Below are 55621 nucleotides of genomic sequence, written 5' to 3' on the forward strand. Positions count from 1 at the left end.
GAAGAACTATTTGACGATATAAAAATATCTACAGTTTAATTTTAAAAGTTATTTCATTAGTTCTAAAGAACAAGAATGAAAATTCATTCTATGACAAGGTACTATCTAAGATATATGATTTTCAAAAATCAATTAATCAGGAAGTTTTAAGCAACAGTGAATTGAGTTTAACTCTATTTTCTAAAATATCATTACGTAATTTGCTGATATCTTGAGTCAATTTTAAAGCAATTGGTTCAGTAGATGAATCAAGTTTTTTTGAAACTAAATCATGTAAATCATTTCTCATCTTAGCAAGTGAGTCTTCCATTTCAGATATCTGAGTTTCTAGAGACTTGATCTGTGATGAAACTGCAGAATTACCACTTATTGTTGGAATTATAGATTCAGAATCTATTGCGTTGATTCTTGTAATACCAACTTGACAAGAGTTGGGAATAATTCTATCTATGAACTTTACATCAATGGATTCAAAGTCAGAAGTAACTGTAATTATAGGCAACCTAATGTTTTGCTTTCCAGCACATGCTTCAAAGACCACATTGAATCTTTTGATATCAGGATTGTTTAAACCAGTGGGGGATACACTTTCAGATACCGAAATTAGGTTTGTACTCATCCCATCTAGCGGTTTTCCTGTAATTGATTTTGGTAAATCGATTTTTGATGCTTTGACATTTGCAGGCACATATAATGCCATCATATATCGTCTAAGTTCATCCTGAAGTTCTTTCAGTTCTTTTTTCATAGATAAAATATCATTTAGGCTTTCTGATGCAGGTAATTGATCATCGGATCTTGGAATTTTTTGTTTAGCAGTAGAGATCTTGTTTTTTAGATCAGTGATTTGATTTTCAAGTCCAAAAATTTTTTCTGAAATTCCCCCTTTATTTAGAAGAGTCGCAGTAATAGAATTAGGATCTGAAGCTTTGATTATTACAGAACTAGTGTAGCACAGTCCAGGTTGCAATGAGCTTCCCAACTTTACACTTTTTGTCTCACTATCAGAAGTAACAAAAATTTCAGGAGCCCTAACTAATTTTGTAGTACCACAAGCGTCAAACACATATGCATATCCTGAAATACTAGATTTTGCAGCAGTGGAACTCGTTGAAAGTTGTTTCAAAGTAGTAATTTTTGTAATCGTTCCAGCAATTTCACCTCTAATTAGTTTTTTTGATTGGATTTCTTCAATTTTTTCTTTGGAGAGTTTTTTTGCCCAACCATTTTCAGCTAATTTTTCAGCAGTTGAGGGTTTTACACATGAAACTTTTCCTGAAGAATTTTTGATGATTTTTACTAACCCTTCAGCACAGATAATTTGATCATTTGTAAAATTTAATTTCATTTGTTGTCTTGGACTAATTACATCAGCAAATGCTTGAGAAGGTAATGTTCCTGAAATCAAAATAATTCCAAGTAAAACAGCAAATAGATGAATGGACTTCACGATATTATACGTTTCATGTCGTTAAAAAGCATTGATAATAACGAATTAAATTCCAAATCAGTTTGAATTTTTTTTATCCAATCCAATGTTTTTTAGGAATTTGTTTGACTCTGTTAAAGCATGTTTTTTGATTTTGAGCCTATCATCTTTTTTAATAGATTTGGATGCCAACTGAAGCATCTCATCCATAAGATGAATTCCTCCTTGTGCTCCTTTTTTAAGTCCCAATTGATACAAAAGAGGTAATTTTGACATATCAGCAGGTACATTCATTTTGATTTCAGAGAGGGAAATTTTTTTATCAGGAGTTTCAATCTCAGTGAATTTATCCACAACTTTTGAAAGTAGTTTTTCAAGATTTTCACTTAAGTTTATTTCAAGTTTGGTATTCTTTTCTTTTCGAGACATCATTACGATTCTCTTAATTTTTAGAATAGCTTGATTTGTCTCAACAGGATCAAAATCATTTGCAGAAAGATCTAAACCAAAATCATGCATAAATGCTTCTGCAATATATGAAATTGCTTCTTTTCTACAAGATGCTTTTGTAGTTCCAAATGGACAATTTTCACAATTTGTTGTAAAATATCTAGAGCCTCTTTGCCCAAAGCTTGATAAAATGATTTTATCTTCTTCACGTAATTTAGCAATAGTTCTTGAAACAAGACCTTCGTCAATTTGTAATGCTTGGGAGATTTCTTGATTAGAGTAAGAACCTTCATCAATTAATTTTAAAATTTCTTCCTCCAATTCTCCTGGAGAACGTCTTGAAGGTTCATCAATTGCATCAGATAAATAATGTGGTACTAGCTTGTCATTCTTATCATGATTAATAACAAAATGTATTCCATCATATCTTGCATCTAGTCCAGAAAGGGTTTCAGTTTTGATAATTTTTGTAATAATTTTTTCAAGATTTTTAATTTTAAAATCTTTTAAAAGTTTAGTTAGTGTAACTGTTGGAATTTTTAGATTGTTTGCAGCAAATAAATAATATAATGCCCATCTTACTTTTCTTTCATCACTTCTCTCAATCAATCTTAGTAAATTGCAAAAAATGTCAATTTGTTTCCATTTAATATCAGATATTTCAGTTTTAGAATTTTTTACAAATAGTGATCTATCCAATTCTTTTAAAAAATCTTCAAATTGTTTTACAAGTTCCGATTTTTTAATTTTTGACACTTGTTTAATTTTTGAACTTAGAGTAATGGCATCAAGCAATTCTTCTTTGGATACAATTGTTTCATTTCTAAAAGATTTAGTTTCATATTTTAAAAACTCAAAAAATTCCAAAGTTTTATTTTTAATAGATATGGGCGGAAATACTCTCAATCCAGACAAATTTGAAAATGATAGACCCACATAGTAGCGAAAAACAAGCTGATTATTTATGCTTATGAAGACAACTGCATGACCGAATTTTCCATAAAAATAACTAGTTTGATTAAATTTGATTCTAATCAAAAATGTTTTCTCTTAATAGCAAAATGAATCAAGATGTTTCATGACTGCCACTCTCTACAAAATGATGGAGTTGCAATCAAAAATACCCAGAGTTCAGATTAAAAATACATTAGAAGTGAAGACTGGTTCAAACAAAAGAATTGAATTAGAACGAGATTTTACTTGGGAAGATTTCAGGAGATTATCTCTCGGATTTGAGGGAGATTATAATTGATCAAAGATTTCATTCAAAATCTTGTCAAAAAGAGAAAAAATCAAATCAGGATCAAGCAGGAATTGTTGGAGATTATGAAATGATTGAAATTTCATATGACTCTAAATCATCAAAAATCAAATTACAAATAGATGCATCCAAGTGGGTGTAATGATTGGGTAAAAAAAGAAAGAAACTATTTGATGAAACATTTCAATTATAAATTAACGATCAAAAAAATTCTTGAATTATAATGTTTTACATAATTTATTAAAAAATTAGATTTGGTAATTTATCATATCATGTTTTTTTACTTTCAGTTAAAAGATTCATAATTGATTCATCTGTAATTATTCCCATAACCTTTCCATCATTGTTTGGATCAACTACAGGTATCATATCAAATGGATGTGAGTTCATTTTTTGAATTACAGCAAATAGATAATCATTAGGCAATGTTGTGTGGAATTTTCTATACATTATATCACCAATTGTGACAAGATCTCTTGTTTTTTTATGCGAATTATTTATCTCTCTCTTTGATACTAATCCTACAAGCATGTCATTATCATCAAAAACAAGGAATGGTTTCTTGGTGATTTCATTGTTTTTAATAAATTCCTTGATTGTAACATCAGGCTTTGTTTTAGAAAATTCAGTATTAGTTACGGCAATGGCAAGAGTATCAGATACAACCCTTCTGAAATAAAGAGGAACCAGGCCAAGTTCAGCAGCTCCAACCTTAAAGTGAGTAATTTTCTTTAATTTGCGTTGAAGTTCAACACTTGAAATAATCATAGTGATTAAAGTGCCAAGAACCAAAAGTGAAAATAGCTTGTCATCCATTATTTTTGCTTGTAATAAAGAGAGCATCAAAGCCAAATCAACTGCACCTTTTGACATTACGCCATATGCCACAGTTGTTGCAGGGCGCATTTTTGCGATACGAACAGCAATGTACGAACCCAAAAATTTGACGCCAGTCATAATTACGATGAAAACTGCAATTATCCACCATTCTAACTCCAAGAATGCAAGACTGAAATGAAGGCCTATTCCAGCAAAGAATATTGGAATAAAAATTCCATATCCAATTGCACGAATGTTTTTTGAAATTTCATGATATTCATCTCTAGTCATCCTAGAGACTGCAATTCCTAAAAGAAGTGCCCCGATTGCACCATGCACTCCACTGATTTCTGCAAAATATGCAACAAGCAAAATCATCCCAATTACTATTGCAAAATATGCTTCTTTTACACGAAGATGATTCTTCATCAATCTGAAGAATTGAGGTAATCCATATACAGAAAGAAGTCCAGCAACTGCAAAGAATATCACCATCTTGGTAAACAACCACAACATTTCTGAAATATCTGGAGATTCAGAGTTTGTATCTATCTGGATAAACACACTTACAAAAATAATTGCAATAAACTCAACAATTGCCGTTACAGTAAAAATTTCAAGACCAATTGTTGATTTTAATTTTCCAAGATCACTTAGAACCTTGGCAGTAACACCCAAACTTGATGCAGCTATCACACTTGCAATAGCAAAAGATTGAATGAAATCCATATCTATCACTAGTCCAAAAACACCTGCAATCAGAAAAGGCATCAAGAATGCAACTGCAGAACCTGCAAAAATTCTACCTTTCATTACTTTAAACAAACCAGCAACATCAATTTCTTCAAGACCGATTAAGAAAAACAAAAAGAATACACCGATTGAAACAAAGAGCTCTATTGCTTCAATAGGATGCACTAAAGCAAAAAATGCAGGTCCTACTATTATCCCTGCAATTACATTTCCAAGAATAGAAGGCTGTCCAATCCTATGAAGGAGTTCACCTCCAAGTTTTGAAGCAATAACCAATACAGCAATGAATAAAATAGATTCAAAAGACAAACTTGATCAGATCACCATTTTTCCTTTAGATAAACTAAATGAGAATCATGTAAAATCTACAGAAAAAAACAAAATCAGATTATGAAGAATATTTCCTGAATCCTTTATCAGTAGGATAAAGTTCAGTTTTGGGGCCAAGCAGTCCTTGCTTGTGAACAACTTTGAGTAATCCATTTTTTTCTAAATCTTCCAATACAGAATCAAGTTCTGAACTATCTAAGCCAGTATTTTTTTGAATATTTTCAAATGTTTTTGAGCCTCGATTTAATACATCTAAAACAAGATCATTTTTTGATTGAGGTTTTGAAGATTCCATGCTAGCCCTTTCTTGGACATTAAGTCTATTTTCGTCAAAACCTGATTGAAATTCACTTTGAGGTAAAGGTCTAGAGAAATTTTTCCCTATTCCTTTTTTTGCTAAAATACGAGGAATGATTCTTGCCAAAGGAATTGCCAAGAAAATTATGATGTAAATCCATGAAAAATTAGGATCGGCCATTAGTTTTTTTTCACATAGATAGCATAAATTTGTTGAGAAGATTCAGTTTTTCAAGGCAATGCATTAGATTGGTATAATAGTGGAAGACATGTTACCTAACACATTGTCAAAGTATCAATCCCCAAAGGTTAATGTCAACATGAGTGCAGCAAAAGGGGTTGCAGTTGCAATTGTTATTCTTATAATTATAGGAGTTGTGGCAACAGCTTCCGTAAAAATTGTGGATTCAGGTCATAGGGGAGTTTTATTGCATTGGAATGCAGTTGATCTTACAAAACCACCACTTGATGAAGGAATACATTTTGTAGTTCCTTTCCAAGATGAAGTAGTCAACATCGAGGTTCGTACTCTAAAATATGCAAGTGAAGCTAGAAGTGCATCAAGAGATTTGCAAACAGTAGAAACAACTGTCACAGTCAATTATCATCCAGATAAAGAACAAGTTCACAACCTATACAAAAATCTAGGACTTGATTATGAAAATAGGGTAATTCAACCAGCCATAGAAGAAACCGTAAAACAAGTAACTGCAAATTATAATGCTGAAGAACTAATTACAAAAAGGCCTCTGGTTAAACAAGATATTGAATTTTCCATTAGAGAGAGATTAAATCAATTTAATGTTGTAACAGAAGTAATTTCAATTACAGACTTTGAATTCTCTGCATTATTTGCATCTGCAATTGAATCCAAAGTAGAAGCAGAGCAAAATGCACTTAGAGCAGAAAACGACTTAAAGAGAATTGAAGTTGAAGCCAGACAAGCAGAGGCAAACGCCATAGGTTTGGCAAATGCAAACATTGCAGAAGCCAAAGGTGAGGCAGAAGCAATTGCTATAATCAATAAAGCATTAGCTGAGAATCCAAATTATCTTGATTGGTTAAAGACTCAAGCATGGGATGGTAAACTACCTCTAGTGGTAGGTGAAGGTGGAACACCATTTATACAAATCCCAGTAAAGCCTTAGACATATGGCATCAATTATCATAATACCAATTCTAATAGTTGTAATTGTCGGATTATCATCTTATCTAGTCCATAAATTTGTGTTACGAGACATACTTGCTAAAAGATCTATCAATCAGACACTTCAAAAATATAATATCAAAAAAACACCTTCAGAAATAATTAAAGAATATTATGAAAATAGGGGGGAACGTCTATCACGTCAAGAAATCCAGAATCTTGAAAAGAACTATAGACTAAATGAACCAGAGCAGTTCCTTGCAATGTATGATGCAATTAGAGACAATGTTAAAAATAAAGAAAAATGACCTCTAGTTTCTTTAATGAGACATACCAAGTAAAAGTAAGTTGAAATCAAATGACAAAAAACTGATTATTCTTGCCATGGTTGCAGGAATAGCAGGTTTGGCCGCAACCATAGGATTTGTAGGACAAGGCAATGTCAGACATGTAGAAATTTTTTGGGCAGAAACAGTTGAGCAAACAATAGTTTTTGAAGACATAGACGGAGAAACAACAGTAAGAGGAATCAAAGGGGTCAAAGGAGAATCAAATCCAACATTATTGTCACGAACATCATTTGCGTACATTTTGACTGTGATAAATAACGGCACAACAGTTCATAGACTATACATAGACGGATTTAATGTTCAAACAGATCTATTAGAGCCAGGACAACAAGATACAATCACAATATATCCAGATAAAGAAGGTGAATTTGCATACTATGACAAGAGAGAAAATCTAATGCCACTAGGTAAAATAAAAATTGTCACAGTAGTTGCAAGTGATGAATTTACAGGCATTTGGAAAGATCTGATTTAGAAAAGATCTATTTTTTTCCGATTATTAAATCAACTTTATAATTTAGAGTTGCACGTGAATTGAGTTTCAAATTCCATGACAAATAAGAGGGTTTTTTTGTTTTTGTTGTGATTTCGAAACCAAGATCGTTTACAGTTGTGCGTAATGAGTATTCATCTAATGGTTTTCTAACAGACTTTGTTCCCCTATCAAAATCATATGGTTCAGAGATAACCAAATAGCCAGATGAAATTTGTTTTGAAATATGCTTTAACAACTCCAAAGGCTCAATCAATTCCAATACATTTAGTGCCAAAATCAAATCAAACTGCAACTTTCCAAATACAGAAGACAATGAATCGGCTATAAAATAATCAAGATTGTTTTTGTGTGATCTTTTTGCGTGTTGTAGTGCACTAAATGATCTATCAATTCCAAAAACCATCTTGTTAGAATCAGCTAAATACGAAGTCATTATTCCAATAGAGCAACCATGTTCTAGCACGAGTCCGGATTTTGGCAAAGATGTAAGATTATTTTTTACCAGAGAATAGAATTTTGAATTTTTACTATTTTCATATATTTTAGACCATCTTTCTTCTAATTCTGTTCTGTCCTCGTTTGCAGAATTAATTTTGGATAAAGATGATTTTAAGAATTTTTTTAGGTGCTGATTTTCTACTAGCCGGTATAATTTACCACCCAATTTTTTGTGTGATGAAATATACCTATCAAAGTCATCCCACATGATAGGAATTTTCTCAACGATGGGGAATTTCAGATCACATTTTCTGCATTCTAAAATGCCTTCTTCAATTTCTTTATTCAGTTTGAATATGACTAATTCTAATTTTGAGCTACATCTAACGCATCTTAAAAATTCAAGACTGGATTCTAACATTATCGTATAACAAATCAGTAAATTTTGAATTAATAATTTCTTTCATAGATAGAATCAAGATAATCTTAAATGGAGTATTTTTGGATTTTATGCAAAATGGGAGAATTTCAAGAATTTGCAGAGGCATTATTTGGCCAATTATCAGTGGAATTAAACGAAGAAAAAGAGATAATAGAATTGGCAGTAAGAGCCAAAGAAGACATCAACAACAAGGTGCAGTTTAAAGAATTAGATGAAATTGCAAATTCATTATTGCCAGATTTTAAAAACAAAGTTGAATTATTTCTTGGCGTTAATGTTCCAGACAATATTGTACTAAAATTTCCAGAATTAGGGGAATTAAAGAGAATCAAGGGAGATAAAGTGTTTGCAGATAAGGAATCAAAAGAATTTGTTACAGAATTATTTAATGCTGTTGCAAAAGAGGATCTAAAAAAGATTGCAGAATTAATGCAACAAGATACTGCAAAATATTTAGTATATTCTACATATGCAATTCAGTACATTTCAAAAATTACAACAACATATGGAGATTACCTTGACTCTGTCATATATCTAAACAAATTCATCTTGTCAAGATATCCACAAATAATTCTGCACAAACAAGGAGAACCATATGAGGCAAGATTTGAAAATGTAAACTCTGGATATTTGGGGGCAGTGAAGATGACAGTACTTGAAGAGTTAATTCATTCAGCACAAGGAAATCTTCAACAAGTAAACAAAAATGCTGCAATGGAGGTAAACAAAATAAATGAAGAACTAGCAAAAATCATCCTGTCTTTAGACACAGAGACAGTTAACAAATTGTCAGAATATTGTCAATTACAAGCAGTGCCAGACGATTTTCCATTTGCAAAAAAAGCTAATTTGTTCTTCTTTTTGAATCCGGATCATTTTCTAATTGAGCAAATTGGACCAGACGTAATGACATTTACCCATGTGGAGATAGACCCAAAAATAGGAGAGTCAATTCCAGAACTCTTAGAAATTTACAAAAAATGGCTAGTTCCAATACAGCAACATCACGCAGCATTTACTACTATGGAAGGAATGGCAGCTTTTGTCATCGAAAAGATCTTAAAAGATGATCAAGATTTTCAAAATTATTTAACCACGTTTATGGGTACGGATTTTTCATCATACCAAGTCAGGAAAAGCATGGGTAAGGATTTCACAAAAACAGTATATGAAAAACTAGGCAAAGAAACTTTCAAAAAAATGATCCAAATACCTCCAAATACAAGAGAGCTCAAAGACCCTTCACTGTATCTTAAAAAATTGAGTTTGTGACAATTGGAAGAAAAATTTGATCCATTAGTTGCAGAATGGATGTCATTTGTAAACAATCCAAACTTTAATCTTGTTGAAAAGTGTCTAAAATTTGCACAGATTTTAGAATATCCAGATCTCAATGTTGATGAATATATTGAAAAAATAAACATAATTGGAAAATCCCTGAAAGAGTCAATCAGTGATGTAAAAAATCCAACATATTTGATTTCAATGCTAAACGAACACCTCTTTGAGAATTTGGGTTTTAGTGGAGATGATGACGATTACTATAACCCAAAAAATAATTTTCTAAATGAAGTGATAGACAAAAAAACAGGGCTACCGATAACTATTTCAATTCTCTATGCGGAGATTGCAAAGTTCATTGGGTTAGATCTAAAAATTGTGGGATTCCCAAGCCACATATTGGTAAAATACAATGAGGAGATGATCTTGGATCCATTTTATGATGGGCGGTTGCTTGACATAGATGACTTGCAAGACATTCTTGATGCAAATTATGACGGCCAATTAGAATTTCAGCCAGAATTTCTTGATGAGGTAAAACCAGAACAGATACTTGTCAGGTTAACACGTAACTTGAAAAACTCCTATGTTCAATCATTTGTTTATGATAAAGCGTTGCGATGTGTCAATATGGTTTTGGCAATAGAGCCTGAATCAGCCGAAGACATCAGAGACAAAGGAATCATAGAAGACAGATTGCAAAATTCAGAAATCGCTTTGAAATATCTGAATAAATATTTAGAAATTAATCCAAATGCGGAAGATGTAGATTTTATTTTAGAATTAATTAGAAGTATAAAGACAAAAAATTAATCAATAATAGACTCTATGTCCTGACCTTTTTTGATCATTGATATTTCATGACGGGCAATTTTATTTCTTAGTGCGCCTTTAAGAATATCAACCTCACTTCTGAGTAATGCAATCTCATCTTCAAGTTTTGCTACTCTTTCATAGATGGTTTCAGCTTCTGAACTCATAATTATCTATCAGCAAAAATTTGTCTTAAAAAGTTATGGGTGAAAATCTTGATGGACAGGTTAGTTTTTTGAACTATAATTCAAATTCTTGACGACATTTTTCACACTTTGCTCTCTCCTCACCAGGTGAACCAAGAATGAAAATTTTACCAATTGTTTTGCAAAGAGGACACATTCCAGTAGTGGCATTTTTTGGGCCAGTGCGAATAATTTTTTGTGTTTTTCTTCGTCCCATAGAAAAACTTCTGAAATCCGTCTATTAAGTTTTAATGGCGCGGGGAGGGGGATTTGAACCCCCGCGTCCTTGCGGACATAGGATTAGCAATCCTACGCCCTACCAGGCTAGGCGACCCCCGCATAATGAGGCCTAGAATTTATCTGTAAATAAATTCATTCGTCGAAGAATTGGCTGTAATTATTCACAATTTCATTGATTGGAAGTCTTTTTCCACCTACAATTTTGAGATCCACTTGAACTTTTTTGTCATTTATTGTAAGAATATTGTAGGTATTATCAAAAAATCCACGAACTCGTTCAGATGTAGCAGTTCCAGCATTTACAACAGTAAGTGATCCAAAATTCCAAGCCCATGGTCTATGTTTATGACCACATAATACTACATCCACCTTTGAATCTAAAACAGTTCTAAGAACATCACCTGCATCAACCACAGTAAGTTGATCAGAACCAGTATCAGGAATTGCAATTAAATGATGATGCATTGCAACAATCTTTACCTTATCTTTGTATTTTTTCATAGTTCTTTCTAACCACAGATTTTGTCTATAACCTACCTCACCTTCATTTCTATCAGGTCTAGCAGTTCCAACAGTGACCAATACCACATCATCATCTAGTTCATTTACAGTTTCAAATGGAAAGAATTTTTTGAACAACAAATAACCAGTGTTTCTATAATCATGATTTCCACTCATGGTGATAATTTTTTTTGTATTGAATTTTGATAGTAATGATCTGCATTTTTCATACTCTTTCATCAAACCTTCATTAGTCAAATCACCAGTAATTACAATAACATCGGGGTTTATGTCGTTAATCTCATCTACTAAAATTTCAAATTTTTCTTGCAAGAATTGAGAGCCGACATGAAGATCAGATATTTGAACAATCTGCATTTGAATGTCATTTATCAAATTAGGTATTAAATCATCACTATAGAAAATATGTAGAAAGCATTTTCAAACACAAGGTAGAATTAAATAATAAGATCCTCAAGTTACTGCAGTTTTGAGTAAAAAAGCAGCAGTAATGAAAGGAGATGGCATTGGACCAGAGGTTGTAGATTCAATGCTCAAAGTCCTAAAGGAATGCAACTTTCAATCAGAACTAATCTTGTGCGAGGCAGGATCAGAGCAATGGGACAGAAATGGTAGAAACGATGCATCATACATTCCGGATGCAACCATGAAGACATTAGAGGAAGCAGATTGTTGTTTCAAGGGTCCAACAACTACAATTCCAGTACCAGGTGCACCAAGAAGTGTTGCAGTTACATTAAGACAAAAATTTGATCTTTATGCAAATATCAGACCTACTAAAACTTATGATAGATTAACTCCAGATAGAAAACTCGATTGTGTATGTTTCAGAGAAGCCACAGAAGGATTGTACACCGGAGTAGAAGCAAAAATCACAAATGATGCAGCAATTGCAATTAGAAAGATTACAAGACAAGGAAGTAGAAGATTAGTAGATTCGGCAGTAGACTGGGCAAATAGATTTAATATGAAAAAAATGGTAGCAATTACAAAGAGAAACATCTTGAAACAAACAGACGGGATATTTTGGGATGAAACACAAAAAGCAGTAGAAGGAACAGGCATAGAGTTATCTGAAATTTACATTGACAACATGGCACAACAGATGGTAATAGCAACTGAACAGTTCAATGGTGCAGTATTAGTTAGTACCAATTTATTTATGGACATCATTTCAGAACTTGCATCAGCTCTCGTTGGTTCAATCGGATTAATTTATTCTGCAAATATTGGAGATAACTATGCAATGTTTGAGGCAGCACATGGTAGTGCACCACAATTTGCAGGACAAAACAAAGTAAACCCTACTGCAACTGTACTATCAGGAGCTTGGATGGCAGACTATATGGGAGAAAGAGCAATTAGAGATGCAATATTTGACGCTACTGAAAAAGTAATCAATGAAGGAAAAGCAGTGACTTGGGATATTGGTGGTAATGCATCAACAACACAAATGACAGATGCAATTATCACATATGCCAAAGAAAATCTAAGAAAATAATCACCAAACTGCGTCTATAAGAATTAATTCTTCAAAAAATAGTTTCTTTTTGGCCACAATTCGAGTTTTTAAGCCTAATTTTTCAGCATATTCTATCAATTTTTGATAATTAGACAAAGAGGATGTAACAAAAACAAATTTCCCATTTGTGGCAAGATTACTAATTGCAGAATCAAATATTTTTTTAGGAATTTCAAATCCTTCTGCACCGCCATCGGTTGCAATATCCATTATTTCATCAGTTGCAAGATAGGGTAGATTACATATTATAAAATCAAATTTGATTTTTAATGCATCTGAACCATTACAACAAATCAGATTGTTTGTTTTGTAAGAAGTTTGATGTTGTAATACATTACAATTGATATCAGTGCCCACCACAAACAAAAAATTATCAGATAGTAATTGTGTGAGATACCCAGAACCACTTCCAATATCTAATGCATATTCTCCTTTTTCATTTTCTATATTGTTTGCTATGAAAAAAGTATCCTCAGAAGGAGGATATTCGTCATTTTTCAAGAATTTGTTTTGCAAGATTAATTATTTCATCCCCTGAAAGATCATCCACTCGTTTATCTATTATAGATTCTTTATCAAATTGTTTCAGAATATTTTTGACAGTTTTTCTTCTGTATGAAAATATCTTATTGATTGTTTGAACAAGATCTTTGCTTAAATTATTTTTTTTAACTATTTTAAGAATAACAGAGTCGATTTTTGGCGGAGGAGAAAAATTATTTTTTCCGACTTTAGATACAGTTGTTATGTCAAAGGCATGAGTTGCTATAATACTAATAGCTTTTCTATTCTTGGAGGATTTTGCAAGTAATTTATCAGCAAATTCTTTTTGAACCATAATCACACCATGAGAAAAAGATGTTTGAGCCAACCACTCAATTGCATCTTTACTCCGGGAATAAGGAAGGTTAGATACAAAAATGGTGAAATTGTCTTTTTTCTTCAAGCCATTTCCAGATTTTAGAACAAGATTATCTATATGAGAAAATTTGGATTTTGCATTTTGTACTAGTGTTTCGTCAATATCGACAGAGATTACTTTTTCAGCCTTTTCACATAAAAGAGAGGTTAGAATGCCTTGTCCAATTCCAATTTCAAATACAGTATCGTTTTTGGTGATTTTTGCCTCAGAGATGATGGATTTTGCTATAGAATCTGAGTTTAGAAAATGTTGTCCGAGTTTTTTTCGTTTTATCATCTCTTAACGAAGAGATTCATTCTACTTTCACCAGTAATTTCATCAAGAATTCTTTCTGAAATGTGTTTAATTGGTTCTTTGAATCCGACACGATCTTGTAAATCCTGGTAGCTTTCAAACTTTTTTTGTTCTCGCTCCTCAAGCATTGTTTTCATGTATGTTTTTCCAATTCCAGGAATCAATTCTAGTGCATGAATTCTAGGGGTTAATGGTTGTGCATTATTTAGATATGTTACAAATTTTTCCTCATTATTAGTTACAATTTTTTCAATTACAGACTCTAATTCACTTTGTGCAGATGATGATATTCGATTATAGTCCATCTTTCCTAAAACAGATAGAACTTTAGTACGTCCTTCTTTTCCGATATAGATCTTCTCACCAATTTCAAATGTAGAATTGGGAATTCCAAGAATTTCTAAAAGTGTCAGTCTGTCTTCACCAATTGCAGTGATAATAATTCCATCTCTGCCCTTTACGGTAGATGATTTTCCTCTAGGGTTGAAATCTAAAACATATGCATACTCTTCATATTTTCTAGCTGGGGGTTGTGCCCGATACAAAATAAAATACTCCGAAAAACTTACGAATGCTCCTTAATTATCTTGAGCATTTTTTCTAGTGTTTCAGCAAGAATTAGTTTTTTCCAACCAAATGTGAAGGAACGTAACTCTGCCAAACTTGTTGGTCTGATGTTTACTATTTCAACAGCTTCATCTTCTGTTAATTCACAATCTTTAATCAATTGTTTTTTCATTTCTTTTGCATCCTTTGGTTCGGCGGATACAAATTTTGAAACATAATCATATGTCCAACGTTGAATTTGATCCATTTCTTCAACATCGACTTTGCCTAAAATTTCTTTAACTTCTGAAAGAGAAATAGCTTGTTTCTTTTTTACTTCTTCCATATTACACACCGAATGGTTTAATGTGATCCAATCTAGTGATTAAGGTTTTCGATTTTTCACCTAATTTCACATCTAGGGTTACAGCACGTCTACCTACATTTGTTATGACGCCTACTTTACCATGGTATCGTCTATGTGGTAATCCTTTGTGCTGTCTTGAATCAATAATGACAAGGGCTTGTTGACCTTCCTGGTATTCACGTAACAAAAATGAGACTCCTCTTGGGGACTTTTTCTTCATTACAGATCTAGATTTGTGTTTAAATCCATGTGAACGACCATGAGATTTCTTAGTTGCCATGTAGTGTAAAATCTTTGAAAGCCCTATTTTAAGACTTAGAACAAGATATGCTCAATTTTTACTAATAAGATCGGTTCTAAGTTGGCCACAAGCAGCAGAAATCTCAGTACCTTTCTCGATTCGAATTGTACAATTTATGCCAGCATCAAATAAAATTCGTTCAAATTCTAAGACACTTTTTTCAGATGGACGCTTAAAATCTCCTGCGGTAGGATTGATTGGGATCAGATTCACATGTGAGCCATTGCCTTTCAAAAGTCTAGCCAATTCTGTTGCTATTTCAGGCGAGTCATTGATTCCTGCCATAAGAGCATATTCAAAAGTTACACGACGTCCGGTTTTCTTAAAATATGATCTACCTAATTCAATAATATCTTCCACAGACGTAGGACTAGCCGTAGGAACTAATTTTTTTCGTAGTTCATTGTTTGAAGCATGTAATGATATTGCAAGACCGATTTGTAAATTCTCTTCAGCTAGTCTTTCAATCCCAGATCTTATTCCAATAGTTGAAATCGTTATGTGTCTTTGACCTAACCCAAATCCTCTATCATGTGTTAAAATTTTTACAGCTCGAATCATTTCGTCATAATTTGCCATCGGTTCACCCATACCCATAAAAACTAAATTCGTTACATGTTCTCCACGTTTTTCCAGTATTTCTGCAAAATGAATTACTTGTGATATAATATGTTCTGCTTTTAGATTTGTTTCAAAACCCATCTGACCAGTTGCACAAAATACACATCCCATTGCACATCCAATTTGAGTAGAAACACAGATTGTGGATCTTGGATGACCTCCAATCTTTGCAGGATCATATTGCATTAGAACTGTTTCTACAGCATTATCATTAGATAGCTCAAGTAATAATTTTGTTGTATCCCCATCATCACTTACAATACGATGAGTTTCTTTTGCAGAACCTATTGTGTATCCCGCTGCAGTTAATTCCTCTCTTAATTTTTTGGGGAGTTGTGGGATATCATCAAGTTGTTTTGGAAATTTGTAATATAATGGAAGTAAAATTTGGTCTGCCCTATATCGAGGATATCCCATATCGATAACAAGTTGTTCCATCTCCTCAGGAAGTAATCTATACAAATCTGTCATTATGTATTAACAGATTCACATGAGGGATATTTTATAATTTGGTGATTTAATTAAAATGAAAATCAAAAAGAGTGAAAAATTGGAGAGAAGAGGGATTTACTCTTCTACAGGATCCAAATCATCAGATTCGATTTCTACAGTAGCCTCTACCTCAGGTGTCTCTACAGTAGCCTCTACCTCAGGTGTCTCTACAGTAGCCTCTACCTCAGGTGTCTCTACAGTAGCCTCTACCTCAGGTGTCTCTACAGTAGCCTCTACCTCAGTTGCTTTTGCCTTTTTGGTAGTTACTTTTTTGGTAGTCTTTTTCGTCTTTTTATCAGCCTCTTCAGGATCTATAACACCTGCTTCACCTAGAGCAAAGATTACTTCCTCTTCAGGATGGTGAGGACTATCTACCATTCTAGCAATTCGTTTCTTACCTGATTTCTTAAAGTATATTCTGTATGTACTTGTATGTGCAACTACATTTCCGCCAATTGGACGAGTTGGATCACCAAAGAAGACATCAGGGGATGCCATAACTTGATTTGTGGCAATTGCAGCACAGTTGTATGTTTCTGCAATTCTTGACAACAAATGAACAAAATGATTTAGTTTTTGTTGTCTTACGGACAATGTTCCTCTTCCAAGATATTCAGCACGGAACAGTCCAACTGCAGAATCTGCAACAATTAATTTAACATTGTTTTCTTCAATTACTGGACCAGATTCTTCAAGAATCAATACTTGGTGTGAGCTGTTGTATGCACGAGCTACTATGATGTTATCTAAAACTTTTTCAGGATCCATGTCATGAGCTTTGGCAATAGACACTATTCTTTCAGGTCTGAAAGTATTTTCAGTATCAATGTATAATACAGAACCTTCAAGGCCTCCTTCTTCTTTGCTTTTTTGAACCATCACAGACATTGTATGAGCAAATTGTGTTTTACCACAACCAAACTCACCATAAACTTCTGTTAATGCTTGAGTCTCTATACCACCATCAAATAATGTATCAAGACAATTTGTACCAGTGGTAATTCTACCAATACTTTGTCGGTGTTTGTAAATTTCAGTTGCACTTGTAAAATGTTTGGCAATTAATCCACCTTCAACTAAATGTTGTCTGGCTTTATTGACAATTTTTTCAGCAGTATCCTTTTCCATTCCAGTTATTTCTGCAATTTCTACAGGACCTCTAACGATGAGGTCCATGACGTTGTGGACACCTGCATCGGATAATTTTCTTGTAGTTACAGGACCTACGCCCTCTAAACTATCTAATCTTAAATCTTCTACCATACCGTATAGTACGGTACCAGTACTTTATAAGAGTATTGTTTGGGAAAATGATCGTAAAAGAGGTAAATTTTAGTAAAAATCGACTATCGTCTCTTTCTTCTTTGTCCAGGTTTGTTTTGACCAGGGAATCTGCCTAAGACAAATCGTTTCTTGAAATTGCTTTTATTTCCAACACTAGAACTAGTGCCTACAATTTTTCTACCTTCAACTTTTGGTGTTTGGCCTCTAACTTTACCTGCTTTGGTAAGTGAACCGTGTGTTGCCATGTTTTAAAATAAGAATTAGTGAATTTATGTATTTGGATAACTACCAATACTTTGCCTTAACAGTCTCAATGACTTTCTCATGTTCCTTACTCTTTCTGCGAGCATATTTTTCCATTGCACCTAAAGGTACACCGCCAAGAGATCGTGCAATCGCGTTAAAGAAGTATCTCTGTGGACCTTTAGAACCAGTTTTAGTCATGAATTTTTGAATACCATATTTGAAATTATGTTGCCATGTTTTGTATAAAACACCTAATTGTGCAGGAGTCATTTCGTTTCCAATATGGAAGAAATCAGATTTTTCAAGCAATCCAATTGGAACGAATGTTAGTGCTGTAGCAGTAAACATAGAATCAGGTTGTTCTCGTTCTAATTCACTGAGCAATCTAATAGTTTCCCAAGAATCCTCAGGAGTTTCATCATTATCAAGACCCATGATTAAAGTAAATGCAGGAATCCAATAGTCTTGGTTCAAAGTCTTAACACCTTCTTTTACAACCCAGTGCCATTCAGATGGATCATACGGTGCAAGTTTTCTATCAGCATACTTGCCAATTAATCTAAGACTGCCAGTTTCAAATCCAGCTTGAATTCCAATCATATTATCAGGACTAGCTTTCATGATTTTAGAGAGATTAGGAATAAGTTTTTCATCAGCAATTGCGCCTGCTAGTGTTCCGTGGGTTGGATTAGTATGTTCGACTCCAGTAGACATGATAGCAGTAAATAATTCTTCCAAGGCTTCTCTGTTAGGTTCCATCCCTTTGGCAGTTCTAGGATCCATACCATAGACAAAAATATCATCACTGTGAATCCATGCAGATTTTGAACCGCCTTTCTTAATGTTAACTTCAATTTCTTTTTTGACTTTTTCTGGAGAATAATATCTTAAAGATCGTAGTGTTACGTCACAGAATTTACAGCCTCTTCCACAACCACGCATTACTTCAACCATTCCATGCATACTTGGTTCAACAATGTCAGGAATTTCTTCTAGTTCAGGTCGATCCCAAAAGTTAACAAATCTTCCATGAATCTTTTTTCCTTCTCTTTCAAATTCTTTAATGTTAACCTTAAAGTCACTTCTCTTTCTGAAAGGATCCATGTTTTCAAAATCCCCGTTAATCAAATAGTTAAAGAATCGACCTGCATGTCCATCAATTTCAGGTGCGATACCACCAAGCTCTCCTTCAAGAATTGCATATATTCCAAATTCTTCAATTTTAGCTGGATCATAATTGTACTGCCAAGTTCCAGATGCACCAGAAATTACTTTGGCTTTACTTCCAGTCCTTGCTTTAGCAGCTTTAATTCTATGATGTAATTCAGCATTGTAAAATTCATCATATGATGTTTGTTTTCTACCATAAGTAAATGTCATAGTGACAGGACCCATTCCCAATGGATCCATTTCATAAGTTCCGATAACTTCAGTTTCAGGACCGATGAATTTTTCAATATGATTTGGGTGAGCAACAACTACATCTTTTCGTGCAAAGCCATCACGTAATAAACCAGCTTCTAATTTTCTTAATCCATATGGAGCATATTTTGCAACACCGTCAATATCAGGAGACCAATTACAAATGAAATCAAATAGAACTTTTGGAGTTACTTGATTTCCAAGAATCTTATACCAAAAACTGCTTTTATCTCTGCCAGGGTCAAGTGCCGGAGCACATCCGAAAAATGTTGCAAGCGATAATCCCCTATAAGGAGACATTAAAGTTCTATCAGCAGTTAAGACTATTTTTGGTGTACCCATACCCTTCATGGGAATGATTTTCTGATTTATTTTAAACCTTGCTAGGCAAAATTAGTAATTTTCTAAAATTCCAGCCTTATTCCTATGTAAATAACCAAATTCCTTGTTTTTGGATAAATGGTCTCCATCAAACACAGTGCCATCTCTGCAAGTAAGATCCTCACCCACACAGCAACTACCACAAATACCAACTCCACATTTCATCATTCTTTCAAGGCTAGCTTGAACAAAGATTTGTTTTGAATGCGCAGCCTTGACAGTTTTGTACATCATAATTTCAGGACCGCAAACATACACTGCGTCAAAGTGAGTTTCATTGACTAATTTTTCAACCAAATCAGTTACAAATCCTTTCTCACCATAGCTACCATCATCAGTTGAAACAATCACTTGATGAGAATTATTTTTTAGTAATTCATTAGACAAGTCTTCAAAGAATACCTCGTCTTTTGATTTAGCACCCATCAATACAGTAACGTCATCAGTAGGTTTTACAAAAGTAAGTAGTCGCATCATAGGTACAAGACCTGTTCCACCACCAACCAGCAAAAGTTTTCCTTCTTTAACATCAAATGAATTTCCATAGGGACCTCTAATTCCTATTTGTCCTCCAACTGGAACATTGAATAGACCAGTTGAAGAAGGACCATGCTTTCTAACTGTAAATGCTGCCTTTCCAGATTCTTTTGAAATCATTATACTCATTGGTAATTCATTAACTCCAGGAATCCAAACCATAGCAAATTGTCCAGGAAGAACATTTGGCATAACATCGTCTGAAAAAACCAAAGTCCTAACAGTAGGTGTTTCGTCAATTACTTTTTCAATTGTAACAATTGTTGGATGATTAGGATTTCTTTGCAAGACCCACCATGTCCTTTATTGTAGCATAGTTATTTCTCTTCATATATTCCAAAATTCCTTTGTTAATATCATCAAAAACTCCAACCCAGTTATCACCTATTGCACTACCAAGTTGAACTGCAGAAGCTCCGGCCAAAAAGAATTCTACTGCATCCTCCCATGTGGAAACTCCTCCACATCCAATAATAGGAATATCATATTTTGAAGAAATTTCATAAACACATCTTAAGGCAATTGGTTTAATCGGAGTTCCAGATAATCCACCAAATTTGTTACTGAGTATAGGTCGTTTGGTTTCAACATCAATAGCCATTGCACGAACAGTGTTAATTGCAGTTATAGCATCAATTCCAGAATCAACTGCATTACTTACAGTATTCAGATAAGTACTGGTTCCTAAACCAACTTTTGCAATTACTGGCACATTTGTTGATTTTTTTACAGTGGACACAATTGCTTTAACCAATCCAGGATCATCCCCAACTTCTAGCCCAACTTTAGCAACATGAGGGCACGATAAATTCAATTCGTAAGCTTTGACTTTACAATTTTTGAATTCCTTTATCATATCTTCAAAATCTTCAGGTACAGAGCCCACTAAACTTACTATAATTGGTACAGCTTGATTGGGTTCAATCATTTTAGCAAAATTTGAAGCGCCAGGATTAGATAATCCAACTGCATTTATCCATCCACCACCTCCAACACTGAAAATTGTGGGATTTGGATAACCTTCCCATGGTGCAGTACTAAGAGATTTTGTAACAACAGCACCAGCACCTGATGCATAAAGTCGATTAAACACGTCAAGAGATATGCCTAGAATTCCAGACGCGAGCATTACAGGTTTATCTAATTGAATTTGACCTATGGAAGTTGCAATACTAGGTTCCACTTTGATTAGTGAGCATAGTTTCGAATATAACAGTTGATTCGTGATTCTGGTACCTTTTTTAAAGGTGATTTAGAATCAACTAGTCATGTATTCTGTAATATTAACAGAGTTAGGAATCTCAGTTTTCAACGATGGGAAACTAGACAAGGCATTTGCTTTCTCAAACCCTGTGAAAGAATACTTGCTTGTGAAAAATAAAGAATCAAAATTAAATGAACTGATAAATTATTTAGCATCTACTCAGAGAGGATTTTCTGTAAGTGATGAATCATTACTTGCAATTCTAAAAAAATATTCAATTGATTGTCATTTAATGGAATCCTCAGAATTAGCTACAGTTCAAGATACAAAACCACAAATTATTGTCGATTCAGGTTTTGCTTCTAACTTACAAGATACATTAGGAAAATTAAGAGAATTTGCTTTAGATTTTTCATCTTCAAAAGTTACGGAAGTCTCAGAGAGTCCAGATCTCCACATCATCCAAGCAATTAATTCTCTAGATGAAATTGATAAGATTGCAAACGGACTGAGTTCAAGACTAAGAGAATGGTATGGATTGCACTTTCCAGAATTAGACAACATAATTGATAGTATTAATGGATATGCACAAATTGTTCTGGCAGGCAAACGAGAGTCATTAACTAAACAAGTTTTTGAAGATGCAGGTTTTCCAGAATCAAAAGTGGAAATGTTATCATTAATTTCATCAAAAAGCAGAGGAGGAGACATTTCGGATATCAATTTAGCAATTGTGCAATCAATTGCAAAACAAGTTTTAGACTTTCATGAATTACGTAAAAAACTTGAAGAACATGTTGAAACAGAAATGCAAGAGATTGCTCCAAATCTTTCAGCAATTCTAGGAACCGCAGTTGGTGCAAGAATATTAGGAAGAGCTGGTAGTCTTAAAAAAATGGCATCACTTCCTGCCAGTACAATTCAAGTCCTAGGAGCTGAAAAAGCATTATTCAGATCATTGAAAACAGGTTCTCAACCTCCAAAACACGGATTACTATTCCAACATGCGATGGTTCATGCAGCTCCAAGATGGCAAAGAGGAAAAATTGCACGTGCAGTTGCTGCAAAAGCAGTCATTGCTGCAAGAGTTGATGTATACGGTGAAGGATTGAACCAAACTTTACTTGAGAAACTAAACGTTAGAGTTGATGAAATAGGCAAGAAATATGAAAATCCTACTGAAAAAGACACGAGACCACCTCCATCATTTAGAAGAGAAGGAAGCTATAGAGATAGTCCAAGAAGAGAAGGTGGAGATAGAAGAAGAGCAGATAGAAGAGAAGGAAGCTATAGAGATAGTCCAAGAAGAGAAGGTGGAGATAGAAGAGAAGGAAGCTATAGAGATAGTCCAAGAAGAGAAGACAAGAATTCAAATAAAAAGAGAAAGAAGTTTGGAAGAAGATAATAAATCATTTTTTTGGATAAAATCAGAAGGCCAAAACAAGCTAGCAACTGAAAACATGGTTCCTGGAAATCAAGTTTACAAAGAAAAATTAATTATTAAAAAGAATATTGAGTACAGATTATGGGATCCATTTAGGAGCAAATTAGCTGCAGCAATAATGAATGATCTTGATTATTTTCCTTTTGAAAATAAAAGTTCGGTTTTGTATCTAGGAGCATCTACAGGAACTACAGTTAGCCATATTTCAGATATTGTAGGACCTATGGGAATAGTCTTTGCAGTAGAACATGCAAGTAGAGTTGCAAGGGATTTCTTAGATAGAGTTGCAACATATAGAAAAAACATTATTCCAATTTTGCAAGATGCAAGAAAACCAAAAGAGTATTTTTCAGTATTTGGAAAAGTAGATGTAGTGTATGTAGATATTGCGCAACCGGATCAAACACAAATTGCGATGGATAATTGTGAGATGTATCTAAAAAAAGGAGGGTATTTCTTTTTAGTTATCAAAACTCGAAGTATAGATGTTACAAAAGCACCAAAAAGAATTGTGGAAGAAGAAATAGAGAAATTGAAACCAAGATTTGATGTTTTACAGACTATTGATTTGCACCCTTATGACAAGGATCATGCAATTGTAATTTCAAAATTCAAAAATTAGTTATTGTCAATTATTTTCTGAACAGGTTTCCAGCTTTTACGCACAAATTTAGGCATCTCATTATTTTGTTTATAATATTTTGTTACAAATTTGACAGTGACAGAATCAGAGGGATAACCACTTCCCAAATCATATTCTTTTCTTAATTTCATTATTGCTTTGTCTCTAGTAACTTTAGCTAAGATGGAAGCTGCAGAAACTACTACAAACCTACTGTCTGCACGATGAAATGACTTGATCTTATGATTATCAGATAGTTTGGATATTTCTTTTCCAAATCTAATTGGATTTACATCGCATGAATCAACATATGAAATATCAGGATTTAATTTTGAAACAACTTTTGCCATATATTTTGCCTCTAAACCATTTAGACAGTGTTTCTTTACACTAGCATCAATAGACCTAGGAGGAATTTTTGCAATATAGTAATCATCTACAATTTCAATAATTTTTTTGTAAAGTTGTTCACGCAATTTAGGAGTAAGCTTTTTTGAATCTTTTACACCTAATGCACTTAATTTTTTAATATTTTTTTTCTGCAATGAAATTCCAGCTATCACTAGAGGTCCCAACATTGGGCCACGTCCAGCATCATCAATACCACAAATTTGCACGAATTGTGTCTTAAAACACAAGTATTAAACCGTTAGACGTTTAGAAAAATTGAAAACCAATTGGAATTTCCAGACGAAACTTTTCAAGAAATAATTGAGGGTAAAACAAAACTACTAGTCCCAAAAAAATCAATCACAGATAAAGTTCCTCCAATGAAACCTGCATTTTTTAATCCCAAAGCAAAGGTGAATAGAGATTTTTCCATAATTGCATATTCAGCTTTTCTAAAAAAATTTCAAGGTCCAAGAATTTTCTTAGAGGGTCTATCAGGAGTTGGTGCAAGAGGATTACGAGTAGCAAATGAATTGGATGTTGAAAAAGTGATAATCAATGATCTTAATCCCACTGCGCTAAAAATGGCAGAGTATTCAGCAAATCTAAATGAAATAAAAAATATAGAATTTTCTGAAAAAGAAGTATGTAGATTTTTTAGCAACTATTCAAAAAAAGGAGAAAGAGGTTCAATAGTAGACATAGATCCATTTGGCTCGCCTGCAGCATATTTTGATTGTGGGATTAGAGCAACTATGCATGGAGGCATATTATCAACTGCAGCAACAGACCTTCAAGTCTTAAACGGTCTCTTTCAATCTGCCTGTAAAAGAAAGTATGGAGGAATTCCAGTTAGAACAGAGTACGGAAATGAAATCGCAATTAGGCTAATACTAGGTGCACTGAGAGCAGTAGCAGCAAGATTAGGCGTGGAAATTACTCCAATGTTTGTGGAAAGTGAAATGCATTACTATAGAACATATGTCAAAGTTTTCAACAGACCAGATCAGAAAGAAAATCTAGGATATATTCTGCATTGTAAAAATTGCGGGTATAGAGAAATCACATTAGAGCAAGAACAGGAATGCAAACTATGTAAATCAAAAATTAGCATTGCAGGACCATTATGGATTGGAAATCTTTTTGACAGAGAATTTGTTCAAAATATGCTGGATGAAAACTCTGAATTAGAAACAGACAAAATTTGTGAAAAAACACTTCTTAAATGCCTAGAAGAAGCAGACATGCCTGGAACTTATTTTACAGTAGATGAAATTGCGTCTTTAATGAAATCATCGCCACCAAAATTAGAAAAAGTAATTTCAAGGTTAAAAGAAAACGGATTTTTATCTAGCATAACAGCATTTAATCCAACAGGATTTAGAACCAATGCAAATATCAACGAGATAATAAAAATTTTTGAAACTATCCAATAAAACCTAAACATACAAGATACAATTCACTACTTTGTTTTCTACTTGCGTCAGGTTTTGTGAGATTAACTCTAGAGAATTTTTTCTTCACATAATCTCTAAATTCCATAGAGTATTCACCGTCAAAAACTTTGAAGACAGCATTTCCTTTATGTGCTAAAACTTTGTCCATGATTTTTGTACAGTCATAATTCAGTGAAATTTGTTTTGCATGATCAACGGACCAATTTCCGCTTACTTGTGGTGAAAGATCACAGATAACTGCATTAACCTTACGTCCAAAATAAGATAATACTTCATCAACTACATGTTCATCTTCAATATTTTCTCGTATAATATGAGCACCTGGAATTTCTTCCACATAAGACAAATCAACTCCCATAACTTTACCTTGATTTCCAACTAATTTCATAGCCATTTGAGTCCAACCTCCAGGAGCACATCCAAGATCCAGAACATTGAATCCAGGCCCTATAAGACGGTATGAACGATTTAATTCTTGTAGTTTAAACGCAGCTCTGCTTCGAAAACCTTGTTCATGGGCTAATCTACGATAGTGATCTTTTCGTGCATCAGCTAGTTTCATTTGGCCTTCACAGGTTTTTTCAATTCAGCAAGTACCCAATCCTCAATGAACTGGCAGTTTCTAGGACTAATTTCACCTTCTAGTGAACATTTCTGCTCTACAGGACAAACTAAACATGGTGCATTCTCAATTGATTGAGTGCTAATCGGAGTCTTCTTTAAAATTAATTTGTACGTCCAACGATTATTCTCAAGAAGTTTTTCCCTTGTGATTGTACCCATTCTTTCAAGTTTTAATGCTAAACGAGAACCAATTTGATTTGTCAGTTTAAGCTTTTTCCATAATTCACCTTGGAACATTCCATCAGATTCTTTCTCAGCCAAAATATCACAAACTTTGTTTGTCAATCTTTCCATGTCAACTTTTTCTATTTGGAAATTTTCAATTTCTTCGTCAGATAATTGCTCTTCTAATTCTTCTTCTAGTGTTTTCTCAGCTTCTCTTTTAGCTTCTTCTAATTCTTTTTTAGTTAATTTTTTTACTTTTTCAGGTTTAGCTTCTGCTTTTTTTGCTGTTTTCTTTGCAGGTTTAGCTTCTGCTTTTTTTGCTGTTTTCTTTGCAGGTTTAGCTTCTGCTTTTTTTGCTGTTTTCTTTGCAGGTTTAGCTTCTGCTTTTTTTGCTGTTTTCTTTGCAGGTTTATCATCAAGAATTTTCTTTTTCTTTTTTAACTCATCAAGATCAGCCTTGATTTTTTCTGCTTCTTCAATCAGAGTATCTTTTTTCTTTGCCATCAAATCACCTTAAATTTTAATTTCAATTTCTTAATTATCAATCAGTATTTAATTCCTATTTAACAGTAAAAGTTCCTTTAGCAGAGATATTCTTGAGTTGTTTTGAGACCATTTCTATGACTATATCATACGAACCAGGAATAGTAATTACCTCAGAAAATGTGTCTCCAACTGGAATTATTTTGCTTCCAGATTCAAAACATTGTTCAAAGAATCCGCCTTGTGTAATTACGTCACTTTTTCCAGAAGAATAAACTGTAATGTATAGATCTCCACAACTAAATGAAGAATCACTGATTTTAACTTGAATTTCAACAGGTTCTGATGTAGAATACTGCTTAGATAGTCCAATTATTTCAATTGAGGCATTGTGAGAAGAGCCCCCATCAGAAAAAGACATGGGCAACAGGTTTAGTTCTCTATCAGGTTTTTGAAGAACATCAGACAAAACTGCAGCACCAAACACTATTGAGAAAATTACAGGTAAAACAAATACAACAAAAACTCGTTTAGTAGCCATTTTGTTTTAAAATCTATAATTCCCTTATATCTATTTAGCAAAATTTCAAGGGTCAAGATCAATTTGACGAATGAGTTAAATCGTAGCCAACTAAATATCGCTAGATGCGACTTAGAAAATTCAGAGTTAGAGCATATCGTTGCATTCATGATTCTGGAGAAATTACAGTTGGAGATTTAGCAGCTTTTGTAGGAAGAAATGAAAGTGGAAAAACTACAATTCTTCAAGCACTGACACTGTTGAATAAAGATGAAGAAATTTCAGAATTAGATCTTTGTGACGAAATGAATGAGGAATTAAAGGAAGAAATGAGACTAGCCGAAGGTGAGTTTGATCTAAGTCAAAATGAAATCAGCATCATTAAAGAAAAATTTCCAGGACTGCCAGAAATAAAGAAAATTAAATTATTTAGAACGAATCAAAATCCAAGGGTCCAATATGAATTTGAAAATATCAAACTCGGTGAAGATGGCAATGAAGGATTAAACTCTTGGGAGAATTTCTCAAGACAAATTTTTAGTTTCTTAGATACCATTCCAAATCACCTGAGAATCCAAATTGATACAAAATTCTTTGAAGGCGAAGTTCCAAAAAACCAAGAAGTGTTTGATAGAGGAATGGCAGAATTTAGCAATCAATTTCACGTCATAGCAATTCAAGAGCCCAAAGTCATTGAAGAATGGGAGAAAATCTATGATAGTCCAGAAAGTCAATTTTCAAATCTTCTAAGTGGAGAAAGTGAAAAAGTCGCGTTGCAAAATTTTATTGCATCAGAATTACATCCAAGATTTGTTTATTTTTCAGATTACAAAAAAATCTACGGAAATATCAATCTCAATGAATATCTCAGAGAAGAAAGTGGCAAACGTCCAGATTCAATAGAGTTTATTGAAGAATTCGACAAAGCAGAGACAGTTAGAAATCTATTCTATTTAGCAGAACTAGATATCAAAGAGTTAGACGAGGTCAAAGAGAGTCCTTCAAAATGCATTAAACTTCTCAATGCGGCAAGTAATAGATTAAGTAAAAAATTAAATCCAGCATGGAAAGGTGATCCCATCCATGTTGACTTGAGATATAATCCAGGCAACATAATGAGTGTTGTAATTTCAGATGTTCACAGAGATGGAACTATTACAAACACAGGATTGTTAAACAGAAGAGCCGAAGGTTTCAAATGGACATTTTCATTTATTGTCAACTTTGCAGCTGAAACACAAAGAGCAGAGTTAAAAGAAGCAATACTACTATTAGACGAACCCGCAAGAAATTTACACCCTACACAACAGATGGGAATTTCAGATTTACTGAAGAATTTGGCTGGATCAAACCAAGTATTATATGCAACACACTCACCATTTATGATATTTGATTATACACCAGGAAACTTACTTGTGGTAGAACTAGACAAGAGAAAACATCTCAGCAGAATATTTTATGATTATTGGAATGCGGATGATAAAACACTGACACCTATTTTATATGGACTTTGTAGGGGTCAAGTTGAATCCATTGTAGATAGAGAAATAGGAACAAACTCAAGGCCAATAATCATAGTAGAAACAATGTCAGATGCAATGTATCTTAATGCATTTGACAAATTCTTGCAAGACCCAAATATTTCAATGAATCCACTAAATGTAGTTGCAGCATATAACAAAAATTCAGTTTTACCATTAGCAATATTTTACAGAAACCACGGATATAGAACATTTGTTTTATTAGACAACTCTGAAGAATCAAAACAGATCTCTGCTCAGCTTGTTTCAAATGAATTTTCACCAATACAAACTATTTTCTTTGAAAGAGAAGGTAAGAAGCTGGAATCAATTGAAGATTATATTGCTCTTGAAGATTATTTGTATCCAGTAAACCAAACCTATGAAATTAAGCTAAGGAGAGAAGGCTTTTCCAACCTTTCCCCTCAAGACCTTACATCTAAAGAAGGCAAAGGAGTTTTAGAAAAATTGAAAAAAATTTGGCAAGATCATAGAGATGAGGATTGGGGGGAATTCAATAACGAGGAGATTACAAGATACATCTGTGAGAAGATTACATTAGAAGAAACCAGTTTTCTATCAGACAAAACCAAAGATCAATTCAGATCATTATACAGACTAATTGCAGAACGTATTAGACAATACCAAAACGAAGGTACAAAACTGGACTTGGACAAATTTCAAAAGGCCAAGCATTAAGATTTAAGAAGTTTGCTCATGAAAAGCACTAAACTGAGAAATAGAAATACGAGGAAAAATCTTTAAGGTTTAAGTGAGAGATATTGAATTTGAATTACATGAATAGATCCTCTACTAGAGGAATTTTCCTAGCAATTGCATTGTTACTTTCAACAGTATTAATGATATTGCCATCAGATATCTATGCTGAAGAAATCACAGTTACCAGTATTGCGTTAGATGAAACATCAGTAATGGAATTGACAAATGATTCAGATAAAGAAGTCAACACTTTGAGAATTTGGCTTGGAAGTGATTTTAATTTCAAGTCATTTAAAACAGAAAAAGGATGGGTAGGAGAAAAGAATGCCCAAGGAGTAATTATTTTTACATCATCAGAATCCATCAAACCTGGAGAATCTGTAAAATTTGGAATAAAGACAGACAAGCCAATCACAGGCATTAATTGGAAAGTTTTAGATAAAAAGAATACACAAATTGACACAGGAATTACATCTCCTGGAGAAATAAAGAAAGTTGTTAAGAATCCAAAACCAAATCAAAATTCAGGGACAGTTGGTCAAGGCATATTATTGAAATCAGAATTTAGAATAGTCCCAGAAAAACCAAATGTGGATTCAACAATCAGAGTAACAGGAGACAATTTTGGATCATCACAAGAATTTGATTTTTATATTGATTCTAAGAAACTGGGAACTTTTGTGACAGATGAAGAGGGTCATTTTATAACCACAATGAAAATTCCAAAGGAGCAAAAAGCTGACAGAGTAGATTTCATTATAAAAGACAAAGAAGGTCAAGAAAAGAAATTGAGTCTCAGAATTGGAGAAAACATCAATAGAATTCCAGATGACGTAAATACACCACTTACAGTTAAAGGAATTCCAAAAATTGTTCATAGAGGAGACTTTTTAGAAATTTTTGGAACAGCATCTCCAGGTAGTGGTGTTTCGATAGAGATTATGGGACCAGACAACAATATCATCAGAACAAGGACAGCAGAAACAGACAGTAAAGGAAATTGGAAATTAGATTCATTACTAGTTCCATTGGATAGACCATTTGGTAAGTACATAGGAACTATTTCAGATGGAAGAAATACAATAACTGGAGAGTGGGAAATAAAATCAGATAAAGTAATCATCATTACTCCTAACAATTTAAAATATGAACCAGGTGAGACCATGAAATTTAATGGAACAGCATTACCCAACAAATCAATTGAAATAGTATTAGAAGATCCTTTAGGAAAAGAAATTGTTTCAGATATCGTCAAAGTTGATGAAACAGGATTTGTAAAATTTGAATTCCCTACTACACAAAGCACTCCAGAAGGAACATACACATTGATTGCAACGCAAGAAAAAGAAAAAGAATTCACATATGCAGGACTGGGTCAACTTCCAACAATTCCTGTAAATTTGGAATTTGATAAACTCAGTTATAAAATTGGAGAGACAGCAGTTATTACACTATCAGGAAAAGCATCAGAGGTTGTCAATTTGTTAATTATTGATCCTTCAGACAAACCAAAAGGAAAATCAACATCCATCACTTTACAACCAGATGGACGAGGAACCCACACTCTAAAGTTAGATGGTTATTCATCAGGGGTATATACCGCAGTTATCAGTAAAGGTACTGCACAAAGTTCAGAAGTTTTCACAGTAGGCCTGCAAACAGGTTCTGGAGAAATCAAAATCAATACAACAAAGTTAGATTACCATCCAGGGGATTCAATTTTGGTTTTAGGTGAAACAGGTTCAAACGTTCTTCTCACAGTAACTTTGATCAATCCAGAAGGTGAAGAAGTGAAGATCAAAGAAACATTTTCAGACAAAAATGGAAAAATTTCAGAAGGGTCATTTAGGGTTCCAACAGATGCAAAGAGAGGAGAATGGATAATTAATGCAAAAAGTGGATCAAACTTTGACAATGCAGTAATCAATGTTGTCAGAGAAAAATCTGAAGGCATGACAATAGAAGTGGGAATAGGACAAGAAATTCCAGGGTACGGTAAAACAATCAACATACATGTTTTCGGAGCTTCGCAAACAGTTGAACTTGATATTATTGCAGAAGATGGAGAGATTATTGACGAATTATCATTCCCAGCATCAAAAGAAGGTGAAATTAACCAACCATGGATAATACCAAAAGATACAGAGCCTGGAACATATACGATCAAGGTCTCAGATGCACATAGTAATGCAGAAACAACATTTAAAATTGAATAGGTTCAAACAATTTTATTTCAGATAATCATGACACTGATCATGAATCTTAAGGACAAAATTGCAGAATATCCAAATTTCCCTAAAAAAGGCATTTTATTCAGGGACTTTAGTCCAATTTTAAAAGATCCATCTTCATTATCATTTATTGCAGATGAATTTTCAAAATATTTCCATCCAAAAGATGTGGATATTTTTGCAGGGATAGAGTCAAGAGGATTCATTCTGGCCTCAATTTTAGCCTCAAGATACAACAAAGGAATGATGATGATTCGGAAAGATGGGAAATTGCCCGGTAAAACTACAAAATTAGCATACACGATTGAATATGGAAAAGATACAATAGAAATTCAAAAAGACATCATCAAAAAAGGAGAAAAAGTACTAATTTGTGATGACTTGCTTGCAACAGGTGGTACCGCTAAAGCATCTGCAAAATTAATTGAAAAAGTTGGAGGCAAAATTGTAGGGTTTGCTTTCATAATAGAATTAGTTGAACTTAACGGAATCAAAGGAATCAGTAATTATAAGTGTAAATCATTGGTGAAATATTAATGGAAAAAGATGTAGAAATAGGAATTTTTGGAGGAACAGGAATTTACGATTCAGGTTTACTTGAAAATCCACAAGAAATTGATATTGATACACCATACGGAAAACCTTCAGACATAATCACTGTTGGAATTTTCAAAGGAAGAAAAATTGCATTTCTTCCAAGACATGGAAAAAAACATGCAATCCCCCCACATAAAATTAATTTCAAAGCAAACATTTGGGCTTTTAAAGAATTAGGTGTCACCAGAATTATTGCACCATCAGCTGTAGGAAGTTTAAAAGAAGAGTTCGAACCAGGTCATTTTGCATTACCTAGTCAATTCCTAGATTTTACAAAATCAAGAGAGGGAACGTTTTCAGAAGATGGAAGAGTAATCCACATTTCAGTTGCAGATCCTTTTTGTCCAGAATTGCAATCATCAATTCTACAAGTAACAGATAATCTGGATATGAACATGCACAAGTATTGTACATATGTCTGTATTGAAGGTCCGAGATTCTCTACTAAAGCAGAATCAAAATTTTATAGAACTACAGGCGCAGATATTATTGGAATGACACTAGTGCCAGAATGTCAACTAGCAAGAGAAGCACAAATGTGCTATGCATCAATTTCTACTGTTACAGATTATGATGTTTGGGCAGAAAAACCAGTTACAGCTAAAGAAGTTCTTGAAACACTTTCAAAGAATGTAGAAAGAACAAAGAAAGTTTTAACTGAATTAATTGATAAAATTCCTAAAACAAGAAGTTGTTCATGTGCTAAGGCATTAGAAGAAGCAGAATTCTAGTCATCTACAAAGGATTCTTTTGTGAGACCCTCTGGAAGAGTCAAATCTCCTTGGAGTAAATTTCTCTGGAGTAATAAAATTACTTCATCTACATCATATCCTAATTTTTTTAATTCCTTTTCAGTTGTTTGGGAAAGCTTTGCACCAATATTTTGTCCACCAATTCTACCAAATGCAATAGCAGTAAAACGAAACTCATGGTCGTCAATTGTGAATTTACCAGTAATTTTAGCAGCCATTTGGCTTCCATGAATATTATTAATGTGAACTTTGAGTTCCATGTCAAAATTAAATTTCTACAGCTTTGTTAACATTGTCATCAATCAAGAAGCTCCAATGTTTATCATCTTCAATTTTGAAATCTTTAACCTTCAAAGGAATTACTTTCTCATCAAGGCACTCATGTTTGATTTCTCCATTTTCTTTTAGTTTTACCAATTTCCATTTGTATTTGCCTTGTTGAAGTTTGCATACAGAAACACCCCATTTTGCATCAGGATCTATTTTGGGCATTCCTACCAAGTCTGCTAGTTCTTCTATTCCAAGTTGTTTCTCTTCACAGAATTTTTTCTTGCAAACACCACATCTCCAAACATCAACTGAACCTATGGTTCGTTCATCAATGTTGATATTTATCACACCAAAGTAAACTGGCTGATGTTTGCAGGTTTCAGTATCGACACTCAACGTTGTTCACCCAACATTAGTATTATTTAGTTCTTGCATCATCATAGGGTTTTTCCAACATCACTCCTATGTTATCAACTATTTTGTTTCGCTTAAATTCAATATTTTGTCTTTCACACATCTTTCTATACATATTCACAGCAGTGAATCTAGGATGCATTGCTTCAAATTCGGTGGGGGAAATATCAATAAAGGCACCAAGAGACATTAGATCTTGTGATGCTTTTTTAGCATCATTTGTAGAGATTTTTAATTTTTCAGCGATTGATTCAAAAGACATTTTTCCAAAGCATGTAACCAACAAGTAAACTTTAGCTTGGATTGCATCTAAACAAATTTCAGATACAAGATCTTTTTCAATTCCAGAATAAGACATTATTTTTATTAATTATCATGACAACATAAAACATGATCTATACAATTATTTTTTGACCAAGATTTTTTTAGAAATTTTTAATGAAAACCCCATCGCAATGAAATGAACGATTGCACCTAAAATTGCAGCATAAATCAAATTATCTAAAATGATCCAGATAAGAACAAACGTAATGATGGAGGGAATTGTGATTATTACTGCAATAAGAGCACCTCTTAGTGCAATTTGACTGATTGAAAGTTTAGATTGTTTACCATCAGACAATAGTTAAAATTTCAAAAATGGTAATAAAAACCAAAGATACTTTATATTTGGCAGACAATAATTTTTACTGTTTGGCAAGTTATAAGGGAACATATTCAAATGAACAATCTTTGAATTTTGTAATTCCCATCATCATAATTCTGTTTTTAGGCATAATCTACATCATGACACAAAGAGCAGATTCAGGTTTTGTGAGTTTCATTCTAATTGGTGCAGCAGCACTTACAATGTTTTACTGGGCCAGAGTTCTGAAAAGAATGGCAAAAGATCAAAAACCAATTTACACACAAGCAAGAGAGCAAGAATCAAAGAATTGGGTTTATGATTTGATAAAAGGAGAAAACGAGTTTGTTTTTGTTGCAGAAGTTCCAGGTCCAGAAGATAAAATTGCAGTTAGACTAGTAGATGGCATATTATACATCAGAGGAACTGCAGGATTTTCAAAAGAAGTTCCTATAGAAGGAGTAAACGATATGCAAATTTTTGATTTCAAATACAGAAATGGTGTATTGACACTAAGAATAAAATAACTATAGACTTTTTGCTAATTCTAATTTTTGTGGAAGATATTTGTCTGTAATATTTGTGAGACCATATTTTGAGAAAGCCTCCAATTCTGCTTTACGTTTTAATCTTAGAAATACATCTAATTCTTTTTTCCAAATTCCATCTTGGTATCTAGGATCTTTTTGAAGATCATAGCATCTCTTAATATCAGATTCAGTCATAGGAATAGTTGGCAGTTTGTATTTTTCAATATCAGTAGCCCAAACACCTACCCATTTTGCATCAGGCACTGTAAGTTCTCTAAGATGAGCTGCATTTGCTGAACCGGATTTTATAACCATTGCAATGTGTTCTCCATACACATCTCCGTCAGTGAGAACGATTACAGGCAATCCCATTTCATCATGCAGTCTCTTTAACAGAGTTCGAGTTGAACGTGGTGCTTGTCCACCAGTGTTAATGATGATTGATTTGAATTTTTTATCAATTTGTTCTTCAACAAATCTGGTGAAAAGGCCACCTTTTTCGATTGCAATGACAATTTCTGCACTTGTATCTACTAATTCGGCAGTAGTCAAACTAGGACCTATAGAATAACCATCAGGATGATTTGACAAGTTCATAGTTTTTCCCTCATAACCAGGAATAGTGTATTCTATGTTCAAATCACCAAAAATAGAGCTTCTCTCCTCAGGGAAGATATGAAAATCTTCTCGAGGTTTAGATGTCACAGCTTCTAAATCTACGATGATATTATCTGACTCTGATTGATCTTCAAATTCAATAGCGAAAGCCTGAGAAGAATAATAGACATCTCTTAATGTAGATGACTTTTTTTCATGAGTTAATCTATTTGCAAAAAATGCCAACCACATTAATTGTGTAAATGATCTTAATTGTGCAGAATTTCTTGAGTTTCTTATAGCTGCATTATTTCCCAAAATATATTGTCGGAGTTTTTTATCATAAACTATGTTACTGACAGATCTGCTCGGGATTGAGAATTTGGGGAATTGTCCATTATCCAAATCATCATAAATTTTGGCACCATGACTTTTGAGCATCTCTAGGATGTTTTTCTGTTTTTCATCAGCTTTCTTGCTTCGTGCATTTATCTTGCTTTGTTCTTTAGTTGTTTTCAATTTCTTTTTCCTCCTCTACTTTTTTAGATTCAACTGTATTATCATCCAATATTTTCTGATAATTAGGTGCTTTTTTCTTACCAGCAAGTTCTGTACAAAATTCTGCAATTAATGGAATATATTTTGCATAAAGATTTGCCCTCTTTTTTGCCATATCAGCCTGTCCCCTTTTAGACATGTATGCTGCCAATTTTCTTGATAAGAATTGTAATGCCAATCTTAATTCCCTCTCAATTTCCTGTCTGTCAGCAACATTTTCTTTTCCTGCTGTTTTGTATGGTATCCTAGTTGAACAAATATGAGATACTATGATGAATGGAGGATCACCTTTTACCTTGTATCTTCCCCAATCAGTGTCATTGACTACTTTTAGAACCACATCACTTCCCTCATCATACAGTAATGGAATTCTGTTAGCATAACGATACACATGTGGCCCTCCAGACTTGATATCCCCACCATATGCAATTCCCATCTCAACAATGAATGGAAAACCAGAGTATGCCGAGGGCGGACGCTGAACAACTGCGGTAAAATCAGGGTTAAAGAACTTCTTGATTCCCTTTTCTAATGGATCTTCTCCCAAAGGAGCCAAGCATGTAGAATCAGGAGCCATAAAGTCTTCAAATTTTTGAAGTGAATCACTAAGCTGAACTAATTCTTCATTAGACAAAGTACCCATCCGTTTTTCTGGTTTAAATCCTGCAAATTCTGCAAATTTCACAGCAGTTGTAGGACCAATTCTTTGAAATCGTTTTGTAAGAAATGTGGTAAGAGGTTCACCTTGAACAGTATTAGTTAATTGTTTGTAGTATGGACTTTCAGGATCCATATCAATGGAATTTGATTGAGACTCACCAAAATCCCAATAAAATAATTTATTATTTGGCATATCAATATCTTCAATTCGTATTTTGCTTAATTTATCAAAATCCATTTTTAAAAATGACATCAAAGCAATTACAACTCTTACTTGACGTGGAAGTGTTTTCCATTTCTTCTTTGCTTTCTCCATAATTCCTGTAAAACTAAAACTTTTTGCAGATAATCCCAAATCCTTTCTTACTTTTTCAATCATCGCATCGTCAATAGTAGGAATTTCAAATTGAGATTCTACTATCATTCTTCTAATTCTTTCTACATCAATCCCATGTGGATGAGGACGAATGATTGTTGGTGGTGGTGGAATTTCTTTTACAAATCTAGGATGACTGAATTTTTGCCCTTTTGGATCATCAAAAGTAATAGATGCGTATGGTGTGATCAAAGAAGTTTCATAGACATAGTCTCGTATTTTGTTTCCAGCTTTAGAATAATCACCTTCCAAGCAAATACTTACAGTAAGTCCTTTTTTTGAAACTTCTTTCGTTGTATGTTGTACAATTACAGGTTTATTCTTTTGAATGTCAAGTAATAATTCAAAAATATGTTGAGTTGCGCCATCTACAGAGCTTTTCACAGTTACTGGTTTGTTAGTTGTGATTTGTCCATAAAGAATAGCCATAGTTGCTCCGAGTCCAAACATCCCTCTTGCCTGTTTTAGTCCAAATTTAGAACCATATAGAACAGTTCCAAATGCAAGTGGAATATGCTCTGCGTCTATTCCAGGTCCATTATCTTTTACGGTCAAAATATAGGGTTTAGGATCAGGTTTTTCAGGATCAACTGCCTTGATTGTCAAATGGACATCAGGTAAAATCCCCTTTTGATCACATGCATCCAACGCATTTTCAACAAACTCTCGAACAGCTGTGTATAATGATCTTGTAGGATTACTGAATCCAGCTAAATCACGATTACTGTAAAAGAACTCACTAGGAGAAATCTGATTAAATTTTTCTTTAATAGAAGACATCTTGATCTTCCCACAATTTCATTTTCTCTTGTTTTTCTTTTCTATTTGCAGCTTCTAATTTTGTATAAACAGCACCATGCATACTTCCACTAGATATAGAGGAAATTGCATCAACTGCTAAACGTAGTTTACTTGAATCGCCAATAATTGAAACAGTTTTTCCATAAACTGAGATATGAGTACCACTAAGATTTTCCATGTTTCGTCTTGCTCTACCACCTTCTCCAATAATCCTCCCTTTTATCCTTTCAACATTTGCATTAGATTTTCCTGCGAATTCTCTAAGATCTATTACATGTAATGCATTTTCACCTTTTAGTAAAGTCATTGCATTTTCAGGAGAAAAGCCTCGACCGATAGCAGTAACAATCTCCATAGCTTTGAAGGGTTGTATTTTTTCTACATCACCTTCAGACTTGATAAAAACTTCACCAGTATCACCGTCAATATCAAGAGAAACATAACAAGCAGTTTCAATTTTTGATTTTACACTACCAGATTTACCAATTAAAACAGCAATACGGTCATTTGGAATGCGAATTAATTTTTCAAAGCTCATTTTACAATCTCCTCAAATAGTTCATCTGGATCTTCAATAGGGATTCCTCTTTTATTGAAGAATCTTCCAATGTTATTAATATCTCGTTTAAGAAATTCTTGAGCATTTGGATGTCTAAGATCAACGCCAGATCCTAAATCAAAAACTACTAACCCATTCTCAGTTTTAAAAATATTATATTCTGAAAAATCACCATGAACTAATTTTGCTTTCTTGTACAGATCCTTGAGTATGGATATAGCTTGAAAATAGTCAGTTTCATCTACTTCTGAATACAGTAAAGTTTTGGCAGGTTTCCCGCCATCACCTACAAATTCCATAGCTAAAACGTTGTTAGTCACATATAGAGGTCTAGGGACTGGAATTCCAGCCTCATAACACTGAGTCAGATTTTTAAATTCTTTTTTTGCCCAGAGATAAACTAAATTTTTTGTACCTTTTTTTACATGAGAAAATCGTGGATCTCCAAGAATATACGGTTCACGTTTTTTAAAATTTGAAGTACTTACCAAATAAATTTTCAGAGCAACATTAACATCGTTTTCATCAACACCCCAGAAAAGGACAGATTCTTTTCCAGCACTTACAGAACCGTTGACGTATGCAATAATATGATCAGTAATCATTTTGTATAAGGTCATAACAGTTGGTTTGTCTAAAACTTCATTGACAACTTTTCCTTTTTTAAAACCATCATCCAAATGTTTTCGATGTCGTTTTGCAAATAGTTTATCATCTATTTTAGATTCTAATTTTTTACTAAGTATATCAGTCATTAAATGAAATTTCCCTCACCAGATATAAGAGATCTCTATTATAAACAAAAAAAGTTTGCAAAGTCAAATCAATCTATTACATATTAAAAATTATTAAGAAGGGAACATCTGAAACTGTTTTAACTGCAAGTTCTGAACCAATTCCAAGTTTAAGAGATAAAGATACAGTTTCTTTTCCAGCCATGTTAATTATTGATGAAGTTTTCAATAGAGATTCAGCTTCATCTTTCTCAACAAATCTTTCTCCGTAATAGCTTTCACTTATGTGCATAGTTAGTTCACCTTCAATGATTTTTTTTCCCAAAAGATCAACATCACAAATATTTAACATAGATTGGTTTTGGTAGTTAGTAGTTCGTACTGAGAATTGCATTACGCATATTTACCTTTCAAAGTAGATTTTGCTCCGCATGCCTCACAAATTAAAAATGATATTCTATTTTCTTTGAGGATTTTTGTATCAGGACTTTTACATGTTGGACATTCAAGATAATCCTTAACGTAGATTTGAAATAATCTTGTAAAATCATCAGGAGCTCTTCTACCTACAAACATAGCCTTATCCCCTAATCTTTCTGCTGGAACGGCAAATTCTTTTGAAAGGTATTGTAGAACTTTGTCTGGATCTCTTCGTAAAACCTTTGGGAATTCTGAGAAATTTCGTAAGAAAGTCTTTTGGCCTTCCCACATCACATCTACCACAGGAAGCTCAAATCGGGTTTGTGATTCTTTATCGGTATCACCCAGCTTGTCCTGAATACGTTTAAGTAGATTCTCGTAATCTGTTTTAGTCACTAAAAAATAATGTATGGTAGACCCTATATGGGTTTTGAAAAAGAGAATCGTGTGGACCTTGTTTGATGCCTAATCCATCTTTCCTATACGGAAGACGTTTGTACCACATGTTGGACACGTACCTTTTACAGCAGGACGTCCGTTCTTTAGAGTAGTTTCTTTGGGATCTTTAATGTCCCTTTTTGCTCTGCATTTTACGCAATATGCTTGAACCATTATGAAATTTGTCAAACTTGGTGGTATTTAGGCAGAGGCTGTGAAAATTATTTCACTATAGACTAGATGTGCGTAAATTTTTTAGGCATCAAAAAATCAATTTTGTGTGTAATTTCAAATATCGGGATGGTTTTTTAGAAAAATATCAATAAGAAGCAGAAAAATGATGTTTTTTCAAAAATTTGTTTAGAAAACTAAGAACTTATCGATTATTATCAATTATAAACTCCTTATTAATGAAAAAACAAAATGGCGTCAAAAAAAGGAATAGTAGTAACAGTGATTATTTTAGCAGCAATAACGGGTGCGAGTTTTTTGCTATATGCTATTCCTCAGAATGATCCTACAACATTCATAGTAACTGACTATGAGAATTATTTGGACGGGGTAAAAAAAATCCATGAGGTTTTACAAGAATCAATCGAACTTGAATATCAAAACATGCAAAGTGGGAAAATATCCCCTCAAGAATATATTGCAATGACTGAAGTGACATCGTCTCAAGTAACTGCACAGATTAGTGAGTTTGTGACATCAAAACCATCAGAAGAATGGCAAACAAGTTATATCAATTACATGGATGCTTTAAAATCATTCAACTCGTACATTGTAGAAACCAAAGTTTTAGCCAGCATGATTGAAAATGAGAGTAATGAAGAGGAAATGAATAAAATTTTAGAAAAGATAGAATCTCTAAAAAAAGAGTCAGTAGAATTTGTCAAAATGTCTGACCAAACAAGGCCAGATTAGCCTCAATACCGAATTTTACTATTCATATTGGTTGGAAATCGTTAAAAAGCAATTATGTAACTAGAATTAGAATGTCTCATCAAAAAGGTAGAGTTGAAAAAGAGGTTAATGCATCTACCGCAAACAGATTACTAGTAATTTGTATTGATAGAGATAATGATGTAGGAGAAAAAACAGGAATTCTCACACCAGTAATTGGGAGAGATGCATGTATTGAAGCAGCTCAAAGATTAGCTTTGGAAGATCCAGAAGATGCAGATTCAAATTCCATTTTTGCGGCAATTAAAACATATGAAGATTTAGTCAGTAAAGGTTACCAAGTAGAAGTTGTAACTATTGCAGGAGTTAAGGATAGAGGAGTTCAGGCAGATGAAAAGATTCTTGTTGAAACAAGAAAAGTTTTAGAAAATTTTTCTGCAAACGGTGCAGTAATTGTATCAGATGGAGAAGATGATGAAAGTGTTATTCCTGTAATTCAAAATGTACTTCCAGTAGTTTCAGTACAACGAGTTGTAATGAAAGTAAGTAGAAGTGTAGAGTATTCTTATGCAGTGTTTGGAAAATATCTTAAAATGCTTGTGTATGATTCAAAATATTCAAAATTCTTTTTAGGAGTTCCAGGAATTCTTTTGTTGATCGGAGGAGCAGCTACAGTGTTTGGATATACTGCAGAAATATTTGCAGTGCTTGTTAGTATTCTAGGTGGTGCATTTTTGATTAGAGCATTTGATATAGACAGAATATGGTCAAGATGGGCAAAACCAACACCCATGGGTTTTATCAGAATTTTTACTATGATAGCAGGAGTTTTACTTATTCTTTCGTCAGTTCCAGCTGGAGTTAGTACTGTAGATACAGAATTGATTGAAGCAGATACAGAATTGATTGCAAAAGTTACAAACAAAGTGATTGTTGGACAATTTGTATCAGGGGCATTACCAATTTTATGGATTGGTATGGGCGCAATCTTTGCTGGAACATTACTAAGTAATTGGATGGGAGGAATTCCAAGACAAATTAGTGACATTTTAAGAATTGTTGTTCTAGGTGCCCTTTATCCAACAATATTTCAATTCACAAATATCATGATAAACGATGAACCTTCACTTACTCTAATTCCCCCACTATTGGGAGGCTTGGCAGTAACATTGATTTCAGCCACAATTCTATTCAAAAAATATAGAAAACATAAAGATCAAGAGATGATTTCAGACTAATTTATTCTATGAATAATTATGTTAATATCTGAAAAACACTGATATCTTCAATCATGTATGAATCATCAAGTGGTGGTATGATATTAGCAAGATTAAAGATTTAGTTTTTCAATTATCGGGACTCTATAAGATCTATGGAAAAAGATTAGAAAGTGAAATTCAGAATGGGGATATTCCAAACCATGTCGCTTTAATTTTAGATGGCAATAGAAGATGGGCAAAAAGACATCTATCGATGCCAAAAAGTGGACATTGGAAAGGAGCTGATGCCGTAGAAAACCTTCTTGATTGGTGTGAAGAATTCGATATCAAAATTGTCACCTTATACGCACTTTCAGCAGAAAATCTCAACAGAGATGACGAGGAATTGAAATACCTCTATGAATTAATCCGTTTGCGATTAGAGAAATTACTCAATGATCCTCGAATCCATAAGAGTCAGATGAGAGTAAAAGGAATTGGAAGAATTGAATTACTTCCAGAATCCATCAAGAAAGTTCTAAAACAATTAGATGATGCAACAAACGAATATGACAATCATTTTCTAAACATTGCACTTGCATATGGTGGACAAAATGAACTAGTTGATGCTGTAAAGAAAATTGGAGAGAAAATCAAAGAAGGATCATTGGATGTAAAAGACATTAACAAACAAGAAATTGAATTAAATCTATACACATCACATTTACCACAATCATCTCCAGACATGATATTAAGAACGTCAGGAGAAAAAAGATTAAGTGGATTTCTCATGTGGCAAAGTGCATATAGTGAATTAGTCTTTATGGATATTTTTTGGCCTGAATTTAGAAAAATAGATTTAATGCGGGCGATTAGGACTTATCAAGAGAGGAAAAGAAGACTAGGGAAATGATTGAAGAAACATCTGCAGGAATTGTATTATTTCGAAAAGAAGGTACAGGGAATTTATTTTTGCTTTTACATTATCCTTCAGGTCATTGGGACTTTGTAAAGGGGAAAATGGAAAAAGGCGAATCAATTAAAGAAACAGCAATTAGAGAAACACAAGAAGAGACTGGAATCACAGATATTGTTTTCTTAGAAAACTTTGAAGAATGGATTGAGTATAATTTTCAGTATCAGGGAGAATTAGTTCATAAAAAAGTTGTATTTTTCTTAGCTGAAACAAAAGAAACAGATGTCAAGATTTCACATGAACATCTTGATTATACATGGATGGATTACAATACTGCAATGGAAAAAACTACATTTGATAATGCAAAGACAGTTTTAACAAAAGCACAGATGTTACTTTCCAAAACTCTGTAGTTGTAATTCTTTTGCAACATCTACAGGGTTTTTAGCATTCAAAATTGTTCTTCCAACAATCAAGTAATTAGTCCCAGAGGAAATTACTTCATTTGCGTTTCCACCTTGGGTCCCTACACCAGGGGAGAAAATACTCAAATTTTTTCCTGCTTTTTTAGAACAAAATTGAATAATTTTTGGAAAAGTAGCTCCTACAACAATCCCATCAACCTTTGAAGTAAGTGCCCAATCTAAAAACAGTTGGTACAATTGTTGCTTTTTACCCATTTTGATTTCCATATCGTATGATAATTTGGCCTCAGGTGCACTCATGTGACATAATGTAATTACCCCTTTTCCATTTTTGTGAGCAGATTTTACAAGATTCTTTAGACTGTCAAGACCCATTATTGGATTTGCAATTACTGCGTCAAATCCCAAAGCCCATAAATTCTCAGATGTTACTCTATTGGTATTTCCAATATCATTAAGTTTGATATCTGCAATTGTTTGTAATCCATACTTGTGAGCTGTTTTGTTTATGTTTAGAATTTCTTTTCCACTCAAAGGTAAAAGTAAGTGGAAATTTAGTTTAATCCCGCAAAGAAATGGATGTAGTTGTTTGATATTTTGAATAGTTTTTGATTCTAAATTTTTTACAGAGGGATCATAATCATTGGCAAGAATGACTTTGCCATTAGTTTTTGAAATCTGTGAAAGTCTAGTTTTGAAGGTGGCCATAATCTACTAGTGGATGAGTGTCTTTTAATTTTATTATTTTGATATAAGAAAAACCATGTTCAGAAGGATTTTCTACGAAAGTAGGTTGAGAGCTGTTTGAAGTTGTAAATTTCAAAAAGGGTTTTTGTGGATCAGAATCCAAGACAACATGACAAAAATAAGATGTTCCTTCATCATTGAAATTCATAAAGACACCAATTAGCCATTTGTTATTATGTGGGAACAGGAACAACGGGAACGGAATTTCTTCAAAGCCCCAAGTGAGCTTTGCAAGACTAGACATATCTTCAAGTTGGATTGGTTGATATCTATCTAAAGTACCATTTCCAGGTTGGAGTGTTTTAGGGAGAGATTTTATTCTAACAATTGGAGAATATAGCTTGCTAGCGTCAGAAGTTGTGTCTACAATTTCAGATTCTTCTTTTCCTCCTTTTAGACCATAGCAAAGATAATGACCATTATTTTCTAGATGAGTGTAATAGACAATGGGTTTTTCTTTTAAAACATCCATTTGTACGGATAGAATTTTTTTTCCATTATAATCGTGTAAAAATGAAACGCGTGGAGCACGTTCTAATGCACAGACGAGCCTAGTAAATTCTAAAGTTGAATGAACTTGAATGTAGCGTGGTAATTTATCAGTAGTTTGTAACTTGTCCACAGGGATTACAAGTAGATTAACAAATTAAACTTATCCAAAAAAAAGGAGCCTAGATTCTTCTATCAACAACATCGTTGACAGCTGGACCAGTTCCAATAATTGTAACAGGCGTGTTTAATTCTTTTTCAATATTTGTGATGAATGCTTTTGCATCATCAGATAGTTCATCGTAAGAAGTTTTTCCCGCACAATCTGTAAAGATCACATCTAGTTTGGTGATTGCAATTTGTGTTGCGCTATTAAGCATGATTGCACGCCTAGCTAAATCAAAATCAAAATCTGCGGCTCTTCTTTGACGACCAGTAACAGTACCAAATTCAGACCAGCCTTTTTTTTCTGCATCCTCAAGAGAAAGTTCTTTGTCAAGAGGTCCAGTTCCAACACGTGTAACATAGGATTTGAAAACAACAATTACTTCATTCACTTTGGTAGGACCAAGACCAATATCAGCACAAATTCCAGACGCAGTGACATCTTTTGAGGTTACAAATGGATATGTTCCATGCCACAATGAAAGAAATGTGCCTTGGGTTCCTTCTACTAAGACATTTTCATTTGCGTCAAGTGCAGAATTTACCTCTAATGAGACATCAGTGATTAATGAAGATAAAGAATCAAAATCTTTTGCAAGTTTTAAAACTCTCATTGCACGATCAGCATTTGCAGGACCTGTGCCTGAGCCCGTGCTTCCAATTTTTTCTTTTAATTCACCTTTTGAATCTCTGTTTAGATGAATTTCTTCAATAATTCCACAATGTTTGTCAATAAATGCACGACCCGTAACATCAAAATCTTGAATTTCCTTGTTGAGAACATCAGGGTTGATCACAACACCAGGTCCAATCATTACTTTAGCATTTTCATTTAAAAATCCACTAGGAAGCATTCTTACTTTGTACACTTTATCTCCATCTCTAATTGTATGTCCAGCATTTGGACCAGCGCCACCACGCACAATAATTTTTGGGTTATCTTTGATTGCCAAATATGAGATTATCTTTCCTTTGCCCTCATCACCAAAAAATCCTCCAACAACAACAGTAGATGTCATGTTGTTCAGCTTCTATTTCGTTTATTTAAGCTAAAGTATTTTCACATGATTTTATATTCAACAGTGATTCGTTTAGATCGATGGTTGGCGAAAACTTTGCAGGAAATATAATTATCAATTTGGCTAATTTGCCGGATTTTCTAAGAAATCCAATTTTAAAAAAGAGGATGATAGAATTCTTTTCATTATCAGAACCTGAAAAAATGGAAGTTATTAACAACGCATTAGAAGCAGGACCTACAATTCCTTTTCCTAACTTTTCAAAACTTTTCAAAACATGGCTTAAAATTTTAACATTATTAACAGAAGAACAAAGAGAAGGACTTTTTTCAGCTTATATCACCGAAGTTGCACGATCACCACAAAAACTAATCACTTTCAACATTGATGGAATATTAGAGATATTTTTGACATTGGAAGAAAACGAGAGAGACATACTTTCCAACACCATTAAAAAAATAATCAGCGATTTGGATGAAAATTCCAAAAAACGAATTATGTTAGTTATTCCAGAAAATGCTAAAAAACATTTGAAATTTTAGGCATTTGTAGGTTCATCAGGCTTACGATTATCTTCATTAGTATAATCAATCACTTCCCCTTCTGAAGACAAAACACCTACAAAGATTTTTTCATGTTTTTTTAATAATTTTCTGTGATCTAACATAGACATGTCTAATTTCATCTCATTCATGACCATAATTTGATACTCTTTCCATTCAGCCCAGCATTTGTTACATGTTGGGTACTTTGCAGCGACAACTCCTAATTCTTCGCTATCAGGAATAGAATTTTTGCATTTGGTACAAGTGCGACTCATGAAAATTATGAATACTAAACTCCTTTTATCTTTTTTTGAATGTAAAGAAAAAAGGAATAAAAAATTATTTGTTTTAGATTCAACTCCACGGGGATTCACCTACCAAATTGGGGATGAAAATGGACACAGAATTACGTGTTATTCTTTTAATTTACTCTCTTTGAAAACATCAGAGCCATACCAACAATATCTGAAATAGTCAAGACACCACTCATGAAACATTGGATCCTCTGAATAAAACATCTCACTAATATCAGCCTCCCCATCAACTGTTGGAAACATTATGCATGCCTCTTTCTCATTCATTACAAGTACTGTTTGAACATTTTTTGCCATTTTTCTTTGAATTAATCCGTCATCTATCAATTTATCAAATCCCAATTTCTTGAGAAGGGTTTTTCTTCCTTTTGGAACTACTGCAGATTCAGAAAAAACATAATCAAACTTTACACCTTTTTTGACTTTCTTTATCAGAGGCTCTATCAAGTCTAAAGGAACTTCTGACAATATTTCATAGATGTAATCATCAGAATTTTTGTAAACATTTTTCCACTGTTCCATTATTTTAGAAAAACCCTTAACATGTTGACTTGCTGCTAATTGTCCACAACGCATTTTGAATTTATGTGGAATTTCTCCAAAATTATGTTCTTCAAAATATGTCCTATTTTGTGTAAGAAAAACTAATGATGGCACTTGAGTACATACTGTCTGTCCAAATGTCGTTAACGTGTACTTTCCATCAGTTTTCTTTTCAATTAAACCGCTTTCTTCCAATCGTGTGAAATTTCTATGTACTTCTTGCTTTGTTGCATCAATCTCTTTTGCTAATGCAGTTGGAGTAGAAGTTTTTTCTAATAACTTGAATAGAATTTGCATTCTTTGAGGACTAGCTAAATCAAGTACATAATTTGCAGTCTCATCAAATAGATCGGTCAATGATGACACTACTCAATACAGGATAAAAATGATTACAGATTTTATTCTATAACTTTGATGAGTTCTTTGAGTTTCCTTCTTGATTTTGGAGGTTTTTTCTTGTCTGGATAGCCAATGCAAAGAATTGATGAAGGTCTCAAATCAGTGCCCAGAATTTTCTTAACTTTGTCCTCATCAAACATTCCAATCCATATTGTACTCAACCCTACACCCGAGGCTGCCAATAGCGAAAATGCGGCTGCAATTGTAGCATCTTGTAATGAGAATTTCTCTAATATCTCTGGAGGGAATTTCAGTTTAACTCTAGAAGGCTCCATACAAAATACCAAAACTATTGGTGCATTGACATAAGGTTGCTTGTTTGCAGCCTCTACAAGGGCTTCTTTGGTTTTTTCATTTTTAATTAAAAATACTTGGAATCCTTGAAAGTTTCCTGCAGTGGGAGCAACATCAGCTGCTGATAGAATTTTGTCAACTTTCCAATCCTCAACTTTAGTTTTAAGAAATTTTCTAGTTGAACGTCTAGTTGAAAATACTCTGAATAAATCCGTAGGAGAAAGATCTTGTCTGATTTTTTCAGGTTCTGAAGACAATATGGCTTCAATGAGGGATTGTTTTGGATTTTTTGTAGTAACATCTTCTGATATTTTATCATCATCTCGAATCCAAACAGAAGGATAGAATTCTTTTGAACCAATGTAAACATATTGTGGTTCATGTGGAACTTTGGCAAATTCTAAAACTTGTTCTTGTATTTCACTAGTTTTTGCCTCAAGCAACCTATGATTTGTTAATGTGAATTGTGTGACATCAGAATTAACTCTGATAAAGCTAGATTGATCTTCTAATTCAACTTCTCCAGTAGAATTTTTTTTTAAAATTTCAACTAGTTTTTCTAATTCATTCTTGTTGAGAATAATAACATCTATATCGTCCTCATCAACTCCTTTCCAAACAAGTCTACACCCTTCTTTTGATGTGTATGATGCTTCTACTGTTTGAAATTGCATTATAGTCATATCAATAATCATAAAAAATAAGGTTTGTTGCTAGCCAAAGATTCCACTAGCAACAGAGTATGCTCCAATACCCACTCCAATCACTACACCGATTCCCATGCAGAGAAGGTCAAATTTTACGACCTTTTTGAAAGGGGCATGAACCATTTTATCCCAGTTTGAGATTTGTTGTGATTTCATGATTATAGTTAGTAATAGTAGTAGATAGAATCTGGTAAAACTAGTAGATTACAAGTAAGCTATACAGCTGACCAAGGCATATGGTCAATTTTGACGTATCTGTATCATGAGAATTTTAATTATGATCAAATTACTTTTTTAATGATTTTTTTGTTTTATGAGCTGCCTTTGTTCCCATTTTTAACACCTTTAACTTCTTAACCAAACTTACTGCTACTTTTAAAAATTTGAATGCAGAGAATATTGGAATCAAAGCCAACATTACAATATCAATCCAATATTTTTTTACAAATTTTTTTGGATCATTGACTTTTCTGTATTTTATTACCAAATCAGATACTAGTAGTACAATTAATGGCCATATCAGAATGTCAAAAAAGAGTTTCCATTCTTTTGGTAAGTTGATTAGAGGTTCTGCAAGACCTATTACTTTGTATTCAAATGAAATTATGCCAATAAAGAACCACAATACAACTACCATTGTTGCAATGTCTAAGATCTTTGAGATATTCAATTCGGTTTCATGTTTAGGTTATCGTAACAGTTCCCTGCATCCAAGGATGTAAGGTACAGAAATAATCCAATTCTCCTGGTTTTTCAAACTGATAGGACCATGTTTTTCCTGCTTGTATGAACCCTGAATCAAATGAATTTTCCTTGTCAGTTACAGTGTGTATAACAAAATCTTGGTTTGTCCATGTAACAGTTGTTCCTGATTCAATTTCTATTGCAAGAGGATCATAGGATTCTATAATGTCAGGACTCCATGAGTCCTTTACAATGTCTACTTTGTCTGTCTTTACTTTAGGAACATCACTAACTTTGGTTTCTCCCAAGTTATCATATGAAATTAGTTGTGGTTGCTCCAATGATCTTATCAAATCTTCTTGCCACTCTATCATGGAGTAACTTCCTTTGTTGTTACTTGGTGTTTGAATCTCAGATAATGATGATGCATCTTCTAACACCTCAATTATTGCCATGGAGCCACGTTCTTCCTGAATTCCATGAACATGGAACAAATATTTTCCTGGAGTATCCCATGTTGCCTCTATAATTGCAGTATCACCGTTTCCAATCAGATGAGTTTGTGCATAGTATGGCTCGTTCCATAAAATTCCAGAAGGATATACTTTCATTATTGTACTATGCACATGGAAAGGAGATTGCAATACACCTCCAACTCCCATTACATAGAATCTGGTTAATTCTCCAGAAACCACTTGAATTGGGTTATCCATGTACTGATTTGCATATCCGTTTACTGGATAAAATTCTGTAAAGTATTCTAATGCATTATTTGGATCAAACTCACTTAGAGTGAAAAAGTATTCTCGTGCAGGCTCCATTGGACGTATTGCAGGATCAATTATCATTGCACCAAACATTCCCATTCTCACATGTTCAGATGTTGGAAATGCATGACAGTGATACATGAACATGCCAGCTTCCTGTGCAACAAAATGATACGTGTATTCCTCACCAGGCATTATCTGTGGAAAAACACCGTCATTTGTGGAATCATGAGTTCCATGAAAATGGATTGTGTGTGCATAAGGAGTTTCATTTACAAATTTGACAGTAACGTCATCTCCTTCTGAAAATCTCAAAGTTGGTGCAGGAACTGTTCCATTATACGTCCAGACTTTAGCTTGGACACCAGGTGACACTTCGATTTCAGCATCTCGAGCAATTAACGTATATGATAATGTCTTAGGATTAGGATTTGTGAATTTTGGATAAATCTCAGATGAGTCGGCAATGGTTGTTTGGATTTCTGGTGATTGAATAAATACAACAAATGCAATACCGAATCCAATGATTACTCCCACTGCTACAAACATTGTTGTGTTTTGTTTCATCCTATTTTTCTCCTATAACACCAATGATAGTACCACTATAGAAACAGCTGTAATGATATAGAATCCATAAAATGTCTTTTTGTGGCGAGGCATGGCAAGTTTTACTTTTTGTTTTAGTGCTAAATTCATGATATTATATCCATTAGTGTAAAGCGAGAACATTGTGAAAAAAACTCACAATGGCTTTCGTGTCTAGGAAAATATTGTTCTCGCATGAGATAGATACGACACTTGGGATGATAAACCATAGTCAGCTAATCAGCTTACCAAAGAATGAGTCCTTAGAGACTTGAACCTTTCTTGGGCATAGTTTATGATTTTCAATCAATATTACCAACTAGTACCAAGTTACGATACACCCTACTCTGAAAATCTGAAAACAGCTAATGTTAGTCAACCTTTTGAATGTAAAACAATAATAATTATCATAAATCTATATTGGCATGAGGATAAAATGCCCAAAATGTAAAGAGAATGCAGAGTTAGCAATGGACTATTCAGTTGTAAAATGCGGCTCTTGTGATTTGGATATGAGTTATGGAGAATATGTAAAATTTGTGGCCCATAATGAATCAAAATATTCAGACATCTTAGGAGACTATGCAAGCAGTACAGAAGGTCATACTTCAGGGTCATTAGATGAATGGGATTAACAAAATAGTGTAATCATTCATCAGATTAAAATAATTAGTTGAACAGATTTCTATTCATCATTGGAATTTTTGTTAGAAAATATTCTTAATTTGGTAGGATTTTTGGTTGGACTTGCTATAGGAATAATGTCATATATTGGATTTAGGAATACAGGAAGTCCAACACTATTTCGATTAACGATTGCATTTTTTTCAATTAGTTTAGGATTTTTTGTTATTTGGACTGGATATATGATTGAAGATTTTGTAACAAAAACAGGAAATATTGAAAGATGGATTCAGACTTTAGGAATTGCAATACAAACTATAGGATATTTTTTCATTGCATTTTCACATAGCATAAAATCATTTTTTCCAAAATCTAGTTATTTTAGATCCGTGGGAATATTTCCTTTATTCTTAGTATCTTCTGTTCAGTTAGAACATATTTTCAGATCCGTTTCATTTATCTTATTGGCATACGGTGCCATTGAAACAATGTTATCATATTTGGAAAATAGGAATAAAGGAGCAATTTCAGTTTCAATAGGATTAGGATTTTTAGCATTGGGTGAATTTTTGGGATGGTATTCATTTGTATTTCCAGAATCAATTCTATATCCTGCATCAATGATAATCAAAATAGGTGGATTGATAGCACTATTCATCCCAGTAAGCAAAGTGCCTTTGACCAAGATAAAATTTGATGAAGATTTTGGAAAATAATAATCTAGGCTCAAAATTTGGAGAATTTGTGAATTTGTCAAATTCTTTTATCTTTTTAGTATATTGGAAAATATCAACCCTCTCTCATAGAAATTAAAATAATTATTCATAGAAAGATGGCAGAATATAGAACACATATTAAAATTATTGGGGATATTTTAGCAACAACTAGAGATGATTTGCAAGATGAGGATGGAGCATCAGTAACTTATCTAATTAGAAAAGCAAACATTTCACATTCCAGAATTTCATCAATATTGAAAACCTTAGTATCACAAGGTCTTTTAGAAAAAGTAGATAATCAAGGATCAAATAAATACAAGATAAGTGAAAATGGAAGAGAATTCTTACAAGCATATTATGCATTTACAAACTTTGCAGACAGTTTTGGATTAAGCATCTAATCAGACATTTCATCAGATTCTTCAAAATTATCATCAAAATCATCTTCAAAATCAGTATCTTCATAATCAGCAGAGGACATATCTTTCAAGTAAAATCACAAACTGTTAAAAACGTATTCAAAAGTAAATGATAATTAAAGAAAAAAAATTAGAGAACATATTGAAAGTTAATTGTGATAAAGAAGGAATCAAAGTAGCTTCTAAGATAATCAACAATGGTGGAATTGTGATATTTCCTACGGATACCGTTTATGGGATAGGTTGTGATCCATACAATAAGGCATCTGTAGAAAAAATATACAAAATAAAATCTCGAAATATTTCAAAATCCCTTCCAGTTTTAACATATTCAAAAGAAACAGCCAAGAAAATTGTTCAATTTGATGAATTTGCAGAAAAAATTGTCGATAAATTTTGGCCAGGACCACTAACAATAATTTTGAAAATTACAGATAAAAAAATTAAAGAATCATTAAACTTGAAAGATAAAATTGCAATTAGAGTTCCTAATAATAAATGCATATTGGAATTATTGCAAAAATGTAATTTTCTTGTTGGAACTAGTGCAAATGTTTCAGGAGATTCATCATATACAAATCCAGAAGAGGGTTTGCAGAATTTAGAAGGATATGATGTGTTTGTAGATGGAGGAGTAATTTCAGGAAAAGGGGAATCAACAATTATTGAAATTGAAAATAATGAAATCAAAATTATCCGGGAAGGTTCTTTAAGCAAAGAAGAAATTTTACATGTATGAATCTGATTATTACATGTCCTAGGCATCTTGAACCAGAAACAGAGGAAGAATTAAGAGAAATTTTAGAAGAATTTGGAGATTCAGATGTAAAGATCTCAATCACAGACATGTCAGGAATCTTGACAGCAGAGACACATCTTGATCCCATAGAAGTTGTAAGAAAAATCAAAGATATGCTTCTTGATGAGCCATGGAGTATTAGATACTGTAAAAGAATCATACCAATACAGAAAGTGATTGAATCAAAAATTGATCAAATAGAAAATAGCACATCAGAATTATCTAATCAAATTTTAGAAAATGAAACATATAGAATATCAATTGAGAAACGAAATTCAGATTTATCAAGTAAAGAAATAATTACAAAAATTGCAGATAAAATAAAAAATAAAGTATCTCTTGAATTTCCTGATAAAGTGATATTAATAGAAATTTTAGGGAATAAAACAGGTATTTCCATACTAAAAAAATCAGATATTCTAAGTACAGAAAAAACTAAACGAAGTATGTCAGAATAATACTGCTGCTTTCTCTACTAAAATATCAGATAGAGGATTTTTTGAATAAATTGAATCAATGTGTTTTTTTGTTATTTTGAAATGTTTTTTGAGATAACCATCATTATTTTTTGAGAATAAATTTACAGAAATAGGGAACAGATCACGATATAATGAATCTAGTGTTTTTTTATTTCCAATAGCAATCAAAATAAAATTAGATTTCGGTTTAATTCCAACATTTTTTATTGCATCAGAAATTTGTGTAGTTAAAGCAAATCGCATAAGAATATCAGTTTCAATTTTATTAGAAAGTAGAATATTATTTTTTTCAGACTCAATAGACAATGAAATTATTTTTTTGAAATGATATGAATTTAAAATATAATTACTAGATACAGCTTGAAATAGAAGCTTAGGATATTTCTCTCTGAGTGAATCAATGAATTTTACATCAATTGATTTTTGTCCTTTAATTTCCATGGCCTGTATTTGTTTTTTAGAGAATTCAAAAGTAAATTTTTTTGATGCTCCACCATGGATAATTGGGATTATGCTAACGACATCATTATCTTTAATTTTTGTTAATTTTCCATCCATTGCAGAAGAATCAGCACCATTAATTGCAATTAACACGTTATCAGTATCAAGTTTAGGAGCACTTTCTGGTTTTAATTCAGGTAGTAAATTGATCAATTCTTGAATAGTGATATCAGATTTATCAATTTTTAGATGTTCTGTAGAAAAAGATTTTTTTGCACCACCTACAAATTTTACAGTAAACATATCTATCTAATTTAAAATATAGAAATAATATTTAATTTATTATTCAGTTGTTTCTTTATCAGTCTCAGAAGAAATTTCATCAACAGTTGATTCAACATTCTCAGATGTTTCTACTGTTTCTTCAATTTCAGCATTTACAGAGATTTCTATTTCAGAAGGTTCTGCGACTTGTTGTTCGATTTTTGAATCTGCAATACGTGCTTGTTTAGCTTTTTCTTCACGAATTTCTTTTTTAATATATTTTGTAATATATCCTGCAATTTCATTTTTCAAGCCTTTTGAGCGGACAATAGAGATTTGATCTAATGCTTTTTTGTTTCCAGCAAAATCTTCACCAAATCTAGATTTGTGTCCATTTAGAACCTCATATGAAAGTCGTTTTATTCTATCCACTAAGCGTCAAAAGACAGGGGGGTATTTTATACCTATATTCCAAGAAATGAATTTGAATTTTTTTCAAGTAAGGAGGTCATTTCGTCAAAGGATTTACCTAGAACTTTTGAAGCACAGAAAATTACACTTGGAATAAAGCTAATTTGCCCAGATTTCATTTCAAAACATTTTGAAAACCTCACAGGGCCATCCGTTTCAACAAGGATTTGAGATTCATCAGTTTTTGATAACAATGCTTGTTTATCATTCGCATAAATCATCACAGGCCCATAGGATACAAAAAAACCCATATCCATAGCTCTTTGAAGTTGTTTTTTACTTCCATCAAACCAATGTAACAATGCATGTTTTGTATCATATGAGGTCATCACTTGAAAAACATCATCTAGACTTTTTCTAGAATGAATTGAAACAGGTTTGTTGAATTTTTCAGCATAAGACAATAATGTTTCAAATATTTGATTTTGTTTTTTGGCATCATCATTTTGATTTACGTATGTTGGATCTAACCCAATTTCGCCTATCCCGTATATACAATCATGCTTGCTTTCAATTAGATTTGAAATATTTTCAATTCCTTCATTTGCACATTCTGGGTGAATTCCAATAAAAGGCAATACTAGATTACTTTTTTCTGCAAGATCCAAAGTTTGTAAGGAATTCTTGTAATCCATAGATACACAACAGGCTTTGATTTTCAAATATTCCATTTGTTTTAAGGTAAATTCCATATCAGAAACATAAGCAGGATCAGATAAATGAATATGAGAATCAAAATACCAAGTCATTTCTTTATCAATTATTGAAATAGTCTGTATAAATCGATTCCTTAGTGATATTTTTT

72 protein-coding genes and 1 tRNA gene (1 of these 73 cut by a window edge) are annotated in these 55621 nt (G+C 33.2%); 26 read left to right on the forward strand and 47 right to left on the reverse strand.

What is annotated here, in order from left to right; translation table 11 throughout:
- Positions 1-136: 136 nt before the first annotated feature.
- Together OEW78_RS01995 and OEW78_RS02000 are read right to left on the reverse strand one after the other, a co-directional pair.
- Positions 137-1450 (reverse strand): hypothetical protein, encoded by a 1314-nt coding sequence (locus OEW78_RS01995; RefSeq protein WP_300323295.1) that lies wholly within the window; start codon positions 1448-1450, stop codon positions 137-139.
- A gap of 57 nt (positions 1451-1507) precedes the next feature.
- Entirely contained in the window at positions 1508-2917 is a 1410-nt protein-coding gene (locus tag OEW78_RS02000) for a winged helix-turn-helix domain-containing protein (protein WP_300323298.1), read from the reverse strand.
- 40 nt (positions 2918-2957) lie between these two features.
- Between OEW78_RS02000 and OEW78_RS02005 the strand changes: the two genes are divergently transcribed.
- Complete coding sequence (locus OEW78_RS02005; protein WP_300323301.1) at positions 2958-3131, forward strand: hypothetical protein; 174 nt, start codon at positions 2958-2960, stop codon at positions 3129-3131.
- On the forward strand, positions 3112-3282 hold the full coding sequence (locus OEW78_RS02010; RefSeq protein WP_300323304.1) for a hypothetical protein: 171 nt from the start codon (positions 3112-3114) through the stop codon (positions 3280-3282). The genes OEW78_RS02005 and OEW78_RS02010 overlap by 20 nt, the downstream gene beginning before the upstream one ends.
- 128 nt (positions 3283-3410) lie before the next feature.
- On the opposite strand, the gene OEW78_RS02015 is transcribed toward OEW78_RS02010, so the two are convergent.
- Together OEW78_RS02015 and OEW78_RS02020 are read right to left on the reverse strand one after the other, a co-directional pair.
- A complete protein-coding gene (locus tag OEW78_RS02015; protein ID WP_300323307.1) occupies positions 3411-5021 on the reverse strand; it encodes a cation:proton antiporter in 1611 nt (536 codons plus the stop codon).
- A 79-nt stretch (positions 5022-5100) separates the two neighbouring features.
- The gene (locus OEW78_RS02020; protein ID WP_300323310.1) at positions 5101-5520 is read right to left on the reverse strand and encodes a hypothetical protein; all 420 of its coding nucleotides are present in this window, start codon (positions 5518-5520) and stop codon (positions 5101-5103) included.
- 103 nt (positions 5521-5623) lie between these two features.
- Between OEW78_RS02020 and OEW78_RS02025 the strand changes: the two genes are divergently transcribed.
- From OEW78_RS02025 to OEW78_RS02035, 3 genes are read left to right on the forward strand one after another with little or no spacing between them, the layout of a single operon-like run.
- Entirely contained in the window at positions 5624-6487 is an 864-nt protein-coding gene (locus OEW78_RS02025) for a prohibitin family protein (protein WP_366523015.1), read from the forward strand.
- Positions 6488-6491: 4 nt separating this feature from the next.
- Positions 6492-6794, forward strand: a complete 303-nt coding sequence (locus OEW78_RS02030; protein ID WP_300323316.1) for a hypothetical protein — start codon at positions 6492-6494, stop codon at positions 6792-6794.
- 40 nt (positions 6795-6834) lie between these two features.
- The gene (locus tag OEW78_RS02035; protein ID WP_300323319.1) at positions 6835-7311 is read left to right on the forward strand and encodes a hypothetical protein; all 477 of its coding nucleotides are present in this window, start codon (positions 6835-6837) and stop codon (positions 7309-7311) included.
- A 7-nt stretch (positions 7312-7318) separates the two neighbouring features.
- On the opposite strand, the gene OEW78_RS02040 is transcribed toward OEW78_RS02035, so the two are convergent.
- Positions 7319-8191, reverse strand: coding sequence for a methyltransferase domain-containing protein (locus tag OEW78_RS02040; RefSeq protein ID WP_300323322.1), 873 nt, complete (start codon positions 8189-8191; stop codon positions 7319-7321).
- 96 nt (positions 8192-8287) lie between these two features.
- Between OEW78_RS02040 and OEW78_RS02045 the strand changes: the two genes are divergently transcribed.
- Together OEW78_RS02045 and OEW78_RS02050 are read left to right on the forward strand one after the other, a co-directional pair.
- Positions 8288-9484: a hypothetical protein gene (locus OEW78_RS02045; RefSeq protein ID WP_300323325.1), complete on the forward strand. Its 1197-nt coding sequence runs from the start codon at positions 8288-8290 to the stop codon at positions 9482-9484.
- A 3-nt stretch (positions 9485-9487) separates the two neighbouring features.
- Positions 9488-10306: a transglutaminase-like domain-containing protein gene (locus OEW78_RS02050; RefSeq protein ID WP_300323328.1), complete on the forward strand. Its 819-nt coding sequence runs from the start codon at positions 9488-9490 to the stop codon at positions 10304-10306.
- Here the strand turns inward: OEW78_RS02050 and OEW78_RS02055 are convergent.
- The 4 genes from OEW78_RS02055 to OEW78_RS02070 all read right to left on the reverse strand — a co-directional run bounded on the left by OEW78_RS02055 (position 10303) and on the right by OEW78_RS02070 (position 11610).
- Positions 10303-10473: a hypothetical protein gene (locus OEW78_RS02055; RefSeq protein WP_300323331.1), complete on the reverse strand. Its 171-nt coding sequence runs from the start codon at positions 10471-10473 to the stop codon at positions 10303-10305. The genes OEW78_RS02050 and OEW78_RS02055 overlap by 4 nt on opposite strands.
- A 73-nt stretch (positions 10474-10546) precedes the next feature.
- Positions 10547-10708 carry a hypothetical protein gene (locus tag OEW78_RS02060; RefSeq protein WP_014965662.1) on the reverse strand — a complete coding sequence of 54 codons (162 nt, stop codon included), beginning with the start codon at positions 10706-10708 and terminating at the stop codon, positions 10547-10549.
- A 35-nt stretch (positions 10709-10743) separates the two neighbouring features.
- Positions 10744-10830 (reverse strand) — tRNA-Ser (locus OEW78_RS02065).
- A gap of 33 nt (positions 10831-10863) precedes the next feature.
- Positions 10864-11610 (reverse strand): metallophosphoesterase family protein, encoded by a 747-nt coding sequence (locus OEW78_RS02070; protein ID WP_300323336.1) that lies wholly within the window; start codon positions 11608-11610, stop codon positions 10864-10866.
- Between the two features lie 112 nt (positions 11611-11722).
- Here OEW78_RS02070 and OEW78_RS02075 point away from each other — a divergent pair, with 112 nt between their 5' ends.
- A complete protein-coding gene (locus OEW78_RS02075) occupies positions 11723-12754 on the forward strand; it encodes an isocitrate/isopropylmalate family dehydrogenase (protein WP_300323338.1) in 1032 nt (343 codons plus the stop codon).
- Here OEW78_RS02075 and OEW78_RS02080 read toward each other — a convergent pair whose 3' ends face one another.
- The 11 genes from OEW78_RS02080 to OEW78_RS02130 all read right to left on the reverse strand — a co-directional run bounded on the left by OEW78_RS02080 (position 12755) and on the right by OEW78_RS02130 (position 21371).
- A complete protein-coding gene (locus OEW78_RS02080; RefSeq protein WP_300323340.1) occupies positions 12755-13291 on the reverse strand; it encodes a HemK2/MTQ2 family protein methyltransferase in 537 nt (178 codons plus the stop codon).
- A complete protein-coding gene (locus tag OEW78_RS02085) occupies positions 13266-13973 on the reverse strand; it encodes an rRNA adenine dimethyltransferase family protein (protein WP_300323342.1) in 708 nt (235 codons plus the stop codon). The genes OEW78_RS02080 and OEW78_RS02085 overlap by 26 nt, the downstream gene beginning before the upstream one ends.
- Positions 13970-14536: a DUF655 domain-containing protein gene (locus OEW78_RS02090; protein WP_300323344.1), complete on the reverse strand. Its 567-nt coding sequence runs from the start codon at positions 14534-14536 to the stop codon at positions 13970-13972. Before OEW78_RS02090 ends, OEW78_RS02085 begins: the two co-directional genes overlap by 4 nt.
- 20 nt (positions 14537-14556) lie before the next feature.
- Positions 14557-14883, reverse strand: coding sequence for an RNA polymerase Rpb4 (locus OEW78_RS02095; RefSeq protein ID WP_300323346.1), 327 nt, complete (start codon positions 14881-14883; stop codon positions 14557-14559).
- A gap of 1 nt (position 14884) precedes the next feature.
- On the reverse strand, positions 14885-15184 hold the full coding sequence (locus OEW78_RS02100; RefSeq protein ID WP_300323348.1) for a 50S ribosomal protein L21: 300 nt from the start codon (positions 15182-15184) through the stop codon (positions 14885-14887).
- A 51-nt stretch (positions 15185-15235) separates the two neighbouring features.
- Positions 15236-16297 (reverse strand): 23S rRNA (adenine(2503)-C(2))-methyltransferase RlmN, encoded by a 1062-nt coding sequence (gene rlmN / locus OEW78_RS02105; protein WP_300323351.1) that lies wholly within the window; start codon positions 16295-16297, stop codon positions 15236-15238.
- A gap of 96 nt (positions 16298-16393) precedes the next feature.
- Positions 16394-17581, reverse strand: a complete 1188-nt coding sequence (gene radA, locus OEW78_RS02110) for a DNA repair and recombination protein RadA (protein ID WP_300323354.1) — start codon at positions 17579-17581, stop codon at positions 16394-16396.
- An 83-nt stretch (positions 17582-17664) separates the two neighbouring features.
- Positions 17665-17847, reverse strand: coding sequence for a 30S ribosomal protein S30e (locus OEW78_RS02115; RefSeq protein ID WP_179360494.1), 183 nt, complete (start codon positions 17845-17847; stop codon positions 17665-17667).
- Positions 17848-17887: 40 nt separating this feature from the next.
- Positions 17888-19612: a radical SAM protein gene (locus tag OEW78_RS02120; RefSeq protein WP_300323358.1), complete on the reverse strand. Its 1725-nt coding sequence runs from the start codon at positions 19610-19612 to the stop codon at positions 17888-17890.
- A gap of 51 nt (positions 19613-19663) precedes the next feature.
- Positions 19664-20476 carry a dihydroorotate dehydrogenase electron transfer subunit gene (locus tag OEW78_RS02125; RefSeq protein WP_300323360.1) on the reverse strand — a complete coding sequence of 271 codons (813 nt, stop codon included), beginning with the start codon at positions 20474-20476 and terminating at the stop codon, positions 19664-19666.
- Positions 20460-21371, reverse strand: coding sequence for a dihydroorotate dehydrogenase (locus OEW78_RS02130; RefSeq protein WP_300323363.1), 912 nt, complete (start codon positions 21369-21371; stop codon positions 20460-20462). The genes OEW78_RS02125 and OEW78_RS02130 overlap by 17 nt, the downstream gene beginning before the upstream one ends.
- A gap of 85 nt (positions 21372-21456) precedes the next feature.
- Here OEW78_RS02130 and OEW78_RS02135 point away from each other — a divergent pair, with 85 nt between their 5' ends.
- Positions 21457-22797 carry a ribonucleotide-diphosphate reductase subunit beta gene (locus tag OEW78_RS02135; protein WP_300323366.1) on the forward strand — a complete coding sequence of 447 codons (1341 nt, stop codon included), beginning with the start codon at positions 21457-21459 and terminating at the stop codon, positions 22795-22797.
- Positions 22784-23458: a fibrillarin-like rRNA/tRNA 2'-O-methyltransferase gene (locus tag OEW78_RS02140; RefSeq protein ID WP_300323369.1), complete on the forward strand. Its 675-nt coding sequence runs from the start codon at positions 22784-22786 to the stop codon at positions 23456-23458. Before OEW78_RS02135 ends, OEW78_RS02140 begins: the two co-directional genes overlap by 14 nt.
- Here OEW78_RS02140 and rnhB read toward each other — a convergent pair.
- Positions 23455-24075: a ribonuclease HII gene (gene rnhB / locus OEW78_RS02145; protein WP_300323372.1), complete on the reverse strand. Its 621-nt coding sequence runs from the start codon at positions 24073-24075 to the stop codon at positions 23455-23457. The genes OEW78_RS02140 and rnhB overlap by 4 nt on opposite strands.
- Before the next feature lie 60 nt (positions 24076-24135).
- Here rnhB and OEW78_RS02150 point away from each other — a divergent pair, with 60 nt between their 5' ends.
- Positions 24136-25284 (forward strand): tRNA (guanine-N1)-methyltransferase, encoded by a 1149-nt coding sequence (locus tag OEW78_RS02150; RefSeq protein ID WP_300323375.1) that lies wholly within the window; start codon positions 24136-24138, stop codon positions 25282-25284.
- Here the strand turns inward: OEW78_RS02150 and OEW78_RS02155 are convergent.
- Genes OEW78_RS02155 through OEW78_RS02165 form a run of 3 tightly spaced genes read right to left on the reverse strand, consistent with a single transcriptional unit; the run spans position 25274 to position 27118 of the window.
- Positions 25274-25867: an RlmE family RNA methyltransferase gene (locus OEW78_RS02155; protein ID WP_300323377.1), complete on the reverse strand. Its 594-nt coding sequence runs from the start codon at positions 25865-25867 to the stop codon at positions 25274-25276. The genes OEW78_RS02150 and OEW78_RS02155 overlap by 11 nt on opposite strands.
- Positions 25864-26598, reverse strand: coding sequence for a transcriptional regulator (locus tag OEW78_RS02160; RefSeq protein ID WP_300323380.1), 735 nt, complete (start codon positions 26596-26598; stop codon positions 25864-25866). Before OEW78_RS02160 ends, OEW78_RS02155 begins: the two co-directional genes overlap by 4 nt.
- 55 nt (positions 26599-26653) lie before the next feature.
- A complete protein-coding gene (locus OEW78_RS02165) occupies positions 26654-27118 on the reverse strand; it encodes a hypothetical protein (RefSeq protein ID WP_300323383.1) in 465 nt (154 codons plus the stop codon).
- A 104-nt stretch (positions 27119-27222) separates the two neighbouring features.
- Here OEW78_RS02165 and OEW78_RS02170 point away from each other — a divergent pair, with 104 nt between their 5' ends.
- The 4 genes from OEW78_RS02170 to OEW78_RS02185 all read left to right on the forward strand — a co-directional run bounded on the left by OEW78_RS02170 (position 27223) and on the right by OEW78_RS02185 (position 32896).
- Positions 27223-29316, forward strand: coding sequence for an AAA family ATPase (locus OEW78_RS02170; RefSeq protein ID WP_300323387.1), 2094 nt, complete (start codon positions 27223-27225; stop codon positions 29314-29316).
- Positions 29317-29414: 98 nt separating this feature from the next.
- Positions 29415-31553 (forward strand): biofilm-associated protein, encoded by a 2139-nt coding sequence (locus tag OEW78_RS02175; RefSeq protein WP_300323389.1) that lies wholly within the window; start codon positions 29415-29417, stop codon positions 31551-31553.
- Between the two features lie 39 nt (positions 31554-31592).
- Complete coding sequence (locus OEW78_RS02180) at positions 31593-32105, forward strand: adenine phosphoribosyltransferase (RefSeq protein ID WP_300323392.1); 513 nt, start codon at positions 31593-31595, stop codon at positions 32103-32105.
- Positions 32105-32896, forward strand: coding sequence for an S-methyl-5'-thioadenosine phosphorylase (locus tag OEW78_RS02185; RefSeq protein WP_300323395.1), 792 nt, complete (start codon positions 32105-32107; stop codon positions 32894-32896). Before OEW78_RS02180 ends, OEW78_RS02185 begins: the two co-directional genes overlap by 1 nt.
- Here the strand turns inward: OEW78_RS02185 and OEW78_RS02190 are convergent.
- Genes OEW78_RS02190 through OEW78_RS02205 form a run of 4 tightly spaced genes read right to left on the reverse strand, consistent with a single transcriptional unit; the run spans position 32893 to position 34223 of the window.
- Complete coding sequence (locus OEW78_RS02190; RefSeq protein ID WP_300323399.1) at positions 32893-33177, reverse strand: hypothetical protein; 285 nt, start codon at positions 33175-33177, stop codon at positions 32893-32895. The two genes, OEW78_RS02185 and OEW78_RS02190, sit on opposite strands and share 4 nt — an antisense overlap.
- Before the next feature lie 7 nt (positions 33178-33184).
- Positions 33185-33583 (reverse strand): hypothetical protein, encoded by a 399-nt coding sequence (locus tag OEW78_RS02195; protein WP_300323402.1) that lies wholly within the window; start codon positions 33581-33583, stop codon positions 33185-33187.
- Positions 33584-33605: 22 nt separating this feature from the next.
- A complete protein-coding gene (locus OEW78_RS02200; protein WP_300323405.1) occupies positions 33606-33959 on the reverse strand; it encodes a hypothetical protein in 354 nt (117 codons plus the stop codon).
- Positions 33960-34004: 45 nt separating this feature from the next.
- The gene (locus tag OEW78_RS02205) at positions 34005-34223 is read right to left on the reverse strand and encodes a hypothetical protein (protein ID WP_300323408.1); all 219 of its coding nucleotides are present in this window, start codon (positions 34221-34223) and stop codon (positions 34005-34007) included.
- Between the two features lie 17 nt (positions 34224-34240).
- Between OEW78_RS02205 and OEW78_RS02210 the strand changes: the two genes are divergently transcribed.
- Positions 34241-34753, forward strand: a complete 513-nt coding sequence (locus OEW78_RS02210; RefSeq protein WP_366523012.1) for an Hsp20/alpha crystallin family protein — start codon at positions 34241-34243, stop codon at positions 34751-34753.
- Here OEW78_RS02210 and OEW78_RS02215 read toward each other — a convergent pair whose 3' ends face one another.
- The 7 genes from OEW78_RS02215 to OEW78_RS02245 form a co-directional block, all read right to left on the reverse strand.
- Positions 34754-35872 (reverse strand): DNA topoisomerase IV subunit A, encoded by a 1119-nt coding sequence (locus tag OEW78_RS02215; RefSeq protein ID WP_300323414.1) that lies wholly within the window; start codon positions 35870-35872, stop codon positions 34754-34756.
- The gene (locus OEW78_RS02220) at positions 35859-37727 is read right to left on the reverse strand and encodes a DNA topoisomerase VI subunit B (RefSeq protein WP_300323417.1); all 1869 of its coding nucleotides are present in this window, start codon (positions 37725-37727) and stop codon (positions 35859-35861) included. Before OEW78_RS02220 ends, OEW78_RS02215 begins: the two co-directional genes overlap by 14 nt.
- Positions 37714-38286 (reverse strand): KH domain-containing protein, encoded by a 573-nt coding sequence (locus OEW78_RS02225; protein ID WP_300323420.1) that lies wholly within the window; start codon positions 38284-38286, stop codon positions 37714-37716. Before OEW78_RS02225 ends, OEW78_RS02220 begins: the two co-directional genes overlap by 14 nt.
- On the reverse strand, positions 38283-39062 hold the full coding sequence (locus tag OEW78_RS02230) for a serine protein kinase RIO (protein WP_300323423.1): 780 nt from the start codon (positions 39060-39062) through the stop codon (positions 38283-38285). The genes OEW78_RS02225 and OEW78_RS02230 overlap by 4 nt, the downstream gene beginning before the upstream one ends.
- Positions 39063-39138: 76 nt before the next feature.
- The gene (locus tag OEW78_RS02235) at positions 39139-39435 is read right to left on the reverse strand and encodes a DUF424 domain-containing protein (RefSeq protein WP_300323426.1); all 297 of its coding nucleotides are present in this window, start codon (positions 39433-39435) and stop codon (positions 39139-39141) included.
- Complete coding sequence (locus OEW78_RS02240; RefSeq protein WP_016940216.1) at positions 39435-39857, reverse strand: translation initiation factor IF-2 subunit beta; 423 nt, start codon at positions 39855-39857, stop codon at positions 39435-39437. The genes OEW78_RS02235 and OEW78_RS02240 overlap by 1 nt, the downstream gene beginning before the upstream one ends.
- A gap of 69 nt (positions 39858-39926) precedes the next feature.
- The gene (locus OEW78_RS02245) at positions 39927-40073 is read right to left on the reverse strand and encodes a DUF5679 domain-containing protein (protein ID WP_300323430.1); all 147 of its coding nucleotides are present in this window, start codon (positions 40071-40073) and stop codon (positions 39927-39929) included.
- 249 nt (positions 40074-40322) lie between these two features.
- On the opposite strand from OEW78_RS02245, the gene OEW78_RS02250 reads away from it, so the two are divergent.
- The 4 genes from OEW78_RS02250 to OEW78_RS02265 all read left to right on the forward strand — a co-directional run bounded on the left by OEW78_RS02250 (position 40323) and on the right by OEW78_RS02265 (position 43330).
- Positions 40323-40823, forward strand: coding sequence for a hypothetical protein (locus OEW78_RS02250; protein WP_300323433.1), 501 nt, complete (start codon positions 40323-40325; stop codon positions 40821-40823).
- A 71-nt stretch (positions 40824-40894) separates the two neighbouring features.
- The gene (locus OEW78_RS02255; protein WP_300323436.1) at positions 40895-42040 is read left to right on the forward strand and encodes a DUF373 family protein; all 1146 of its coding nucleotides are present in this window, start codon (positions 40895-40897) and stop codon (positions 42038-42040) included.
- A 130-nt stretch (positions 42041-42170) separates the two neighbouring features.
- The gene (gene uppS / locus OEW78_RS02260) at positions 42171-42914 is read left to right on the forward strand and encodes a polyprenyl diphosphate synthase (protein ID WP_366523016.1); all 744 of its coding nucleotides are present in this window, start codon (positions 42171-42173) and stop codon (positions 42912-42914) included.
- A complete protein-coding gene (locus OEW78_RS02265) occupies positions 42911-43330 on the forward strand; it encodes an NUDIX domain-containing protein (protein ID WP_300323439.1) in 420 nt (139 codons plus the stop codon). Before uppS ends, OEW78_RS02265 begins: the two co-directional genes overlap by 4 nt.
- Here OEW78_RS02265 and OEW78_RS02270 read toward each other — a convergent pair.
- From OEW78_RS02270 to OEW78_RS02280, 3 genes are read right to left on the reverse strand one after another with little or no spacing between them, the layout of a single operon-like run.
- Positions 43310-44050, reverse strand: coding sequence for an orotidine 5'-phosphate decarboxylase (locus OEW78_RS02270; RefSeq protein ID WP_300323441.1), 741 nt, complete (start codon positions 44048-44050; stop codon positions 43310-43312). The two genes, OEW78_RS02265 and OEW78_RS02270, sit on opposite strands and share 21 nt — an antisense overlap.
- Positions 44031-44711: a hypothetical protein gene (locus OEW78_RS02275; protein ID WP_300323444.1), complete on the reverse strand. Its 681-nt coding sequence runs from the start codon at positions 44709-44711 to the stop codon at positions 44031-44033. Before OEW78_RS02275 ends, OEW78_RS02270 begins: the two co-directional genes overlap by 20 nt.
- 49 nt (positions 44712-44760) lie before the next feature.
- Positions 44761-45762, reverse strand: coding sequence for an adenylosuccinate synthetase (locus tag OEW78_RS02280; protein WP_300323447.1), 1002 nt, complete (start codon positions 45760-45762; stop codon positions 44761-44763).
- A gap of 80 nt (positions 45763-45842) precedes the next feature.
- On the opposite strand from OEW78_RS02280, the gene OEW78_RS02285 reads away from it, so the two are divergent.
- Complete coding sequence (locus OEW78_RS02285; RefSeq protein ID WP_300323450.1) at positions 45843-46304, forward strand: hypothetical protein; 462 nt, start codon at positions 45843-45845, stop codon at positions 46302-46304.
- On the opposite strand, the gene OEW78_RS02290 is transcribed toward OEW78_RS02285, so the two are convergent.
- The 6 genes from OEW78_RS02290 to OEW78_RS02315 form a co-directional block, all read right to left on the reverse strand.
- The gene (locus tag OEW78_RS02290; protein WP_300323453.1) at positions 46301-46582 is read right to left on the reverse strand and encodes a Fe(2+)-trafficking protein; all 282 of its coding nucleotides are present in this window, start codon (positions 46580-46582) and stop codon (positions 46301-46303) included. The genes OEW78_RS02285 and OEW78_RS02290 overlap by 4 nt on opposite strands.
- A 138-nt stretch (positions 46583-46720) precedes the next feature.
- On the reverse strand, positions 46721-47521 hold the full coding sequence (locus OEW78_RS02295) for a helix-turn-helix domain-containing protein (RefSeq protein WP_300323456.1): 801 nt from the start codon (positions 47519-47521) through the stop codon (positions 46721-46723).
- A 41-nt stretch (positions 47522-47562) separates the two neighbouring features.
- Positions 47563-48531, reverse strand: coding sequence for a nitroreductase family protein (locus tag OEW78_RS02300; RefSeq protein WP_366523013.1), 969 nt, complete (start codon positions 48529-48531; stop codon positions 47563-47565).
- A 39-nt stretch (positions 48532-48570) separates the two neighbouring features.
- Entirely contained in the window at positions 48571-48720 is a 150-nt protein-coding gene (locus tag OEW78_RS02305) for a hypothetical protein (RefSeq protein WP_300323460.1), read from the reverse strand.
- A gap of 130 nt (positions 48721-48850) precedes the next feature.
- Positions 48851-49234 (reverse strand): hypothetical protein, encoded by a 384-nt coding sequence (locus OEW78_RS02310; RefSeq protein WP_300323463.1) that lies wholly within the window; start codon positions 49232-49234, stop codon positions 48851-48853.
- 13 nt (positions 49235-49247) lie between these two features.
- Positions 49248-50582, reverse strand: a complete 1335-nt coding sequence (locus OEW78_RS02315; RefSeq protein ID WP_300323466.1) for a multicopper oxidase domain-containing protein — start codon at positions 50580-50582, stop codon at positions 49248-49250.
- A 443-nt stretch (positions 50583-51025) separates the two neighbouring features.
- Between OEW78_RS02315 and OEW78_RS02320 the strand changes: the two genes are divergently transcribed.
- From OEW78_RS02320 to OEW78_RS02340, 5 genes are all read left to right on the forward strand, one after another.
- A complete protein-coding gene (locus OEW78_RS02320) occupies positions 51026-51235 on the forward strand; it encodes a hypothetical protein (RefSeq protein WP_300323469.1) in 210 nt (69 codons plus the stop codon).
- Between the two features lie 60 nt (positions 51236-51295).
- Positions 51296-51940: a hypothetical protein gene (locus OEW78_RS02325; RefSeq protein ID WP_300323472.1), complete on the forward strand. Its 645-nt coding sequence runs from the start codon at positions 51296-51298 to the stop codon at positions 51938-51940.
- Positions 51941-52056: 116 nt separating this feature from the next.
- Positions 52057-52344 (forward strand): winged helix-turn-helix domain-containing protein, encoded by a 288-nt coding sequence (locus OEW78_RS02330; protein WP_300323476.1) that lies wholly within the window; start codon positions 52057-52059, stop codon positions 52342-52344.
- A gap of 160 nt (positions 52345-52504) precedes the next feature.
- On the forward strand, positions 52505-53101 hold the full coding sequence (locus OEW78_RS02335) for an L-threonylcarbamoyladenylate synthase (RefSeq protein ID WP_300323479.1): 597 nt from the start codon (positions 52505-52507) through the stop codon (positions 53099-53101).
- Positions 53098-53619 carry a THUMP domain-containing protein gene (locus OEW78_RS02340; protein ID WP_300323482.1) on the forward strand — a complete coding sequence of 174 codons (522 nt, stop codon included), beginning with the start codon at positions 53098-53100 and terminating at the stop codon, positions 53617-53619. The genes OEW78_RS02335 and OEW78_RS02340 overlap by 4 nt, the downstream gene beginning before the upstream one ends.
- On the opposite strand, the gene cgi121 is transcribed toward OEW78_RS02340, so the two are convergent.
- The 3 genes in view from cgi121 to OEW78_RS02355 are tightly spaced (at most 39 nt apart) and all read right to left on the reverse strand, a layout consistent with a single transcriptional unit that may run on beyond the window.
- Entirely contained in the window at positions 53611-54384 is a 774-nt protein-coding gene (cgi121, locus tag OEW78_RS02345; protein ID WP_300323484.1) for a KEOPS complex subunit Cgi121, read from the reverse strand. The genes OEW78_RS02340 and cgi121 overlap by 9 nt on opposite strands.
- A 39-nt stretch (positions 54385-54423) precedes the next feature.
- Positions 54424-54777, reverse strand: a complete 354-nt coding sequence (locus OEW78_RS02350; protein ID WP_300323487.1) for a hypothetical protein — start codon at positions 54775-54777, stop codon at positions 54424-54426.
- Between the two features lie 32 nt (positions 54778-54809).
- Positions 54810-55621: the 3' portion of a TatD family hydrolase gene (locus OEW78_RS02355; RefSeq protein ID WP_300323490.1), read on the reverse strand. 7 nt of this gene lie beyond the right edge of the window; the window shows 812 of its 819 coding nt (coding positions 8-819); its start codon lies off the right edge, out of view; it ends in the stop codon at positions 54810-54812.

Source organism: Candidatus Nitrosopumilus sp. (assembly GCF_029882185.1).
Classification (GTDB): domain Archaea; phylum Thermoproteota; class Nitrososphaeria; order Nitrososphaerales; family Nitrosopumilaceae; genus Nitrosopumilus.

What these genes read in the sequence shown, in the direction of transcription:
- OEW78_RS02005 (WP_300323301.1), top strand. Translation starts at nt 2,958, where the DNA reads ATGACTGCCACTCTCTACAAAATGATGGAGTTGCAATCAAAAATACCC.
- OEW78_RS02020 (WP_300323310.1), bottom strand. Translation starts at nt 5,520, where the DNA reads ATGGCCGATCCTAATTTTTCATGGATTTACATCATAATTTTCTTGGCA.
- OEW78_RS02030 (WP_300323316.1), top strand. Translation starts at nt 6,492, where the DNA reads ATGGCATCAATTATCATAATACCAATTCTAATAGTTGTAATTGTCGGA.
- OEW78_RS02040 (WP_300323322.1), bottom strand. Translation starts at nt 8,191, where the DNA reads ATGTTAGAATCCAGTCTTGAATTTTTAAGATGCGTTAGATGTAGCTCA.
- OEW78_RS02045 (WP_300323325.1), top strand. Translation starts at nt 8,288, where the DNA reads ATGGGAGAATTTCAAGAATTTGCAGAGGCATTATTTGGCCAATTATCA.
- OEW78_RS02055 (WP_300323331.1), bottom strand. Translation starts at nt 10,473, where the DNA reads ATGAGTTCAGAAGCTGAAACCATCTATGAAAGAGTAGCAAAACTTGAA.
- OEW78_RS02060 (WP_014965662.1), bottom strand. Translation starts at nt 10,708, where the DNA reads ATGGGACGAAGAAAAACACAAAAAATTATTCGCACTGGCCCAAAAAAT.
- OEW78_RS02070 (WP_300323336.1), bottom strand. Translation starts at nt 11,610, where the DNA reads ATGCAGATTGTTCAAATATCTGATCTTCATGTCGGCTCTCAATTCTTG.
- OEW78_RS02085 (WP_300323342.1), bottom strand. Translation starts at nt 13,973, where the DNA reads ATGATAAAACGAAAAAAACTCGGACAACATTTTCTAAACTCAGATTCT.
- OEW78_RS02095 (WP_300323346.1), bottom strand. Translation starts at nt 14,883, where the DNA reads ATGGAAGAAGTAAAAAAGAAACAAGCTATTTCTCTTTCAGAAGTTAAA.
- OEW78_RS02100 (WP_300323348.1), bottom strand. Translation starts at nt 15,184, where the DNA reads ATGGCAACTAAGAAATCTCATGGTCGTTCACATGGATTTAAACACAAA.
- rlmN (WP_300323351.1), bottom strand. Translation starts at nt 16,297, where the DNA reads ATGACAGATTTGTATAGATTACTTCCTGAGGAGATGGAACAACTTGTT.
- radA (WP_300323354.1), bottom strand. Translation starts at nt 17,581, where the DNA reads ATGGTAGAAGATTTAAGATTAGATAGTTTAGAGGGCGTAGGTCCTGTA.
- OEW78_RS02115 (WP_179360494.1), bottom strand. Translation starts at nt 17,847, where the DNA reads ATGGCAACACACGGTTCACTTACCAAAGCAGGTAAAGTTAGAGGCCAA.
- OEW78_RS02120 (WP_300323358.1), bottom strand. Translation starts at nt 19,612, where the DNA reads ATGGGTACACCAAAAATAGTCTTAACTGCTGATAGAACTTTAATGTCT.
- OEW78_RS02135 (WP_300323366.1), top strand. Translation starts at nt 21,457, where the DNA reads ATGTATTCTGTAATATTAACAGAGTTAGGAATCTCAGTTTTCAACGAT.
- OEW78_RS02155 (WP_300323377.1), bottom strand. Translation starts at nt 25,867, where the DNA reads ATGAAACTAGCTGATGCACGAAAAGATCACTATCGTAGATTAGCCCAT.
- OEW78_RS02160 (WP_300323380.1), bottom strand. Translation starts at nt 26,598, where the DNA reads ATGGCAAAGAAAAAAGATACTCTGATTGAAGAAGCAGAAAAAATCAAG.
- OEW78_RS02165 (WP_300323383.1), bottom strand. Translation starts at nt 27,118, where the DNA reads ATGGCTACTAAACGAGTTTTTGTTGTATTTGTTTTACCTGTAATTTTC.
- OEW78_RS02170 (WP_300323387.1), top strand. Translation starts at nt 27,223, where the DNA reads ATGCGACTTAGAAAATTCAGAGTTAGAGCATATCGTTGCATTCATGAT.
- OEW78_RS02175 (WP_300323389.1), top strand. Translation starts at nt 29,415, where the DNA reads ATGAATAGATCCTCTACTAGAGGAATTTTCCTAGCAATTGCATTGTTA.
- OEW78_RS02180 (WP_300323392.1), top strand. Translation starts at nt 31,593, where the DNA reads ATGAATCTTAAGGACAAAATTGCAGAATATCCAAATTTCCCTAAAAAA.
- OEW78_RS02185 (WP_300323395.1), top strand. Translation starts at nt 32,105, where the DNA reads ATGGAAAAAGATGTAGAAATAGGAATTTTTGGAGGAACAGGAATTTAC.
- OEW78_RS02190 (WP_300323399.1), bottom strand. Translation starts at nt 33,177, where the DNA reads ATGGAACTCAAAGTTCACATTAATAATATTCATGGAAGCCAAATGGCT.
- OEW78_RS02200 (WP_300323405.1), bottom strand. Translation starts at nt 33,959, where the DNA reads ATGTCTTATTCTGGAATTGAAAAAGATCTTGTATCTGAAATTTGTTTA.
- OEW78_RS02210 (WP_366523012.1), top strand. Translation starts at nt 34,241, where the DNA reads ATGGTAATAAAAACCAAAGATACTTTATATTTGGCAGACAATAATTTT.
- OEW78_RS02220 (WP_300323417.1), bottom strand. Translation starts at nt 37,727, where the DNA reads ATGTCTTCTATTAAAGAAAAATTTAATCAGATTTCTCCTAGTGAGTTC.
- OEW78_RS02225 (WP_300323420.1), bottom strand. Translation starts at nt 38,286, where the DNA reads ATGAGCTTTGAAAAATTAATTCGCATTCCAAATGACCGTATTGCTGTT.
- OEW78_RS02230 (WP_300323423.1), bottom strand. Translation starts at nt 39,062, where the DNA reads ATGACTGATATACTTAGTAAAAAATTAGAATCTAAAATAGATGATAAA.
- OEW78_RS02235 (WP_300323426.1), bottom strand. Translation starts at nt 39,435, where the DNA reads ATGCAATTCTCAGTACGAACTACTAACTACCAAAACCAATCTATGTTA.
- OEW78_RS02245 (WP_300323430.1), bottom strand. Translation starts at nt 40,073, where the DNA reads ATGGTTCAAGCATATTGCGTAAAATGCAGAGCAAAAAGGGACATTAAA.
- OEW78_RS02250 (WP_300323433.1), top strand. Translation starts at nt 40,323, where the DNA reads ATGGCGTCAAAAAAAGGAATAGTAGTAACAGTGATTATTTTAGCAGCA.
- OEW78_RS02255 (WP_300323436.1), top strand. Translation starts at nt 40,895, where the DNA reads ATGTCTCATCAAAAAGGTAGAGTTGAAAAAGAGGTTAATGCATCTACC.
- OEW78_RS02265 (WP_300323439.1), top strand. Translation starts at nt 42,911, where the DNA reads ATGATTGAAGAAACATCTGCAGGAATTGTATTATTTCGAAAAGAAGGT.
- OEW78_RS02270 (WP_300323441.1), bottom strand. Translation starts at nt 44,050, where the DNA reads ATGGCCACCTTCAAAACTAGACTTTCACAGATTTCAAAAACTAATGGC.
- OEW78_RS02280 (WP_300323447.1), bottom strand. Translation starts at nt 45,762, where the DNA reads ATGACATCTACTGTTGTTGTTGGAGGATTTTTTGGTGATGAGGGCAAA.
- OEW78_RS02285 (WP_300323450.1), top strand. Translation starts at nt 45,843, where the DNA reads ATGGTTGGCGAAAACTTTGCAGGAAATATAATTATCAATTTGGCTAAT.
- OEW78_RS02290 (WP_300323453.1), bottom strand. Translation starts at nt 46,582, where the DNA reads ATGAGTCGCACTTGTACCAAATGCAAAAATTCTATTCCTGATAGCGAA.
- OEW78_RS02300 (WP_366523013.1), bottom strand. Translation starts at nt 48,531, where the DNA reads ATGCAATTTCAAACAGTAGAAGCATCATACACATCAAAAGAAGGGTGT.
- OEW78_RS02305 (WP_300323460.1), bottom strand. Translation starts at nt 48,720, where the DNA reads ATGAAATCACAACAAATCTCAAACTGGGATAAAATGGTTCATGCCCCT.
- OEW78_RS02315 (WP_300323466.1), bottom strand. Translation starts at nt 50,582, where the DNA reads ATGAAACAAAACACAACAATGTTTGTAGCAGTGGGAGTAATCATTGGA.
- OEW78_RS02320 (WP_300323469.1), top strand. Translation starts at nt 51,026, where the DNA reads ATGAGGATAAAATGCCCAAAATGTAAAGAGAATGCAGAGTTAGCAATG.
- OEW78_RS02330 (WP_300323476.1), top strand. Translation starts at nt 52,057, where the DNA reads ATGGCAGAATATAGAACACATATTAAAATTATTGGGGATATTTTAGCA.
- OEW78_RS02340 (WP_300323482.1), top strand. Translation starts at nt 53,098, where the DNA reads ATGAATCTGATTATTACATGTCCTAGGCATCTTGAACCAGAAACAGAG.
- cgi121 (WP_300323484.1), bottom strand. Translation starts at nt 54,384, where the DNA reads ATGTTTACTGTAAAATTTGTAGGTGGTGCAAAAAAATCTTTTTCTACA.